This window comes from Kitasatospora sp. NPDC032150 (assembly GCF_055579945.1).
This window is the reverse complement of the sequence record NZ_JBVIMH010000024.1, coordinates 57,672-114,510: the sequence shown is the minus strand read 5'-3', so window position 1 is coordinate 114,510 and position 56,839 is coordinate 57,672. Positions and strand designations below refer to the sequence as shown.

Genomic DNA, 56,839 nt, shown 5'->3' with positions numbered 1-56,839 from the left:
CCGAGGTCGGTTCGCTGGAGGCGGCGGGCCGGCCGGTGCCTCCGGGGTACCGGCCGAGCGGTGGCGAGGTGATCCGGGTGGCGGCGGTCGGCAGACCGCAACCGGTGCCGGGTGGGCCGGCCGGCTTCCTGCTGGACGTCCATCTCGGCGCGCTCGCCCGGCGCCTGCGCCTGCTCGGGGTGGACACCGCCTACCGCAACGACCTGGACGACGACGAGCTGGTCCGCCGGGCGAACGCGGAACGGCGGATTCTGCTCACCCAGGACCGGGGACTGCTTCGCCGCCGGGCGCTCTGGTTCGGCGGCTACGTCCGGGGCGCCGGGGTGGAGGCCCAGCTGGTGGACGTCCTGGACCGGTTCGCGCCGCGGGCCGCGCCGTGGACCCGCTGCACCGCCTGCAACGGGCTGCTGGAACCGGCGGCCAAGGCCGAGGTGGCGGCGGCGCTGCGTCCGGGTACCAGGCGGACGTACGACAGCTTCGCCCGCTGCCGGGACTGCGGCCACGTCTACTGGCACGGTGCTCATCACCGGCGACTCGAGTCGATCGTGGCCGCCGCACTCGGCGGCGGGCGAAGCCGTGGGGGGTGAGGGGATCAGGCCTGGGCCGGCGCCTCCACGGCGGCGGCCTTGCGGCGGCGGCCGACCACGAACGAGGCGGCGAGCACCACGGCGGCGGCGACCAGCGAGAGGATCATCTGGGTGAGGCCGTCGGGGTCGGTGCACATGTAGACCATGACGAAGGTGATCATCCCGATGGTGGCCCAGGTCAGGTACGGGAAGAGCCACATCCGCACGGTCAGCTTCTCGGGCTCCTCGCGCTCCAGGATCCGGCGCATCCGCAGCTGGGAGACGGCGATCGCCAGCCAGACGAAGAGCGCCACCGCACCGGAGGAGTTCAGCAGGAACTGGAAGACGGTGGCCGGCCACATGTAGTTGAAGAACACCGCGAGGAAGCCGAAGACGGTCGAGACCAGGATCGCGGTGCGCGGCACGCCGCGGTCGGTGACCTTGGCGAAGGCACGCGGGGCGTCACCGCGCTGGCTGAGCGAGAAGGCCATCCGCGAGGCGGTGTACACGCCCGAGTTGAGGCAGGAGAGCACGGCGGTCAGGACGATGACGTCCATCGCCCGGCCGGCGCCCGGGATGCCGACGTGGTCGAGGACGGCGACGTAGGGGCTGCCCTTGACGGCGGCGGAGTTCCACGGGAGCAGGGTCACCACGATGGCGATCGAGCCCAGGTAGAAGACGCCGATGCGCCAGATCACGCTGTTGGTGGCCTTGCGGACGGCGGTCTTCGGGTCGGCGGTCTCGCCCGCGGCGAGGGTGACGATCTCGCTGCCCATGAAGGCGAAGACGACGGTGAGCATGCCGGTGAAGACGGCGCCGATGCCGTGGGGCAGGAAGCCTCCGTCACCGGTCAGGTTGGTCATGCCCGGGGAGTGCGTCCCCGGCAGCACGCCCAGGATCGCCAGGGCGCCGATCACGATGAAGGCCATGATCGCGACCACCTTGATGCCCGCGAACCAGAACTCGAACTCGCCGTAGGAGGAGACCGAGAAGAGGTTGGTCGCGGTGAGCACGGTCATCACTATCAGTGCGAACGCCCATTGGGGCACCCCCGGCATCCAGCCGTTGAGGATCTTGGCACCCGCGGTGGCCTCCACGGCCAGCACCACGACCCAGAAGAACCAGTACAGCCAGCCGATCGAGAACCCGGCCCACCGGCCGAGCGCCCGGTCCGCGTAGGCGGAGAACGAGCCGCTCTGCGGGTCAGCGGCGGACATCTCGCCGAGCATCCGCATGACCATCACGACCAGGGCGCCGGCCAGCGTGTACGAGAGGAGGATGCCGGGGCCGGTGGACGCGATACCGGCGCCTGAGCCGACGAAGAGCCCGGCGCCGATCACACCGCCGATCGCGATCATCGAGAGGTGCCGGTTCTTCAGGCCTGCCTGAAGGTGACCGTGGCCTCCGCCGTGGCCGCCCGGGGTCGCCGGGCCCTGGCCTGGTTCGCCTGTCTGCTGAGGCACCTTGGTGGTTTCCATGCTCATCAGGTGTGACTGCCTTCCCAACGCGCGGGCTCTCGGTCTGCGATGACGGAGGGGGGACAGGTTCCACGCGTTGGGTCGAAACGTAGCTACTAAAACGGACCAAAGGAAGCTTTACGCACAAATTGTTGCCCTGGTAACTACAGAAGCTTTACGTAATTGAGCGTGACAAGAGGTTACCGACGGGTTATGGGTGCCCCGTGCGTCTGTGGCGTACGTGAAGGCCGCTCGGGTGGCGTGCAGAAGACGCAGTCGCCGCACAGGCCGCCGTTCGGCACGCGGTAGTACAGGCAGCAGGTAGAGCGGCGGAACGAGGCCCGGTGCAGGGTGCCGGTGCCGGCCAGTGGGCCGTGGCCGAGCAGCTCACCCGCGAGTGTCCAGGCGGTACGGCCCGCGTCCGGGCGCTGTGCGGCGAGCTGACGTACCGCGCCGACCAGGGCCGATGCGGCATTGCCCCACAGCAGGCGTTCCGAGACGGGGGTCGGGGTCGCCGCGCGGACGGCGGCGGCGAGCGGGGTGAGGGCCCCGGCGACGATGCCGTCCCGGAGGGCGCCGGCGAGGTCCGCCGTGCGGACGGGGGCGGGTAGGCGGAGTTCGAGCATGCCGTGCGGCGGGTGGTGCCAGTAAGTACGGTCGGGGTCCAGGTCCGGCACCGCGCCGGTGAGCACCGCCGCACCGAGAGTGACTGACCAGAGCCGGGCGGCGAGGCCGAGCTGGGTGATCGAGGCGGCGACCCGGGGCTCCGCGGTGCCCAGCCGTGCGGCGACGGTCGCGATCCGCTCGGCCAGAAAGCCCTCCGGGCCGCCGTCGTACAATTCGCCGAGCGGCCTGAAACCGGTTGGCAGGCCGGGCCCGACTGCGGCCTCGACCGCGAAGTACGGCCCTACGGCGGTGACTTCGCGGAACACCTCGGTGGCGGAAGGCTCTTCGGGCACGTTCGACACCTTACCGTGCGCGCTCGGGTGATCCCGTGGACGGAGGCGGTTCGGAGCGCCGCGGGCTGGGGCGACCTCCGAGCGCTCGCCGGGCCTCTGCGGGGTCCGACCGCCGCGGACGGGGCTTCTTGAGCCTTCAGACCGACGGCAATGGGGCCCGCGGCGTCGCTCCACGCTCCCTGTTGCCGTCGGCCTCAGCCAGCAGTCCGATGGTTCCGGCCGGGTTTGAACCGGCCGAACGGACGCCAGGATTCGGAGATGACGGAATCTTCGCTGCCTGCGGTCCGGGTCTCCGACGAGGTGCGGGAGGCCCTTGAGCGCCGCGCGCCCGTGGTCGCGCTGGAGTCCACGATCATCGCCCACGGTCTGCCCAGGCCCCGTAACCTGCACGTCGCAATCGAGCTGGAGCAGTCCGTCCGGGCGGCCGGTGCGGTGCCCGCGACCGTCGCGGTGCTGGACGGGGTGCCGCGGATCGGGCTGGCGAAGGACGGCCTGGAACGGGTCGCCAGCGACCGGTCGCTGCGCAAACTGGGCTTCCGCGACCTCGCCCCGGCGCTCGCGTGCGGAGCGAGCGGGGCCACCACGGTCTCGGCGACGGCGTTCCTGGCCGCCCGCGCGGGGATCCGGGTCTTCGCCACCGGCGGGCTCGGCGGTGTGCACCGCCGGTGGACCGTCACCCAGGACGAGTCCGCCGACCTCGCCCTGCTGGCCCGCACCCGGATCACCGTGGTCTGCGCCGGCGTGAAGTCCGTGCTGGACGTACCCGCCACCCTGGAACGGCTGGAGACGCTCGGGATCTCGGTACTCGGCTACCGCACGGCCGAGTTCCCCGGCTTCTACCTGACCAGTTCGGGTCGGCCGGTGGACTGGACGGTGAGCGAGCCCGCCGAGGTGGCGGCCGTGATGTCGGCCCAGGACGCGCTGGGCGGGCTCGACTCGGCGGTGATCGTGGCCAATCCGGTGCCGGCCGCGGAGCAGCTCGACCCGGTCCTGCACGACCGGGTCCTGGCAGAGGGGCTGGCTGCGGCCGACCGGGCGGGGATCAGTGGCCAGGCCATCACACCGTTCCTGCTCTCCCATCTGGTCGAGCACACCGGCGGCGCCTCGCTGGCGGCCAACGTCGCGGCGGTGCGCGGCAACGTCCGGCTCGGCGCGGAGATCGCCGTCCACTGGGCCGGGCAGGGGGTCGGACGATGAGCGGGCAGGCCTTGGGCGGTGCCCTGCTGGTGATCGGGGACGTGGTCACCGACATCGTCGCGCTGCATGCGAACGCACTCGCCCCGGACACCGACACCGCCGCCCGGATCGCCTTCCGGCCGGGTGGCTCCGGCGCCAACGCGGCAGCCTGGGCGGCCAGTTCGGGTGCCGAGGTGCGGCTGCTGGCCCGGGTCGGCGCCAACTCGGCCGACTGGCACCGGGACGAGCTGCGCGCCGCCGGGGTGGGCGCGCACCTGGTGGTGGACCGCGAGGCCGCGACGGCGGTGGTGATCTCACTGGTGGACGCCGCCGCCGAACGCACCCTGGTCACCGACAGCGGTGCCGCCGTCCGGCTCGGCCGCTGCGACTGGGATGCCGCGCTGCTGGACGGTGCCGCCCGCGTCCATCTCTCCGGCTATCTCTACTTCACCGAACGCGGGCGGCAGTTGGCGGCCACCGTCCGTGCAGCCGCCCGTGAGGCGGGCATACCGGTGAGTGTCGACCCGGCGTCCACAGGGTTCATCGAACGGCTCGGCCTGTTCCTCTTCCTGGCCGCCGTCGACGGTGTCGGACTGATCCTGCCCAACCTCGCGGAGGCCCGGCTGCTCGCCGGGACGCCGGACCAGGTGGCCGCCGCCGAGCGGCTCAGCGCCCACCACGGCGAGGCGGTGGTGACGCTCGGCGCCGCCGGCGCGCTGGTCGCACGCAAGGGCACCGTGTTGGCCCGGGTGCCCGGCGTCGCCGCCCGAGCGGTGGACAGCACCGGCGCGGGCGACGCCTTCACCGGTGGCTTCCTCGCCGCCCGCCTCGCGGGCGCCGACCTGGTCGAGGCCACGGAGGCGGGCTGCCGCACCGGCGCCGCCGCCGTCGAGCTCCTCGGCGGCCGCCCGCCGCTGCCCTGCTGACCGGGTGTCCAGCGCAGCGTTCGGCCCGCCACTGCCCGGCTGGCCGGCCGGTCGAGGCGGTGCGCAGGCGCGTGGGCGTACCCGGGGGAGCGAGGCGGTGACCGTACGGGCGTCGGGCCAAGTGCCGGACCCCATCGGCGGGTTGCCTGTCGGGCGGCGGGAGGGTCGTGGGTGCGGCTGTGCCGGGCGGCCGGTCAGTCGACCGGGTGGGCGTCGGCGAGGCTGTTCCAGAACATCTGCTCGTACGCCTGGAGTTGGCGTCCGTAGCGACGGCCGCCGTCGATCCGCTCGGTGTCCAGGCCGGCCGCGGCGAGGACCTCGACGGTGAGTTCCTCCAGCTCGGGCGCGGGCTCGGCGAAGAAGTCGAAGAACGCGCAGGCCTCGTCCGGGAAGTCGTAGTGGCCGCGCAGTGCCTGCGCGACGGTGGCGCAGTAGCCGCTCCAGGCGGCGAAGTTGGCGGCGAGCGCGAGTACGGTGCCGGCCGGCTCGCCGTTGAGGGCGAGCCAGGCGAGGAAGGCGGGATAGGCCTGGCAGCCGGGGAGCGGCTCGCGGGCGGCCGTGCCGTTGGGCGTCAGGCCGCAGCGCCTGGAGAACGGGCCGAGCGCCCGCAGCGCCTGGCTCTCACCTGCGGCGACCTCGGCGAACCAGCTACCCAGCGGGCCGTCGGCGCAGCGTGCGGCCAGCACCAGCAGGCTGCGGCGGTCACTCGTGATGATCCGGTGCTGCTGCGCGGCGAGTTCGGCCAGGACGGCGACCGGGGCCCGTCCTTCGGCGATCAGCGGGAGCAGCCGGTTCTGCCGCTCGTCCGGCGCGAGCTCCCGGCGGACGGATTGCAAGACTTCGCGTGCCTTCGCGCTGGTGCCCATCGGTTGCTCTCCTCGGCGGTGACGCGGCGGTGACGGTAGGTCAGGTCGCCACGGACCAGGGTAGGCAGAGACGGACGCGTAGTCCGGCAGGCGGCGCCCGGTGAGAGCGCGCCCGTACCGCCCGCGCGCCGTCCACCGCGTACTCCTGCGCGGCGACCGGGGTCAGCGCGGCGACCGGTGCGGCGCCGCTGATCGTCCGGTCGGTGAACCGGGTGTACTCGACAAGCCGGGCCACCCGCGCGCGCTCGGCCGCCGGGAGGCCGGCCGGCCGCGCCGGTCCGCTCGCCCGGCCGCCCGGCCGTGCGGCTCACCACGGGAAACGGCTCGGCGCCGGGTGGGCGACCAGGTCGGGCATCGGCAGGTCCCGGCCATCGAGCTCCAGGACGCAGGCCGTCTCGCGCGCGCCCCGTTTCGGGCGTTCCAGCCGGACGGTGAACGGCCGGGCGGGGAAACCGGGCAGTTCACCGGAGAGCAACCGGGGAAGCCGGCCGGTGCCGCGCTCGCGCAGGAATCCGACCTCCTTGCCGTCCACGAGCAGTTCGGTCTCGGTGAGCCGCCCGGAGCGGACGTTCACGGTCACCGAGTGCCCGTACTCGTCCCGGTGGTAACTGTGACGGCGACGCATGGCGTACTCCTAGCAGGCCTCGGCACCCCCTCGTCCAGTCTAGGAGCGGTGTCGCCGACGGGCCGTGCCACGGCCGGGTGGTCCGGCTCATCCCGGGGGCCGCCGGCCGAGGGCGCCGGGCGGGGCTCGCGCAGGGCGGCGGCTTCGGCCAGTGCCTCCCGGGACAGCGGGCGGGCGCCGGTCTCCCGCTGGCAGGGCGGGATGTCGGGGTGGGAGGTACGGCCCGTGCGGGCGGGGCGCTCCAGCACGATGGCCCTTCCGCTGCCGGTCAGGGTCAGCCCCGCTCCCTGGGGCGCGAGCGGGTGGCGGGCGATGACCGCTCCGCCCCCGGTGGTGATCGACAGGAACGGTTCGTCAAGGCGGCGGCAGACCTGCACCACGGCGCCCGACAGGTCGGCGGGGACGGGATACCAGTTGCCCCGGAAGGAGACCCGTCCCTGAGAAGTGACGGTTCTGCGGGTGCGGAGCCGAGCGGGGAAGGGGGTGTCCGGCAGATCCAGCAGTTCCCGGGCATCGGGTGGCGCGCCCGCCTCGTCGACCGGTCTGCGGCGGGGATCCATCCGGCGGGCCAGCCGGTCGAGACCGTCCTGCGCGTCCCAGAGGCCGGTCGCGTCCGGTACTCCGCGCCACCAGCGCCGGACGGCCTGGTGATGGGGGCTCCCCGTCCCGTCCGCCCGGTCCGCCCGGTCCGCCCGGTCGGCCCGGCCGGGCGGTGGGAACTCGACCGTGACGCCGTAGTATCTGGCCACCTCCGCGAACGCCTGCGTCGGGCGGCCGGTGGTCGGGCAGCACACGGTCGGCGTCCGGTCGAACCGCCAGCGTCCCGCGGTGCCGCCCAGACGTCTCATCACCTGGTCCATGGCCTCGACCAGTTCGGGGAGGTCCGTGCTCTCCGCCAGCACCCCGCGCCAGCGGCCCTGGCGGGTCAGCGAGCCCGTCAGCAGCAACGCGTGGCCTCCGCAGTCCCAGCCCGCGGGCGGGTCGGGCAGCCTGAGCCACTCGAAGCGGATTTCCTCGTCCGCAGGCGGGGAGGAGCCGTCGCCCTGCTGCCGGTCGCGGCGGCAGAGCCCGCACGGCGGCCGGACCTCGCGCTTTCGCAGCGCGCGGGTGAAGGTGGAGTAGCCGCCCGGGTAGCCGAGCGCGACCACCTCGCCGAACAGGACGGCCGCCGGCAGGTGCGGATCGTCCGTCAGGCGCTGCCGGGAGTACGGCAGGAACCGGGAGAACTCGTCCTGGACAGGGCTGCGGACCCCCGCGATCCGGTCCCCGTCGAGGTAGGCCCTCACCGTCTTGCGGTCGCGCCCCAAGTGTCTGGCGATCGCCGAGATGGACCACCCCTGACGACGCAGGTCCTGTGCATCCGAGTATTCCTCCCTGGTGAGCATCGGCTCCCCTCACGCCCCAGACACAGTTCACGTGCGGGTGCGCAAATGGTCACGAACCCCACGCGGCGGCAAATGCTACACGATGCCGGAAAGATCAAATAAGGGAAAGCGGTAGTCCGTCCATGGTGCACCTCTGGGGAATTTCAGCGAGCAGCGCCACTGTGGCGCGGCTTGCGCCACCCCCCGCGCCACTGGGGAAAATTGCAGAGCATAGCGAGAAAATAGTATGGATCGGACGGGGGTCGAGCGGGGGCCGGATGGGTGGTTTCCTTGATCCGGCAGGGCGGCCGATCGGCTCGGAGGGGTGGTTCCCGCACTCCGGTCAGGTGCCGGGCCTGCCGACCCCGTGTCCTGGGAGCTCTAGTGGAGTGCCGAATTCCGCCGGCCTCGCCGCTTCGGGTAATTTCGCCGAGCATCGGGAATGCTGAATATGGAAGGACGCCCGTCTGTCGCACATGCGCGGCGGGTCGACGTTCGTTGACGGGGGCATGAGTTCAATGCGCCGGCCAATGGCCGTACCACTCCCGCAACACGATCCGGTGACCAGTCTCGGAAAGTGGCTCTTCGTCCCCGACCGGAGGAATTTCGCGGGCGACGTACGGACCGGCTACCTGTCGTGCAACGGCGAGCGGGTCGTCCTGCAGCACTGCTCCCGCCTGCTGGCCGACTTCGTCCGGACGATCCGCCGGATCGAGGAGGACTTCGCCGCACGCTGCGGCGCCGACACCGGCATGGCCCGCCGTCATGTATGACCCGATGGGCGAGTTCTTCCCGTCCTACGGGGCCACCGTGTACTGCGGCCCGGAGGGCCACCCGGTGGCTGACGCGTACGAGCAGGGCGGCTGGTACGGCGGGGTCGCCGCCGGTGGTGCGGGGGCTCCGTACCCGACCGTCGAGGCGATGGGCAGCTGGGACCCCGAGGGCCTGTTCGTCCCCCATCCCCGGGTCCCCGCCGACGAGTTCGGGACGGTCGTCGCCGAGTCCGCCGTCGCACCGGTGCCGCGGCACCGCCGTCGGGACCACCCGCCCGCGGCGACCTGGTCGCAGATCCTGAGCTCGCTGTTCGGGGTGCTCACCGCCGTGACGGTCACCGCCATGTGCCTGCTGGGTTGGGCGCTCTCCTACCACCCGTTGCAGGACCTGGCGGAGTCCCGGGTGCCGCACGGGCTGTCCCAGCTGTGGCCGCTCATCGTCTACGGCCCGTGGATCGTGGGCTGCCTGTCGGTCCTGCGCGCCGCCCTGGACGGGCGCCGGCCGGTGCACTCCTGGGTCGTGGTGGTGGTGTTCTCCACCGTGGCGACCGGGCTGTGCGTCGCCGACGTCTCGCCGACGCTGCCCGACGTGATCGTCGCGGGACTGCCCCCGATCACCGCGTTGGTCTCCCTGCACCAGCTGGTTCGCCAGCTCACCTCGGGCAAGGGCGCGCACCGGCCCACCTACCGCCGGCTCGCGCACAAGCCGACCCGCTGAGGGCTGCCGGGGCAGCAGCCCGGCGGCGTCGTTGCCCGGGCCGCCGTACCCGCCGCACCCGCCGTACCCGCCGTACCCGCCGGACCTGCCGTGTCGCCCATCGGCCGCGCCGCCGCCGGTCCGGGAGTGCGGAGCCCGGACCGGCGGTGGGCGCGTGTCCTCGCTGATCGGGTCAGGCGTTCGGCTTGGTGAGCAGCAGTTCGGTGTTGTGGTCGACCGGGTCGCCGAGCTTCGCGGTGGGGTGCCCGTAGGGGTCGTTGAACGAGAGCTCGCGGTAGAGGGCGGCGAGGCCCGCGTCCGAGGTGTCGTTGAAGTCGGTCGCGTACGGGGCGGCGGACTCGATCAGCGTGGTGAAGAGCGAGATGGTGCCGTCGCGGTTGTCGGCGATCTCTATGATGCGGGCGTGCTGGGGGAAGTCGACGTGCGAGGCGGTGTTGATCTCCCAGAAGGCGCGCTCGGGGACCGCGTGGCCGTGCGGCGTGATCCGGTTCTCGTGGGTGTGGCCGTTCACCCAGGCGACCACGTTCGGGTAGCGCTGGAGCAGCGCGACCAGCTCGTTGCCGTCGTGGCGCTTCTCGAAGATGTTGCGCGGGTCCAGGACCAGGTTGCCCATGCTGGTGCTGGTGTGGTGGCTGAAGATGACGATCAGGTCGTTGCCATGGCCGCCGCGCACGGTGTGCCCGTCGGCGTCGTACCAGTGGCCGCTGTGCGCCTGCAGGGTCTGCTCCAGCCAGCGCAGTTGGGCGGTGCCGATCGAACCGTCCGCGAAACCGGCCTGGTTGGTGGTGTCCAGGCTGATGCCCAGCACGCCGTCGGCGATGCGGAAGGTGTAGTAGAGCTTGCCGCTGGCGACCGCGTCCGCCGTGAAGCCGTGGCCGTGCGGGCCGGGGCCGGTGACGGCGGGGTCCAGGTGGGCCTTGGCGAACTCCTTGAGGTTGAACGGCCGGCGGCGCTCGTCCGGGGTGATCTCACGGACGAAGTTGCCGTCGGCGAACAGGCGGCCGAGCAGCACGGCCGCACCGGCCGGGTCGCGCCGCAGCGCCTCCATGATCTTCGCCGCGTCCGCGTCGTCGCAGCCCTCGAGCTTGTGCTTGCCGGTGTACAGCGCGTCGAGCAGGCCGAGGTCGGGCAGGGTGCCTTCGAGGCTGTCGTCGTGGTTGCCGACCGTGCTGTACCACGGGACGTTGAGCCCCGGCGCGTCGAACGGACGCCCGGCGGCGCCGAGGAAGCCCGGGACCTGCGGGAAGCCCTTGGCCTTGTAGTCGTCGAGGAAGGAGATCTCGGGGTTCCAGTACGCGGAGCTGCCCGAGTTCTGCACGCCCTCGTAGCGCGTCGGGTCGCCGGAGTTGGGGGTGATCCGGCCGCCGCTCAGGACCTTCAGGTACCAGTCGAGCTCGATCTGCTCGTGGTTGTCGGTGTTGTCACCGGTGGTCATCACCAGGTCGAGCGGCTTGCCCGTGTACGGGCCGGCGGACAGCGAGTTGACCCGCTCGACCAGCGAGGAGGCACCGCGGACGGTCAGCGTCTCCTGCGGGCGGTAGGCGCTGCCGTTCCACCGGGCCAGGTACTCGAACCGGAACGGCGACTCGGTGTCCATCAGGTGCAGGTCGGTGAACTGGGCGAACCCGGCGAGTGCGGTGCGCCGGTCGTCGCGCCCGGCCTGGGGGCCGGCGAGCTCGCCGCGGACCACCAGCGGCCAGCCCGGGCCCGCGGCCAGGCGCTGGTAGCCGGAGCCCCCGGTGGGGGCGGCGGCCTGTTCGAGCGTCGTGCCCTCGACCCGGACGGCGCGGGCCGCCGTCGCCGCCAGCGCGCGGTCGCGCGCGGCCGCCGAGGCGAACGTCCCACCGGCCAGGGACAGTGCGGCCCCGGCGGCGGTGGCGGAGACCCCACCGACGAAGGCCCGTCTGGTCATTGCAGGCATCGAAACCCCTCCTGACGGCCCGGCAGTACCAGGAGGCACACCCGGGTCAACTCGAACGAATGGCCGATCAGGGTCGGCCCGGGCGGATATTACCGACAGGTAGCAGGCTGATGAAGTCCCGCGGCGAAACGTGGCAGAAACGTTCTGCGAAGACAGTGGGCAGGAGTTGTGATCGTCGGACGGCAAGTCAGGAGGCCGCTACAGCCGGGAGTCGGAGCGGATGACGGGAAGTCACTCAAGCCGATGGATGGCGGCCGCTGTGCCCGGCTATGGGGAGTCGGCGGGATGCTGCATCAGGATGAGCTCCTTCCGCTGTGCCCGGGTGCCCGCGCCGAAGCGGTGCCAGGGGCGCGTCCGCTCGGACTTCGAAGCGGCGGCGCTCCGGGTGCGCGGCGCGGTGGAGCGGCGCCTTTGGCTGCCTCGCGTCCGCCTCGACGGACTGCCCGGCGGGGCGAACGGCCTTATGCGCCGGGAGAGTTCAGCCCCTGTACCACGGCGGCGGCGCGGTCGGGGGTGACGCCTGCCGCGATCAGGGTGGCGGTGGCGGCCCTGGTCCCGTCGTCCTGCCACTCGCCGAGGTTGACGCTCTCCAGTAGCGAGAAGGTCAGGCCCTGAAGGGCGTTGGAGAGGACCGGTGCGGGCAGCTGGCGGTGGAAGGCCCCGCTCTCCTGACCCTGCGCCAGGACGGCGGTGCAGTACGCGGAGGCGGGGGCGAGTAGTTCGGCGACGCGCTCCTCGCCCAGGTCGCGGCGGGCGAGCGAGAGCAGCATCCGGTAGCGGTCGCCGATCGGCCAGAGCGCCAGCAGGAACCGGGCGAACGCCTCCTCGGGGCCCGGTGCGGGACCTCCGGCGGCGGCCAGCACCTCCCGCAGGGCTGTCGCCGCCTCCTCGGCGAGCGCGTCGAGCAGTGCGGCGCGGCCGGGGAAGTGGCCGTAGACGGTGCGGCGGACCACCCCTGCCGCGCGGGCGATCTCGTCCAGCGTGGCATCGGGCCGGGCGCCGAGTTCGCGCCGCGCGACTTCGAGGATGCGGGCCCGGTTGGAGCGGGCGTGGCTCCGCTGGGGAGTGCCGTCGACGGGATCCGGCATGCCAGGGACCTCTCAGGAAGCGCGGTGGGATGGGGCGGGGTCAGCCTATGCGATCGCGGGCCGGAGGTCGGAGCAGTATTTGCACACCAATGTGCAAGTAGCTAATCTGCACATGAGTGAGCAAGTAACTCGGATCGGGGCCTGCCACGGCAGGTGCCCGCCCCGACCCGTCCTCGGCCCCACCCGTGCTCGGCCCGTCCGGCGCCGCCCCTCTGCCAGTGCCCTTTCCGTCCGTGCCCTCGCCACCAGTGCTCGCGCTCTCCCGAAGGAGCGACCCATGCCCGTCCTCGCCACCACACCCGTCGACCGGATGAACGGCCTCTATCCACGCCGCTGGTGGGCCCTGCTGGTGCTCTGCCTCAGCCTGCTGATCGTGGTGATGGCCAACACCTCACTGATCGTCGCCGCCCCCGACATGACCCGTGACCTGGGCCTGGACAGCAGTCAGCTGCAGTGGGTGATCGACGGCTACACGGTCCCGTACGCCGCGCTGATGCTGCTGCTCGGCGCGGTCGGCGACCGGTACGGCCGACGGGGCGGGCTGCTGGCCGGTCTGGCCGTGTTTGCCGGGGGCGCGGTGCTGGGTGCCGCGGCGCACAGCGCGGGCGCGGTGATCGCCGCCCGCGCGGTCATGGGCGTCGGCGCTGCCACCATCATGCCCGCCACCCTTTCGCTGCTGGTCGCGACCTTCCCGCGGGCCGAGCGGGCCCGTGCGATCACGGCCTGGACCGCCACCTCGGGACTCGCGGTCGCGGTCGGCCCGCTGGTGGCCGGCTGGTTGCTGGAGGACCACGCCTGGGGCGCCACCTTCCTGATCAACATCCCGATCGCGGCCGTCGCCCTGGTCGCCGCGCTCTTCCTGGTGCCGCCGTCCCGTGCCGAGCGGCAGGGCCGGCTCGACCTGGTCGGCGGACTGCTGTCGATCGCCACCGTCGGCTCGCTGGTCTACGCGATCATCGAAGGGCCGCACTTCGGCTGGGGCACCGGACCGGTCACCGCGGCCGTGGTGGCCGGGACCGGTCTGGTGGCATTCGTCCTCTGGGAGCTGCGGCACCCGCAGCCGCTGGTGAACGTGCGGATGTTCCGCCTCCGCTCGTTCAGCGGCTCGATGCTCGCCGTGCTGATGTTCTTCCTCGGCACTTTCGGCGCCCTCTACTACGCCACCCAGCACCTGCAGTTCGTGCTCGGCTACGCCCCGCTCGCCACCGGGGTGCGGCTGCTGCCGCTGGCCGGCGCGGTCTTCGCCGGCGCCGCGCTGACCGGTGTGGCCACGCCCCGGCTCGGGATGAAGCCGATGGTGGTGGCGGGCATGGCGATCGGCACGGCCGGCGTGCTGCTGCTCACCCGGGTCGACGCCGGTTCGACCTACACCGACTTCCTGGCCCCGTTCCTGCTGCTCGGCTTCGCCATCGGCCTCAGCGTCGCTCCCTGCACCGACACCATCATGGGCCTGTTCCCGGAGAGTGAACTCGGTGTCGGCGGCGGCCTCAACGACACCGCCCTCGAACTCGGCGGCTCGCTCGGCATCGCCGTGCTCGGCTCGGTCCTCGCCACGTCCTACCGCCACAACCTCACTGCCGCGGCCGGCGACCACCTGCCGCCCGCCGCCCTGCACCTCGCCCAGGACTCGGTCGGCGGCGCCCTCGCAGTCGCCCAGCGGGTCGCCGCCGACCCGGCCGGCGGACCGCAGGCGGCCGCGCAACTGGTCGCCGCCGCCCACCGCTCCTTCGCGGATGCCGTCGCCCACACCAGCCTGATCGGCGGGATCGTGATGGCGGCCGGTGCGGTGCTGGTGCTGCTGATCCTGCCCGGGCGGGGCGCGGGCCGGCAGCCGGAGCCGGCGGTGGGAACCCTGACGGAGGGGCGGGCCGCGGCGAAGGCGCCGGCCGGGTCCGCCTGACCGTCCACGTCGTGCGGCGGGCGGCGTGTGCACGGGGACGCGCCGCCCGCCCGCCGGTCAGCCCGTGCCGGTGAAGTCGGCCCGGTCGAGGAAGAGCAACCTGGCGCGCTTGTACGGTAGTTGGATCTCCGGCCCGAGGGTGAAGCCGGTCCGGATCAGCCGTGCGATCGCCCGGTCGTTCCGGGCGTCGGGTTCGGCGACCAGGCGCAGCCTGGCCGGGTCCGCCAGCACGTGGCCGAGGAAGACGGAGAGCAGGGTGCCGGTCCAGCCCGGCACCGGGTCGCCGAGCACAGGGCCGATCATCAGGTGGATGCCGAAGTCGCCGGGCCGGACCTGGTAGCACTCGCCGACCGGGTCGTGCTCCGGCTGGTAGGTCTGGAACAGCGCGGCGGGCCGGTCCTCGTGGTGGATCAGGTACGCGTGGTGGGTGCTCAGCGAGTCCACGTACTCGTAGATCTCCCGGACGCGTGCCCGGTCGGCGTCGAGCATGCCCCAGAACCGGGCCCGCTCCTGGGTGACCCAGCCGTGGACCACCCCGGCGTCGGTCGCGGGGTCGAGCGGGAGGACGCGGACGGTGCCGAAGCCTTCGACGGTCCGCTCGTGGACCGCCGTGCGGCGGTGGGCCAGGGGGTCAGTCAAGTTCGTTCCTCGGTCAGCAGGGTGAAGTCGGTGATCACGGGGGCGAGGTCGCCGCGCAGCCAGAGCGGCAACTGGTCGTGGTGGTGGGCGCTTCGGGGTCTGCCGCTGGCGCCGAGCGGTACCACCCAGAGGCTGTCCTCGCGGCGGGCCAGGTCCCACACGTAGCGGGCGGCGGGCCCTCGGGCACTGAGGTCGGTGACACCGGGGACGCTCGACGTGGAGAGCACGCAGTCGTGGTCGCCGGCCAGGGCGGGCCAGGCGCCCCCGGGTGGACCGCCGGGCAGCGCCTGCCAGGGCGCGAGCCGGTGGAGCATGCCCCAGGGGGTGTCCGGCTCCCCGGCGGCGGCCACCTCTTCGACGGCCGCGCGGACGAGCTCGGCCCGTTCGGACTCGGGCAGCAGGTCGCTGCCCAGCAGCGTCTCCAGGCCGTACGCCACGCGCGGGACGAGGGCCAGCCAGGGTAGGAAGACCTCCGGGTACGGCACCGGGCCGGCCAGTGCGGACAGCGCGGGATGGGCGGCCAGCCTGCGGACCACCGCGCCGCGCAGGCGTGCGTACGACGTGGCGTCGGTGCTGTCCGCCGCCATCCGCCGGTCCCAGGCGAGGAGACGGTCCCGCAGGCGGGAGGCGTCCGGACTCGGGCCGGTGAGTGCGGCCAGCAGGTCGAGCAGCGGGCGGGCCGAGCCGAGGTGGGTGTCGGTGTGGACGGCCGCCATGTCCGGACCCGTCCAGGCGGTGTGCCGGCCGAGCAACTCGCTGATCCGATCGGCCCGGTGCGACGGGGCGAACTCGACGCCCAGCGGCTCGGCGATGCCACGCTGGTTCGCCATCACCGCGACGCCCGTCACCACCTCGCGCGGCATCGGCCCGTACCAGCCACGCCATTCGTGGCCGGGCCGCCAGGCGTCCACCACGCGAAGGCGGTTGTCCGGGTGCCGCAGCGGTACCGCGCCCGCGACCCGGTGCAGCATGCCGCCCTCGGTGTCGGCCGCCTGGACCACGTTGACGGGCTCCGCCCAGTGGTCGAAGGCCCGGTCGACGTCGGCCACGGTGGTGGCCCGCAGCAGTGCGGGCAGTGCGGCGAAGCCCAGGTCCGCGCGGACCCTGGGCGGGTACCGCAGGCTGATCGCCTCGCCGTCCTCGGTGTCCGCGCCGGCGACGACGGGGCCGCGTTCGGTCTCGACGATCCGCACCGTGACCGGGTCGGCGCCGGCCACTTCGATGGTCTCGGTGCGGGTCGCCGCGGGCCGCCAGCCGTCCGGTCCGAGGGCCTCGATCCGGTCGCCGGTGCGCCGGAGCCGTTCGCGGTAGAGGTCCTGGTAGTCGGCCATCGCGTTGGTGATCGCCCAGGCGACCTTGCCGGTGTGGCCGAAGTGCGCGATGCCGGGCACGCCCGGCACGGCCAGTCCGACCACGTCGAACTCGGGGCAGGCCAGGTGGATCTGCTGGTAGATGCCCGGTGCCTCGATGAAGCGGTGCGGGTCGCCCGCGATCAGGGCCGCGCCGGTCGCGGTCCGGTCACCGGGCACCAGCCAGCCGTTGCTGCCGGAGGTCGCCGGTCCGTCGGTGGCGAACAGGCCGATCGCGTGGTCGCCGAGCCGGCGGGCGACCAGGTCGCGCCAGAGTTTGGCCGGGAAACCGGCGAAGAGGATGTGGTGGGAGAGCCAGACCGCCAGCGGGGTCCAGGGCTGCCAGGTGCCCGGTTCGACCGCGGCTTCGGCGAACTCCGGTGCTTGATCGGCCTGTTGGGGGAGGGCGTCGTTCACGCCGTCGACATAGGCCCGTACCCAGGCGGCGGTGTCGACGTCGAGGGCGTCGAAGCAGCGGCGGGCGGTGTCCGCCAGGCGGGCCTGGCGGGCGAAGCGGTCCCACGGGACGGCCTCCGGGCCGAGGAACGCGGCGCTGGTGCCCTGTGCGCGGTGGCGCTCCACCTCGAGCTGCCAGGCGCGGTCGGTGGCGGCGTTCCGCCCCTGGGCGCGGGCGAGTTCGAGTGGGCTGCCGGCGCGCAGGTGGGGAATGCCCCAGGGGTCGCGGTAGACCTCGATGCTCAAAGGTTCTCCTGACGATGCGTCAAATTGGCTTCCTGGACGGGAATTAGGCGCCACTAGGCCGAAGCGGGCGCGCCCGTCCGCGCTGTCCGCGCTGTCCGCGCTGTCCGCGCCGTCCGGGCCGCCGGGACGACCAGCGGTGTGCCCGTCTCGGGGTCGGCGATGATGAGGCAGGGGAGGCGGAAGACCTCCTCGACCAGCTCGGCGGTGACGATGTCCTCCGGGGCCCCGGACGCGATGATGCGCCCGGCGCGCATGGCGATCAGATGGGTGGCGTACCGCGCCGCGTGGTTGAGGTCGTGCAGCACGGCGACGAGCGTGCGGCCCTGTTCCTCGTGCAGGCGGGCGCACAGGTCGAGGATCTCGATCTGGTGGGCGATGTCCAGGTAGGTGGTCGGTTCGTCCAGGAGCAGCAGCGGGGTCTGCTGGGCGAGCGCCATCGCGATCCAGACGCGCTGGCGCTGCCCGCCGGAGAGCTCGTCCACCGTGCGGTCGGCGAGTTCGGCGACGCCGGTCGCGGCCATCGACTCCACGACGACGCGCTCGTCCTCCCTGGACCACTGGCGCAGCAGGCCCTGGTGCGGGTAGCGGCCGCGGGCGACCAGTTCGGACACCGCGATGCCCTCGGGCGCCACGGAGGACTGGGGGAGCAGGCCGAGGGTGCGGGCGACCTGCTTGGCCGGCCGGGTGTGGATGTCCTGCCCGTCCAGCAGGACGGTGCCGGCGGCGGGCTTGAGAGTGCGGGAGAGCGCGCGCAGCAGGGTGGACTTGCCGCAGGCGTTGGGGCCGACGATGACGGTGAAGGACCGGTCGGGGATGGTGACGGTGAGGTTCTCGGCGATGACCCGCTGCTCGTAGGAGAGGGTCAGCTCCCGGCCGGTCAGCCGGGCCGGGTCCGGCGCCTGGTCGTGCTCCAAGACAGGTGCTCCGTTTCGGTGCGTAGGTGTGTCGCTCATGGCCGGTGGGTGCGGCGGCGCCTGTCCCGGTTCCGCCCCGTGTCGCTCATATCCGGCCCGCCCTGCGCTGGGTGGCGAGCAGCCAGATCAGGTAGCCGCCGCCGAGTACGCCGGTCACCACGCCGACCGGCAGCTGGCGTCCGGTGAACAGCTGCTGGGCGGCCAGGTCGGCGCTGATCAGCAGGGCCGCGCCGACGCACATCGAGGCGAGCGGGCCTGGCCCGGGGTGGCGGGTGAGCCGGCGGGCGACCTGGGGTGCGGTGAGCGCGACGAAGGAGACCGGGCCGGCGGCGGCCGCGGCGAGGGAGGCGAGGACGACGGCGGCTGCCAGCAGGACCAGGCGCAGCCGTTCGACCGGGACGCCGACTCCGGCGGCCGCGTCGTCGCCCATCTCGATCATCCGCAGAGCGCGTCCGCAGCCGAGCAGCACCACGGGGGCCAGCACCGCGAGTGCGGCCAGCACGGGCAGTGCGTCGTCCCAGCCGCGGCCGTCGAGGCTGCCGGTGAGCCAGAGGACTCCCCGTGCGGCGTCCATGAGTTGGGCGCGGGTGAGCAGGTAGCCGTTGACGCCGGTGAGGATGGCTGCGCTGCCGATGCCGACCAGGACGAGCCGGCTGCCGTGCACGCCGCCGCGCCAGGCGAGGGCGTAGATCACGGCGCCGGTGACGAGGCCGCCGGCCACCGCTCCGGTGGCCAGTGCCAGGCTGCTGCCGCCGGTGACCACCACGACGAGGGCGCCGGTGGAGGCGCCCTGGGTGAAGCCGAGGATGTCGGGGCTGCCCAGCGGGTTGCGGACCAGGGACTGGAACAGCGCTCCGGCCAGTGCCAGCGCCGCGCCGACGGCGAGGGCGGTGACCTGGCGGGGCAGCCGCAGTTCGTTGACGATGAAGTCCTGGGCGGGCGAGCCGCCACCGGTGAGGGTGGCGAGCACCTCGGCCGGGCTCATCGGGTAGTCGCCGCTGCCGAGGGCGACCACGCCCACCGCGAGTGCCAGCAGCGCGCACAGCGTCCCGGCCACCAGTGCCCGGGGCCGGTAGCGCAGGGAGAGGGTGTCGCCGATCCGAAGCACGCTCATCCGGCCCTCCCGGCCGGATCCGTCGAGTGCGAGGTCAACGCGCTTTTTCTGATGGAGAGTTCGCGTCCGCTCATGCTCGCGCCACCTTTCCGCGTCGGGCGAAGTAGAGGAAGAACGGGCCGCCGAGGACGGCGGTGACGATGCCGACCTGGAGTTCGCCCGGCCGGCCGAGCAGGCGGCCGAGCACGTCGGCGCCGAGCAGCAGGACGGGGGCGAGCAGCGCGCAGTAGGGGAGCAGCCAACGCAGGTCCGGGCCGGTGAGAGCGCGTACCAGGTGCGGGACCATCAGGCCGACGAAGACGATCGGGCCGCAGGCGGCGGTGGCCGCTCCGCACAGCAGGGTGACGGCCAGGATCGCGGCGGCCCGGACCAGCGCGGGCCGGGCGCCGAGGGCGCGGGCCGAGTCGTCGCCGAGGGCCATGGCGTTGAGCGGCCGGGCCAGGGCGAGGGCGAGCAGCACTCCGGCGGCGACGAAGGGCAGCAGCCTTGCGATGGTGGCCGGCTGGGCGCTGGCGAGCGAGCCGACCGTCCAGAACCGCATCTGCTCCAGTGAGGCGGTGTCGAGCAGCATCGCGGCGCTGACGAACGAGTAGAGCACCGCGTTGAGCGCGGAGCCGGCGAGGGCCAGCCGGGCGGGGGTGGCGCCGCGTCCGCCGCCGACCGCGTAGACCAGGACCGAGACCAGGGCGGCCCCGGCCAGTGCGAACCACACGTAGCCGGTGAAGCCGGTGACGCCGAGGATGGTGGTCGCGGCGGCGACGGCGGCCGAGGCGCCGGCGTTGATGCCCAGCAGCCCGGGGTCGGCGAGCGGGTTGCGGGTCAGCGCCTGCATGATGCCGCCGGCCAGCCCGAGGGCGGTGCCGGCCAGCAGTCCGAGCAGGGTGCGCGGCAGGCGCATCCGGTGGACGGCGGTGTACCCGGGCGAGTCGCTGTCGAAGAGCCCGTGCCAGACCTCGCCGGGTGAGAGCTGCCTGGCGCCGAAGGCGACGCTGAGCAGCAGGACCAGGAGCAGGGCGAGCAGGCAGCCGAGCAGTCCGGCGGCCCGCACCGTGTTGCGCCGACCCGGCGGGCGCCCGCGAGGTGACTGCGGGGTCTCCGGGTCCCGGCGGACCTGATGTGACGTGGTGGCAGACACAGGAGGGCTCCGGAGCGGACGGGGAGGTGACGGGCACTCCCGCTGGACAGGGACTTAGGTTAGGTTAACCTAATCCTGCCGTCTGGTTCTGACCGTATTTCAATCACACGAGCGAGAGTCCGTCATGCCGCGTTCCACCACCTCCGCCCGCCTCTCCCGTCGCGGCCTGCTGGCCGCCGGCGGTGCTGCCACTGTCGGCGCCCTGCTCACCGCCTGCGGCGGGAAGGGGAGTTCGAGCTCGGAAGGGAAGGACTCGCCCGATGCGAAGGGCGGATCCCTCGGCCCGTGGTCCTTCACCGACGACCGGAAGAAGGAGGTCACCGCCAAGAGCACCCCCAGCCGTATCGTGGCCTTCACCGGTACGGCGGCCGCCCTGGTCGACTTCGGTCTGGACCGGCAGATCGTCGGCGTCTTCGGCGAGACCAAGCTGGCGGACGGCAAGCCCGATCCGCAGGCCGGCGACCTCGACGTCGACGAGGTGGCGGTCCTCGGCAACGTCTGGGGCGAGTTCAGCATCGAGAAGTACGCGAGCCTGCGGCCCGAGTTGCTGGTGACCCACATGTACAACCCGGGCGCGCTCTGGTACGTCCCGGACGAGAGCAAGGACAAGATCCTCCAGCTCGCCCCCAGCGTGGCCATCGCCACCGCCCGGGTGCCGATGACCGAGCCGATCAAGCGCTACGCCGAGCTCGCCGCCTCGCTCGGCGCGGACCTGGGCGCAAGGAAGGTCACCGACGCCAAGGTGAGGTTCGAGGCGGCGGCGGAGCGCGTGCGCAAGGCGGCCAAGGCGAACGGCGGCCTCAGGGTGCTCGCCGCGTCCGGCAGTTCGGACGTCTTCTACGCCTCCAACCCGAAGATCAGCACCGATCTGATGTACTTCGCCGAACTCGGCGTGGACCTGCTCGTCCCGGACAAGCTGGACGAGGGCGGCTACTTCGAGAGCCTCAGCTGGGAGAACGCCGGCAAGTACCCGGCGGACCTGATCCTGCTGGACGACCGCAACACCGCGCTGCAGCCGTCCGACCTCGTGTCCAAGCCCGCCTGGTCCCAGCTGCCCGCCGTCCGGGCGGGGCAGATCACCCCGTGGAACTCGGTGCCACGGTTCTCCTACGCGGGTGCCGCGCCGCTGCTGGAGAGCCTGGCCAAGGCCATCGAGAGTGCCAAGAAGGTGAGTTGACCGATGACGACCGAACTCGCCCCGGTGACCTCGCAGTTCCGGCTCTTCGCCGCCGAGGTGGTGCGCACCCGCCGCCTCGGACCGACGATGACACGGATCACCTTCGGCGGTGAGCAGTTGAAGGACTTCGCCTCGGGCGGCCGGGACCAGAGCTTCTCGCTCTTCCTGCCGCGCCCCGGGCAGCGCGAGCCGGTGGTGCCGGCGCGGTTCGGCGAGAGCTGGTACGCCGACTGGCGGGCCATCGACCCGGAGCGGCGGGCGGTGATGCGCTCGTACACGATCCGCGCGCAGCGGCCCGAACTCGCCGAGTTGGACGTGGACTTCGCGCTGCACGGCGCCGAGGGGCCGGCGGCCGGTGCGGCGGAGGGGCCGGCGGCCCGCTGGGCCGCGCGGGCGTCGGCGGGCGACCGGGTCTGCCTGCTGGGCCCGGCGGTGGCGGAGAACCGCAGTGTCGGGTTCCGTCCGCCGTCCGGTACGGACTGGGTGCTGCTCGTCGCCGACGAGACCGGCCTGCCCGCTGTCGGCGGGATCCTGGAATGGCTGCCGGCCGGGGCCAGGGCCAGGGTGTGGATCGAGGTCCCCAGTCCCGAGGACATCCAGGACCTGCCGAGCGCGGGCGAGGTGGAGGTCACCTGGCTGATCCGCAACGGCCGGAGCGCACTGCCGGACGCGGTCCGGGCGGCCGAACTCCCTGACGGTTCGCCGTACGCGTGGATCGCCGGAGAGTCCGGCCTGGTGAAGGCGGTGCGGCGGTACCTGGTGGGCGAGCTGGGGATCGACCGGCGGCTGGTCAACTTCTCCGGCTACTGGCGCAAGGGCGCGTCCGAGGAGGATCTCCGGACCGAGGCACGAGCCTAGCTTGGCCTTGAAGCCCACCGAGATCGTTTCTCTGAGGGGTTCAAGGCCAAGCTTGGTTCTCTTCCGAGGGGCGCCGTGTGGGCAACCCTGCTGCGGTGGCGGCGGGTTGCCCGCGCGGCGCCCCTCGCGCATGTCTGACGCCGAGTCGGTCAATCGTGACGATCCATCACGGACGTGGTCGAACTCTTGGTAAAAATTAGGATAGGCTTACCTAAGTAATGGCAGCAGCGACTGTTGAGGACCACTCATGAGTTTCCAGGGACACCCCGTCGAGGCCCGGCCGGCAGGCGCCAGGGAGCACCTGTTCAACGGCCGTACGGTGGAGGGATACCGGCACTCGCTCACTGCCGGGATCGACCGGGTGGCCGCCCGGATCGCCCGCACCGAACGCCCCTTCAGTGGAACCACCCCCGACCGGCTCGCACCCGAGATATCGGCCGTCGACCTGGAACAGCCGCTGCACGACCCCGCCGCCGCCCTCGCCGAGCTGGAGGACGTCTACCTGCGGGATGCCGTGTACTTCCACCACCCGCGCTACCTGGCACACCTCAACTGCCCGGTGGTCATCCCGGCCCTGCTCGGCGAGGCCGTCCTCAGCGCCGTCAACTCCTCGCTCGACACCTGGGACCAGAGCGCCGGCGGCACCCTGATCGAGCGCCGGCTGATCGACTGGACCGCGGAGCGGATCGGCCTCGGCCAGGACGCCGACGGCGTGTTCACCAGCGGCGGCAGCCAGTCCAACCTGCACGCCCTGCTGCTCGCCCGCGAGGAGGCCTGCGCCCGGGCCGCCGCCGGCTCGGACACATCGCCGACCAGGGCCGAGCTCCTCCCGGAGCTGCGCATCCTCGCCTCCGCGGCCGGCCACTTCAGCGTCCAGAAGTCCGCGAAGCTCCTCGGCCTCGGTCCGGACGCGGTCATCCCGGTCGCCACCGACCAGGACCGCCGGATGCGCCCCGCCGTCCTCGCCCGCGAACTCGACCGCTGCCGCCGCGAGGGCCTGACGGTGATGGCCGTGGTCGCCACCGCCGGCACCACCGACTTCGGCTCCATCGACCCGCTGCCGCAGATCGCCGACCTGTGCGCCGCCGCGGGCGCCTGGCTGCACGTGGACGCCGCGTACGGCTGCGGACTGCTCGCCTCCCGCACCAGGCGGCACCTGCTGGACGGGATCGAGCGGGCCGACTCGGTGACCGTCGACTACCACAAGTCCTTCTTCCAGCCGGTCAGTTCGAGTGCCCTGCTGGTCCGCGACGCCGCCGTGCTGCGTCACGCCACTTACCACGCCGACTACCTCAACCCGGCCCGGATGGCCGAGCAGAAGATCCCCAACCAGGTCGACAAGAGCCTGCAGACCACCCGCCGGTTCGACGCCCTCAAACTCTGGCTCACCCTGCGCATCATGGGCGCCGACGCGATCGGCGAACTCTTCGACGAGGTCGTCGACCGCGCCGCGCAGGCCTGGGAACTGCTCACCGAGGACCCGCGCTTCGAGGTGGTCACCAGGTCCCAGCTGAGCACCGTGGTCTTCCGCTACCTGCCCGAAGCCGGGCCGGCACGCGAACTCGCCGACGACGCCAACCTGTTCGCCCGCGAGGCGCTGGCCACCTCAGGCGCGGCGGTGGTCGCCGGAACCAAGGTGGACGGCCGGCACTACCTGAAGTTCACCCTGCTCAACCCCGAGACCACGCTCGCGGACATCGCCCAGGTCCTCGACCTGCTGGCCGGCCACGCCGAGGACTACCTGAGTCGGAAGGCCGTCCCCGAGCTCTGCCGCCAGGCCGGCTGACCCCCGCCCACCCTCGACACCCACCCCGGAGTTCGCGCATGACCACCTACGACTTCATCGGGATCGGGCTCGGCCCGTACAACCTGGGCCTGGCCTGCCTGGCCGAGCCGCTCGACGAGCTGAACGGCCTGTTCCTGGAGAGCAAGCCGGACTTCGACTGGCACCCCGGCATGCTGCTGGAGTCCGCCACCCTGCAGACCCCCTTCATGGCCGACCTGGTCACCCTGGCCGACCCGACCTCGCCGTACTCCTTCCTCAACTACCTCAAGGAGACCGGCCGGCTGTACCCCTTCTACATCCGCGAGATGTTCTACCCGGTGCGCAGCGAGTACAACGAGTACTGCCGCTGGGCCGCCGCCAAGCTGCGCGGAATCCGCTTCGGCCAGGAGGTGACCTCGGTCGAGTACGACCCGCGCGGGAGCGTGTACCTCGTCCACGCGGTGCGGCCCGGCACCGCCGAGACCACCACGTACCGCGCCAGGCACCTCGTCCTGGGCACCGGCACCCCGCCGTACGTTCCCGAAGCCTGCCAGGGCCTCGGCGGCGACGCCGTGCACAACTCCGGTTACCTGGAGGCCAAGGCGGCGCTGCAGGCGAAGGAGAGCATCACCGTCGTCGGCAGCGGCCAGAGCGCCGCCGAGATCTACTACGACCTGCTGTCCGAGATGGACGCCCACGGCTACCGGCTCAACTGGGTGACCAGGTCACCGCGGTTCTTCCCGCTGGAGTACACCAAGCTCACCCTGGAGATGACCTCGCCCGAGTACGTGGACTACTTCCACGCCCTCCCCGAGGACACCCGCCACCGGCTGGAGTCCGAACAGAAGGGCCTGTTCAAGGGCATCGACGCAGACCTGATCAACGGCATCTTCGACCTGCTCTACCAGAAGAGCGTCAAGGGCCCGGTGCCCACCCGGCTGATGACCAACACCGCGCTGCACAGCGCCGTCCACGACCCCGGGGCCGGCCTCTACACCCTCGGACTGCGCCACGAGGAGCAGGACCGGGACTTCCGCCTCGCCACCCACGGACTCGTCCTGGCCACCGGCTACCGCTACCGGACCCCTGCCTTCCTCGCGCCGCTGCACGAGCGGATCCGCTGGGACGGGCACGGCCGCTTCGACGTCGCCCGCAACTACAGCATCGACACCACGGGCCGCGAGATCTTCCTGCAGAACGCCGGCACCCACACCCACAGCATCACCTCACCCGACCTGGGCATGGGCCCGTACCGCAACTCCTGGATCATCCGCGAGCTGCTGGGCCGCGAGGTCTACCCGATCGAGAAGTCGATCGCCTTCCAGGAGTTCGGCGCGCCGGAGGGGCTGGTCGCATGAGTGGCATCCTCTTCTCCCGCACCGACGCGCGACTCGGCACCATGGCGGTGCGCCCGCTCGACCCCGACGCCGACGCCGAGCTGCTGCACGGCTGGGTGACCCACCCCAAGGCGGCGTTCTGGATGATGCAGGACGCCGAGGTGTCCGAGGTCCGCAGCGAGTACCGCAAGATAGCCGAACACCCGTACCACGACGCCTACATCGGCCTGGTCGACGGCGAGGCGGCCTTCCTCGTCGAACGCTACGACCCGGCCCGGCTGGAACTCGTCGGCCTGTACGACGCCCAGCCGGGAGACGTCGGCATGCACTTCCTCTGCGCGCCCACCGACCACCCGGTGCACGGCTTCACCCGGGCCGTGATCACCACCGTGATGGCGTTCGTCCTCACCGATCCGGCCGCCCGCCGCGTGGTGGTCGAACCGGACGTCCGCAACACGGCGGTCCACGCGCTGAACGCCGCCGTCGGCTTCGAGGTGGTCGGCCCGGTCACCAAGCCCGAGAAGGAGGCGCTGCTCAGCGTCTGCACCCGCGAGCAGTTCCTCGCCGCCGCCCAGGGAGAGACCCCGTGCTGAACCTTCCGGGGACAGACCCCCGCACCCCGGGCCCGATCGACGCCGTCGCCCATCTGACGCCGGAGCTCTGGGCCCTGGCCAACCGGATGCTGGTCCGCAAGGCGCTCGCCGAGTTCGCCCACGAGCGGCTGCTCACCCCGCGGCAGCAGGCCGACGGCCGGTACGGCGTCCGCAGCGACGACGGCACCGTCGAGTACCGCTTCACCGCCCGGCTGCTCTCCCTCGACCACTGGCAGATCGATGCCGGCAGCATCACCCGGCACCGCGAAGGTGCCGAACTCCCGCTCGACGCAACCGACTTCATCATCGAGCTGCAAGAGACCCTCGGCCTCGCCCCGCAGATCCTGCCGGTCTACCTGGAGGAGATCGCCTCCACCCTCGCCGGCAGCGCCTACAAGCTCGGCAAGCCGGAGACCAGCGCCGCCGAACTCGCCAAGGCCGGCTTCCAGGCGATCGAAACCGGGATGACCGAGGGCCACCCGGGCTTCGTCGCCAACAACGGCCGGATCGGCTTCGGCATCCACGAGTACCACGCCTACGCGCCCGAGGCCGCCCGCCCGGTCCGGCTGATCTGGCTCGCCACCCACCGCGACCACTCCACCTTCACCTCCTGCGCCGACCTCGACTACGACACCCTCATCGGGCAGGAGCTGGGTGAGGAAACACTCGGCCGCTTCGCCGGCACCATGGCCTCCCTCGGCCTCGACCCCGCCGACTACCACCTGCTGCCCGTCCACCCCTGGCAGTGGTGGAACAAGCTCTCGGTGACCTTCGCCGCCGAGGTCGCCCAGCGGCGGATCGTCTGCCTCGGCCCCGGCGACGACGAGTACCTGGCCCAGCAGTCCATCCGCACCTTCTTCAACACCACCGACCCTTCGAAGCACTATGTGAAGACCGCCCTCTCGGTCCTCAACATGGGCTTCATGCGCGGACTCTCGGCCGCCTACATGGAGGCCACCCCCGCCATCAACGACTGGCTCGCCGAACTGATCGCCGGCGACGGGATCCTGCGCGCCACCGGGCTGACGGTGATCCGCGAACGGGCCGCCATCGGCTACCGCCACCCCCAGTACGAGGCCGCCACCGACCGGTACTCCCCGTACCGCAAGATGCTCGCCGCGCTCTGGCGGGAGAGTCCCGTCCCCAGCCTGCGGCCCGGGCAGCGGCTGGCCACCATGGCCAGCCTGCTGCACACCGACCGCGAGGGCCGCTCGTTGGCCGCCGCGCTCATCGAGCAGTCCGGACTCGCCCCCGAGGTGTGGCTGCGCCGCTACCTGGACGCCTACCTCACGCCGCTGCTGCACAGCTTCTACGCCCACGACCTGGCCTTCATGCCACACGGCGAGAATGTCATCCTGGTCCTCGAAGCCGACGGCACGGTAGAGCGCGCGATCTTCAAGGACATCGCCGAGGAGATCGTGGTGATGAACCCGGACGCCGACCTGCCCCCGCAGGTCGCGCGGATCAGGGCCGACGTCCCGGAGCACATGAAGCTGCTCTCCGTCTTCACCGACGTCTTCGACTGCTTCTTCCGCTACCTCAACGCCATCCTGGCGGGCGAGGGCACCCTGGACGAGGACACCTTCTGGCGCACCGTCGCCGAGTGCGCCGCCGACTACCGGGCCTCGGTCCCGAAGCTCGCCGACCGCCTCGCCAGGTACGACCTGTTCGCCGAGGAGTTCCCGCTCTCCTGCCTCAACCGGCTGCAACTGCGCAACAACCAGCAGATGGTGGACCTCGCGGACCCGTCCGGCGCCCTCCAGCTGGTCGGCACCCTGCGCAATCCCATCGCCCGGTTCGCCCCGACGCCGTGACGCTCACCACTGGCACCACCGACACCACCGGCGGGCCGGGGACCGGACAGACCCGGTCCCCGGCCCGGTGGGCGATCCTCGCCGTCATCTGCCTCGCCCAGTTCGCTGCGGTACTCGACAACACCGTCCTGAACGTGGCGATCCCCTCGCAAGTACCGTCTCGAACAACGCCCGCGCGTGCTGGCCGACTTCGAGCCCACCTGCTGGTGGCAGCGCACCTCCCCGAAGTCGCACTTCAGCCGCTCCCTGGTCTGCTCCCGCCTCACCGAGCGCGGCCGGATCACGCTCTCCGGTCGCACCCTGGTCACCACCGTCGCGGAGGAGCGCCACGAGGAGGAGCTTTCCGAGGCCGCGCTGCTCGCCGCCCACCGGGACCACTTCGGCCTGGAACTGGACCGGATCCCGACGCTCCCCGGACAGTGACCGCCGCCCCGCCCCGGACGGTTCCGCCCCGGACGGCGTGCGGCGCCGCACGCTACTTCTCCGGCTGCGAGATGAGGCAGAAGGCGGCACCGACGTCGTCCCGGACGACGGCCACCCGGCCGTAGGGGGTGTCGAACGGCTCGACCTCGACCCGGCCGCCGAGCTCGACCACCCGTGAGCAGCTCCCGTCGGTGTCGGCTACCGAGAAGTAGGTGTTCCAGAACGACGGCGCGCCCGCCGGGACACCCGACGGCTGATCACCGATGCCGCCGACCGGGTTCCCGGCCACCTTGGCGACGGTGTAGTCCATGTCCGGTATGGCCTCGTACTCGTAGCCGAAGACCCGCTGGTAGAAGGTCCGGGCGGTGGCCGGGTCGGTGGACAGGTTCTCGTTCCAGGTGAAGGTGCCCGGCTCGTTGGCGAGTCCGGAGCCGCCGTGCGACTTGCCCTGCCAGAGGCCGAAAGCCGCGCCCGCCGGGTCGGCGGCCATCGCCATCCGGCCCTGGTCCATCACGTCCGTCGGCTCCATCAGCACGGTGCCGCCCGCCTCCCGGATCCTGGTGGCGACCTGGTCGACGTCGTCGGCCGCGAGGTAGGCCGTCCACCTGGGCGGGGCCTGGTCCCCGGGCTGCCGGGGACCGATGCCGGCGACGCGCAGGCCGTGCAGAGTGGCCAGTTGATAACCGCCGCCCGCCTCGCCGGTGTCCTCGTACTTCCAGCCGAACAGCTCGCCGTAGTACTGCTTGCCGGCGGTGACGTCCGGCGTCGTGAGGTCGGTCCAGCACGGGACGCCCTCGCGGTAAGTGGTGATCCTGGACATGGTCTGCGTCCTTAACGCCGAGGTTCCCGGGACGCGTCTTCGCGCCCCTCAGCCAGCGTCGGCCCGGCCGCGGGCCCACTGCAACCGCTGGGCGGCACCGCTGCGCCGGGCCGAGGGGTCAGTCGCCGACCTCCGGCCACTCCAGGGTGCCCTGCTCGATCTCCTCTGGTGCCGGGTCGGGGCAGGGGCGGGGAGCGGCCGCCGGCCCGGGCTCAGGTGGAGGCGGCGGCGACGTTGGTGGCGGTGAGCGCGGGACGGACCGCCTTGGCCAGTGCGACGGCGTCGCCCACTGCCCAGACATGGGTGAAGAAGAGGCGCGGTTCGTCCGTCAGGCCGTGGTTGTGGAGTTCGATGATCTCGATCCCGCCGTGCCGCAGCGCCGAGAGCACCCGCTGGACCTCGCCGGCGACCATGACGAGGTCTCCGTTGAGGGCGGCCCGACCCCCGCCCAGCGGCTGGAAGTTGAAGGCCGAGGTCGCACCGAGACCGGGCGGAAGCACGCGGCCGTCGTTGACGATGGTCTCGCGGCGGACGAACACGGTGGTGTACACCTCGCCGCTGTTGGTGCCCTTGGCGCCCATCGCAGCGTCGATTCCGGCGGTGTCCAGGTCGAGCGGCTTGGGCGGAGCGGCGGCCGCGACGTGCGCCGGCGTGGCGGTGTGGTTGAGCGCGGCGCGCAGGCCGCGCGCCAGGTCCCCGGCGTCGTGGCCGTGGGCGCAGACGTGGGTCCACCAGACCTCGGGGGTGTGCGACAGCAGGTGCTTGTGGATGGCGGTCTGCGCGATGCCCTGGGCCTGCAGGGCATCGGTCATCCCCTGCAGCTCGCCCTCGGTCACCACCAGGTCGCCCATCAGCATCACCACGCCGTCGTCGTACCGGACGAAGGACGCGTGCGAGCCCAGTGCCAGCCCCGTGCTGACGGGGACGCCACGGGAGACGAGATGCAGGTCGCCGCGCGGGAACGGCGTGTGATGGTACGTCCCGCGGATGAGGTTCCCCGGCCGGCCGAGTGCCTTGACGACGTCCTTCCAGTGCTCCTCGCTGGTGGGTACCGGCCTGAGCTGCCGCCCCTTGCCCATGTCGTGGTGGTCGGTCGATGCGGAGCAGGCGGCCAGTCCCAGGCCACCCATGGTCAGCCCGGCCGTGGCGAGCAGCCGGCGTCGCGGTACACCGGTCCGGGTGGGCTTCTCGCGGTAGTCGTCTCCGGTTGTCACAGGCACACCTCCAGGGGCCGATGCAAACACAGGAACGACCTCCCGCGTCGTAGCCACGGCGGTGGGGGTGCAGGTGACCCTCCGGAGCGACCAGCGCAATGTGATGGATCGTCAGATGCGCGCGGTGGCAAGGCCCGGGGGAGCGGGATGCCCGGTCGAGGGGCATCCCGCTCCCCCAGGAGCGGCGTTCCGCTGCCTGCGGTGCGCCAGGGCTCAGTCCTCCGGGGCGGTCCAACTGCCCAGGGACATCTCGGCGGTGATGCCCGGGCCGAAGCCGGCCAGCAGCCCGTGGTGGCCGTCGAGGGCCGACTGCTCGTCGAACATCCGGGCCAGGGCGTCGAGCACGACCGCACTGGCGATGTTGCCGTACTCGGTCAGGGTGGCCCGGCTGAAGCGGAACGCCTCGGACGGCACCTCCAGGAAGTGGCTCAGGTCGTCCAGGATGCGGGGACCGCCCGCGTGGATGATGTAGAAGTCGAGCTTGCCGACGTTCCACTGGTGCTGCTCGGCCAGTGCGCGCAGCGCAGGGCTGAGGGGCTCCATCGTCCCCGGCACCCGCTTGTCCAGCTGGAAGTGGAAGCCGGTCGAGCGGACCGCGTAGGAGATCCAGTCCTCGGTGTTGGGGATGAGGTACGAGGCGTTGCGTTCCAGGCGCATCCCGGTGCCGCCCTCGCCCCGGACCACCGCGGCGGCGATTCCGTCGCCGAACAGGCCGTTGGACAGCAGCGATCCCACGCCCAGGTCGGTGGGCTGGTAGCAGAGCGAGCAGAACTCGCAGGCCACGATCAGTACATTGGCGTCGGGGTACGCCGCGCAGAAGTCATGCGCCCGGTTCACGGCCGCACCGCCGGCAGCACAGCCGAGCTGGGCGATCGGCAGCTGCCGGGTGTCCGACCGGAAACCCATCTTGTTGATCAGCCAGGCCGTGAGCGACGGCATCATGAAGCCGGTGCAGGACACGTACACGATCAAGTCGATCTGTTGCGGTTCCAGTTCGGCCTGGTCGAGGGCTCTGGACACCACGGCCGGGACGCGGGCCTTGGACTCCGCCTCGAAAACGAGGCTCCGCTCGTCCAGGCCCGGGTGTTCCAGCACCACCTCGATCGGCTGGATCAGATGGCGTTTCCGCACTCCGGTGTTCTTGATCAGACGTAGCGCCAGCTCCAGTTGCGGATGGTCGCCATGGAGCCTCCGGGCCAGGTCGAGGGTCTCCTCATTGGTGATGACATGGTCGGGGACAGCAATCGCCGGTTTGCACAGAACTGCCATGGGGATTTCCTCCTGACGGGCGGTGCTCCCGTGCGACCCAGGGGGATCGGGGGGATTCACCAGTCGGCGGCAGCCGCTGCGGACCGGACGCGCGGAGGTGGCGCGGCGGTGGGACTCACCAGAGGAAGGCAGGCGGGCCGACAGTTGAGGATCGGATGCTCGCTGTGCGGGCGGTCTCGCCGGCCACGAGTCGGCTCGGGCCAGGTCAACCCAGCCTAAGCGGACCGCGGCGAACGCGCATGTCGGCCCGCACACCCACCGGGTGTGCGGGCCGACACGTGCTGCCGCCGGAGCCTCGCCGACCGTGTTCCCCAGCCGTGGCGGCCTCCGTCACCAGGTCACCGGCAGCTCCAGGGGATAGCGCCAGATCGACGTGGTGTTCCACTGGATCTCCTCGGCGGGCTTCGCCAGGGCGATCCGGGGGAAGCGCTCCAGCAGCGTGCCGAAGGCGACCTCGAGCTCGGTGATGGCGAGCGGAGCGCCGAGGCAGTGGTGCGCGCCCCAGCCGAACGTCATGTGCGGCGGACTGGTCCGGTCCAGGTCCAGCTCGTCGGGCCGGTCGAACTTGCTGCCGTCCCGGTTGGCGGTCAGGTAGGAGACGTGCACGATGTCGCCCGCCCGGATCGTCACCCCGCTCAGCTCGACGTCCTCCAGGGCAACCCGCGGGATGCCGACGCCCTTGCGGAACGGGATGAAGCGAAGCATCTCCTGGAGCGCCTGCGGGAGCATCCCGGGCCGCTCGCGCAGCACGGACAGCACGTCGGGCCGGGTGAGCAGGGTGTAGGAGAGGTTGCCGAGCTCGTACGTCGTGGTGTCCTGGCCGGTGATCAGCAGGACCATGGCCATCACGGTGAGTTCCTGGTCGTCGAGGAGCTCGTCCCCGTCACGGGCCGTGGCCAGCGCGCTGATCAGGTCCTCGCCGGGGTTCCTGCGCCGCTGCGCCGTCAGGTCGGCGAAGTACGCCCGCAGGTCGGCCTTGGCCCGGACCGCGTCGGGCTTGTTCTCCAGGCTGACGTTCATCATGGTCCGGGCGTGGGCACGCAGCTGTGCGCTGTCGGGCTCGGGGATCTCCAGGACCTCACAGATGGTGATCAGCGGCAGCGGGTGGGCCATGTGCTCCATGAGGTCGGCCGGGGTGCCGTGCTCCGTCATGGCGTCCAGCAGGCCGTTCACCACGTGCTGGGTGCGGACCCGCATGCGTTCGATGTTGGCGGGCGTGAAACCCTTGGACACCAGGCTGCGCAGGCGGCTGCTGGCCGGCGGGTCCATGACGTTGATCGCCTCGGCCTGGACGATCGGCTCGGGGGTCATCCGCGGGAAGTCCCGGCCGATGACGGCGTGGCGGCTGAACCGACGGTCGGTGGTCACCGTACGCACGTCCTCGTAGCCGGTGACCAGCCACGCCTCGCCGTCGCCGTAGGGCAGGCGGATGCGGGAGACTGGTGCGTCGTTCATGAGCTCCCTGAGCGTCGGGTCGAACTCGAGGGCCTCGGCGAAGTCGAATGGGCAGTTCCGTGCGCTGGCTCCGGTGGACATGAGGATCTCCGGTCTGGGCTGTGCGGGCTGGATCGGGAGACGGACGGGATGGACCTGGCACCGGTACCCGATCGGTCGGCCGGGCACACCGGAGGGGGCCCGGTACCCCCGGTAATTCATCCGTGCTGATCAGTGCCCGACCGCGGCTGCGTCCCTATCGGTGCCGGCGGAGCGGACGGACGTGCACCCGGGAGGCCCCGCCACCCGAACGGCGGGGCCTCCCGGGACGGACCCGCCGATGATCTCTCCGCGGAGCGGTCGCATGACCCCCAGCTGACTCTCCACGATCCACAACTGCCGTGCGCAGTACGGTTGTTCACGAATGCCGGACGGGATCCGGCCGGTGTGTCGGCGCCCCGCTCCCGGCGACGGACGGAACGTCCGTACCGCCACGGCTGGTTGAGGGGAATCACCCGTTCGAGCGTGGGGTGGTGCGGGGGAATCCGGGGTGCGGCCGGTAGTTTCGGGCTTCGCATACGGATCCTCATGAGGGGTGTGACTGTGCGGGGTTCTGTACGCGGGTGCGGGCGCGCCCCGGGCCGTCAGCGCGTCCTCGGTCCGGGAGATCGGCAGCACGCCGGCCCCGACGGTGGCCCCGTCCTCGCACACCCTCGCCCCCGTCCCGGCCCAGCGCCGTCCGTTCCCGTCGCAGCGCCGCCGGGCCGCCCCGGCTCGTGGCAGGCACGAACCGGTCACGGGGCCCCGCGGATATGCCGGCCAGGCCGCCGAAGGCACCCGGGCCACGATCCACACCACCACCAGAACAGGGCACCCGATGACCAGTAAAGAGGCCAGGAAGCCGGCCAAGAAGACCAGCAGGAAGAAGAGCGGCCCGTCCGCGTCGGCGGCCGCGCCCCAGGGCGGCGCGGCGAAGGCCCTGTACCAGGCCATGATCGGCGGCACGGGCCCGGCGGCGACCGGGTGGACAGGTCCGCTGGAGATCGCCCCGCCGCCGAGACCGGGGGAGAAGGTCCTGATCCTCGGCGCCGGCGTCGCGGGTCTGACCGCCGCCTACGAGCTGAGCCTGCTCGGCTTCGACTGCACCGTCCTGGAGGCCCAGAACCGGGTCGGCGGGCGGAACCGCACCGCCCGCAAGGGCGACAAGCTCTACGAGATCGACGACGAGACCGGCGAGATCGTCCACACCCACACCTGCCGCTTCGACGACGGGCTGTACCTCAACCTCGGCCCCGGCCGCATCCCGTACCACCACCGCCGGGTGCTGAAGTACTGCCGGGACTTCAAGGTGGCGCTCGAACCGTACGTGATGGAGACCACGGCCAACCTCGTCCGGCCCGCGGGGCTCGGCGTGACCTGGCCCAACCGCCGGGTGGCCAACGACACCCGCGGGTACGTCGCGGCGAAGCTGGCCGAGACGCTGGTGAGCAAGGACCGGTTCACCGGTGAACTGCGCGACCTGCTGCGGGCGTTCGGCAAGCTCGACACCAACGGCAAGTACGAGGGCTCCACCCGCTCCGGGTACCTGTACGACCCGGAGATCGAGGAGCCGTTCCCGGAGCCGGCCCCGCCGCTGGACTTCGAGGACCTGGTGGAGTCGGGCTTCTGGCGGGCCCGGTTCTACCAGCCGGTGGACTACCTGTGGCAGGCCACGATGTTCCAGCCCGTGGGCGGCATGGACAAGATCGTCGACGCGCTGGCCCGCGAGGCCAGGCTGGCCGGTGCGGAGATCCTGCTGGAGGCCGAGGTCACCGACATCGAGATCGACCCGGACGGGCCCGGGGTCACCGTGACCTACTGGAAGGACGGCGAGGCGTACGAGACCGAGGCCCGCTACTGCGTGAGCAACATCCCGATCCCGGTGCTCAAGCAGATCGGCCGGGACGGCTTCTCGGACGAGTTCGAGGCCGCGATCGACGTCGTCGAGTTCGACAAGACCTGCAAGGTGGGCTGGCAGGCCAACAAGCGCTTCTGGGAAGGCGGTTTCGAGGGCGACAACGACCTCGAGGGCATCTACGGCGGCATCAGCTGGACGTCCCACAACATCACCCAGCTGTGGTACCCCTCCAACGACTACTTCACCGAGAAGGGCACCCTGACCGGCGCCTACAACTTCGGCGACGAGGCGAAGGAGCTCGGCGACCTGCCGGTCAACGAGCGGCTGGCGCGGGCCCGCGACGGCGCCATCGAGCTGCACCCCGAGTTCGAGAACGACGACCTGGTGCCGGTGAGCAAGGGCGTCACCATCGCCTGGCACAAGGTCCCCTACCAGCTGGGCGGTTGGGCCCACTGGGAGCCGGGCAACTCGGACCACGAAGAGGCCTACCGGCAGCTTCTCCAGCCCGAGGGCGGTGACGTCTTCTACGTCACCGGCGACCAGGTCTCCCCGCTGCCGGGCTGGCAGGAGGGCGCCATGATGTCGGCCCACTTCGTCACCCAGCAGATGCTCGGCTTCATTCCGCTCACCGTCCCCGAGGTGGTCGCCGTGCCGGACAGCGTGGCGCTCACCCAGGGCACGTTCTGACCCGCTCCGGCGGGCACGTTCCGGAAAAGCCGTGGCCCCGGCCGCCGCTCGCGGTCCTCGGACCGGAGGGCGGCCGGGGCCACCGGCCGTCAGGAGCTGCCGAAGGGAGCTGCTGCGGAGGGGGCGGAGGAGGCGCCGCCGCCGTCCGCGGGCTTGGTGGGCTTCATGCAGAGCACGTAGTTGCTGCCGGTCTCCATGTGGACGAAGGTGTTCTCGGCGTCCGGGTACGCCTCGCAGGCGGTGTGGTCGTCGGTGGTGCCGTTGACCCGAGACTCCACCTTGAACTCGGCGGTCGGGTCGGAGCAGTCGACCACCTTCATCTTGGGGGTGAAGCTGGTCCCGTCGTTGTGCAGGCAGTCGCCGTTCTGCGGGTTGAACCCGGACGCGGAACCGGAGCTGGAGCCGCTGCCGCCGTAGGGGTAGTCCGTGGTGGTGTGCTTGTCCGCGAGCGCGCCGATCAGCAGCAGGGCGAAGACCAGGACGAACGACAGGACCGGGAACAGCAGCATCAGCATCGCCGGACGCTTGGTCAGCGGAACGCCCGGGTTGAGCTGCGGCCCGAGCGGACCGGGCGCGGCCGGCGGCAGTGCCTTGATCTTGTTGTAGGCGCCCAGGTTGCGCAGCAGCGTGATGATGTTGATGATGCCCGAGCAGTAGCTCCACCAGCCCTGCACCAGCGAGCGGGCCGACATGTCACGCACCATCGCGATACCGCAGGTGTGGCAGTACGGACCGGGCTGCCGGAGGAACCGCATGATCACGATGATGCCCTGGTGGCCCCGGACGGTGACGTCCACGGCAGGGAAGCCGCCGCAGAAGCGGCAGGTGAGGCCGCCGGGCGGCGGCGGGGCGAAGCCGGGCGCACCGTACGGTGCCGGCTGCTGGGGCGGGGCGCCGTACGGGCCGGGCTGCGGCGGGGCGGCCGGGTAGCCGTAGCCACCGGCCGGCGGGGGCGCGGCGGGGTAGCCGTAGCCGCCGGGGGGCGGCGGGGGCGGCGCGTAGCCCGGAGCCGGCTGCGGGGGCGCGGAGTTGTAGGGGTTGGACGGCGGGTAGGGCGAGCTCACGTTTGTGATCCTGTTGGCTGGTGACGGTGCGGAAGCTGGTGCTGCGGGCCGGGCGCGCTCAGTGGAAGTACTGCGGCTTGGTCACCGACGGGGTCGGGTCGCCGGGCCGGTGGGGACCGAGGCACAGGACGTAGTGCCTGCTGATGCCGAACACGCGGCTGGTGCCCTTGTAGGACTTGCTGGCGGCGCTGCTGAGCACACAGGAGAGGGTCGAGGTGCCGCTGTAGTGCTTGGTCACGACGAACTCCGCATTGGCGGAGGAACAGTTGACCTTGGCGAACACACCCCTGCCGGGATTGGTCACGCACTCGCCGACGCGCGCCTTCTCGGGTTTGTTGTCGAAGATCGCAACGATGGCCACGAGGACCACCAGGCCGACGGCACCCCACAGCACCCAGAGCCCGCACCCCGTACGCGGCTTCTCCTGGGCGGCCGGCGCGGGCGGCGGGTACGTGCCGGGCGGCGGCGGGAAGCCCGGTGCCCCGGGGCCCGGCTGCGGCGGCTGTCCGAACGGCGCGGCCGGCGGGGTGGCGGCGTACGGGTTGGGAGGGCCGCCGGGTGGCGGGCCTCCGAACGGATTGGGTGGTGGCGGAGTAGCCACGGTGTTTCCCCCGATGTGGTGACTGGTAGACACGAGTGCTGACGTACCTTAGCGACTCGACGGCGGGTCAGTCAGAACGGGCACCCTCGCGGCCCGGACCACGGGCCTTACTCCGAACGGGGGAATTCCGGCCGCAGGCGTGTCACCAGCCGCGACGGCGGCCTCCCGGCGCCAAGGTGGTGGTCGCCCACCCGCCTTGTGGAGGTCCTGTGCGTAGCCATCCGGTACGGCGGCTGTGCGTGCCGCTCGCCGCCGTTCTCGCCGCCCTGCTGCTCACCGGCTCGGGGCCGCTGGCCGAGGGCAGGTCCCGCACCGCGGCACCGGAAGCGCTCTCCGCCGACCTGGACCGGCTGTTCGAGGACGAGCGGCTGACCGGTGCTCAGGCCTCCGCTCTGGTCACCGACACCGCTACCGGCCAGGTGCTCTACCGGCGCTCGCCCGGCGCGCTGCTGCTGCCCGCCTCCACCCTCAAGACCGTCACGGCGGCCGCCGCCCTCGAACTGCTGGGCCCCGGCCACCGCTTCGGCACCGACGTGCTCGCGGCGGGCCGCCACGCCGGCAGCAGGCTGGAGGGCGACCTGGTCCTGCGCGGCGGGGGAGACCCCAGCCTGCTGCCCGCCGACCTGGACACGCTCGCCCGCGGGGTGGCCGACTCCGGTATCACCACCGTCTCCGGTGCCCTGCTGGCCGACGCCTCCCGCTACGACGGCGTGCCGCTCGGCCCCAACTGGGCCTGGGACGACCAGGCCGCCTACTACAGCCCGCAGATCTCCGCACTCACGCTGGCGACCGACACCGACTACGACCCGGGCACCGTCCGGCTCACCCTGACGCCCGGCGGGCAGGCCGGCCTGCCCGCCGCGGTGCGGCTCACCCCCCAGGAGGCCCCGGTGCGGCTGAGCGGCCGGATCGACACCGGCTCGGCGGGCAGCGAGCGCAGCGTGGACGTCGGCAGGCAGCCCGGGACCAACGACCTCGTCCTCACCGGCAGCGTTCCCTCCGACGGCGGCACCAGTGAGGAGTGGGTCGCCGTGGAGAACCCGGCACAGGTTTCCGCCACCGTCTTCGCCGCCGCCCTCACCCGCCACGGAGTGACCGTACGGGGCCAGGTACGGGCGGGCCGCGCCCCGGCGGACGCCGCGGTCCTCGCACACCATGACTCGGCGCCGCTGTCCGCGCTGCTGGTGCCCTTCCTCAAGCTCAGCAACAACGGCATCGCCGAGCACCTGGTCAAGGAGATCGGCCGGGTGCGGGCGGGATCGGGCAGCTGGTCCGCCGGGCTCGACCAGATCACCTCCTTCGTCCACCGCAACGGACTGGACGTCACCCCCGCCCGCCAGGCCGACGGCTCGGGTCTGTCCCGGCACAACCTGATGACCGCCCAACGGCTGTGCCGGCTACTGGAGTTCGCCCGCAGCCGACCCTGGTTCAACACCTGGTACGACGCACTGCCGGTGGCCGGCGACCCTCGCCGGATGGTCGGCGGCACCCTCGCCGGCCGGCTGCGCGGCACCGCGGCCCAGGGTCGGCTCCACGCCAAGACCGGCTCGATGACCGGGGTCGACGCGCTGGCCGGCTACCTGGACCGCCCGGACGGGCACCGGCTGGTCTTCACCGTCCTGCTGAACAACTTCGCCGGCGCCGGCCCCCGCCCGGTCATCGACGCCTTCGTCCTGCGCCTGCTCGGCGACCGCACCCGGGCGGCCGCCGGCGAGCACCGCGGCCGCGCTCCCCACGACTGGGACTGACCCGGTCGCCCTGTCGGGGAGTCGCACGGTCGGCGGGTGGGAAGTGTCTACCGAAGTGCCCGGTCGTTCGCACACCCGTCCACCCCGCGGCTGTTCTCACCCGGAACGGATTCCCATGACGACGATGCCGCACCACCGATCCGTCCGCACCGCAGCTCTGCTGGCGGCACTGGTCCTGCTCGCGGTGCCGGCGTGCACCCGCGCCGGGGAGGGTGACGACAGCCCGGTCCCGCAGGTGCCCGGCGGCGCGTTCTCGGTCGGCCTCACCGAACCAGACCACCTCACTCCCGGCCGGACCACCAGCAGCTACGCACTCCAGGTCCTCCAGGGCCTGTTCGACACCCCGGTCGCCCTCGACCCGGGCGACGGGCACGCCATCCCGCAGGCCGCGACCTCGGTGCAGTCTCCCGACCAGCGGGTCTGGACCCTCAGGTTCCGCGCCGGGGCCACCTTCCACAACGGCGAACCGGTCACCGCACAGAGCTTCGCCGACGCCTGGGACGCCGCTGCCTACGGGCCCAACGGTTGGACGACCAACTCCTATTTCGCCCAGATCGACGGCTACGCCGCCCTCAACCGCGCCGACGGACGGCGGCCCGCCACCGACCACCTCTCCGGCCTGCGCGTACTGGATCCGACCACCCTCCAGGTCACCCTCGCCGCCCCGTTCAGCCAGTTCCCGATGCTGCTGGCCTTCCCCGCCTTCGCACCGCTGCCCAGGGCCGCGTTCACCGACCCGGACGGCTACGACCGGCACCCGGTCGGCAACGGCCCCTTCGCGATGGACGGCGACTGGCAGCACAACCAGCGGATCGACCTGGTGCGCGCCGCCTCCTACACCGGCACCCGCCCGGCGACGGCCGACGCCGTGCACTTCAGGATCTTCACCAGCAAGGACACCGCCTTCACCGAACTGCGCGCCGGACACCTCGACTTCATGAGCACCGTCCCGGCCGCCCGGGCCTACGAGGCCAAGCGCACCTTCGGCAAGCGCTACTCGGTCCGGCCCAGTGGCACCATGGACTACCTCGGCCTGCCACTGTGGGACCACCGCTACGCCAACCCCGATGTACGCCGCGCCATTTCGATGGCCATCGACCGCAGGGGCATCACCCGGGCCATCTACAACGAGGTGCACACCCCGGCCGACTCGGTGGTCGCCGCGATGATCCCGGGCCACCGGGCGGGCGCCTGCGGCGAGACCTGCGGCTACCAGCCGGCGAAGGCCAGGGAACTCCTCGACCGCGCCGGGGGATTCAGCGGACCGATGGAGCTCTACTTCGCCAACTCCGACCCCACGTACGAACAGTGGATGACCGCGGTCGCCAACGAACTCCGCCAGAACCTCGGCATCCGGGACATCACCTTCCGCAAGATGGCCGCCGCCGACCTCGGCCCGATCCTCAACAGCCGGAAGACCACCGGCCCCTACCGGCAGAACTGGGTCATCGACTACCCCAGCATGCAGAACTACCTGGCCGGCCTCTACGACCACGACAACCGCATGGGCTGGCGGAACCCGCGCTTCGACGAGCTGCTCGCGAAGGGGGACGCCGCCCCGACCCGGCAGCAGAGCATCGCCTACTACCAGCAGGCCGAGGACATCGCCCTCGCCGAACTGCCGCTGATCCCGCTGTGGAACTGGCAGGACCAGTCCGTCTGGAGCAGCCGGGTCGGCAACATCGTGACCGATCCGTACGTCGCCGGGTTGCACCTGGACAGGGTGACCGTACGCCACTGACGCCGCGGCCCCCCGAGGGAGCCGGAACGAGAAGCGAGACACCAGAAACGGAGGTCCGATGGGACGGTTCGTCGCCCGCCGGCTGCTGTACGCCGTACCCGTACTGCTGGCCACCACCTTCCTGATCCACGCGCTCGTCTTCGTCCTGCCCGGCGACCCGATCCAGGGCCTGGCCGGCGACCGCCAGGTCCCGCCCGCCGTCCTCGCCGAACTGCACCGCCGCTACCACCTGGACGACCCGCTGGCCGTCCAGTACGCCAAGTACCTCGGCGGGCTGCTCACCGGGGACCTCGGCCGGACCTTCACCGGCGAACCGGTCGCCGACGTCCTCGCCGGACGCTGGCAGGTGACCGTACGGCTAGGGCTCACCGCCTGGTTCCTGGAGACCGTGCTCGGCATCGCGCTCGGCGTGCTGGCCGGACTGCGCCGCGGCGGATGGGCGGACCGGATCGTCCTCGCCGGAACCACACTGGCCATCGCCGTACCCGTCTACATCGTCGGCTACCTGGCCCAGCTGATCCTCGGCGTCCGGCTCGGCTGGTTCCCGGTCTCCGGAGACCAGGACGGCTGGCCCGCCGCGTACGTCCTGCCCGGGCTGGTGCTGGCCTCGTTCGGGGTCGGCTACGTCGCCCGGCTCACCCGCTCCTCGCTGCTGGAGAACCTCCGCGCCGACTACGTCCGCACCGCCGAGGCCAAGGGCCTCAGCCGGCGCCGGGTGGTGGTCCTGCACACCCTTCGCAACTCGCTCGTTCCGGTGGTGACGTTCCTCGGCGTCGAACTGGGCTCGCTGATGGCCGGGGCCGTCGTCACCGAGTACATCTTCAACCTGCCCGGCATCGGCCAGCAGGTGTTCCAGTCCATCCAGCTTCGGGAAGGGCCCACGGTGGTGGGCATCACCACCGTGCTGGTCCTGGTCTTCTGCCTGGCCAACCTGGTGGTGGACGTCCTGTACGGCGTACTCGACCCAAGGATCCGCCATGACTGACCTGGACGACGGCCCGGGCACCCCCCGCGTCGACGGCCTGCTGCCACCGCCCGCCGGCCCACCCGAGCCGCGCGAGCGGAAGGCCTCCGGCTCGCTGTCCTCGGACGCCTGGCGCGAACTGCGCTCCCGTCCGCTGGTCGCGCTCTGCGCGGGCGTGGTGCTCCTGATCGTCCTGATGGCTGCCCTACCCCGGCCGTTCATCGCCCTGCTGACCCACGACAGCGGACGCTGCGAACTCACCGACTCCCGGGTCGGCCCCAGCCTCGACCACCCCTTCGGGTTCGACCTGCAGGGCTGCGACTACCTCGCCCAGGTGGTGCGGGGCAGCCGCCCGTCGCTACTCATCGGACTGGCGGTGACCTGCGGCGCGCTGCTGCTGTCCGTGCTGCTCGGGCTGCTCGCGGGCTTCTACGGCGGCTGGGTCGACTCCCTGCTGTCCCGGGTCACCGACGTGTTCTTCGGCCTGCCGTTCGTCCTCGGCGCCACCGTCATCCTGGTCGCCTTCCCCTCACACGGACTGGGCGCCATGACACTCGTCCTGGTCGGCCTCGGCTGGACCACCATGACCCGGGTGATGCGCGCCCAGGTGATCGCGCTGAAGGACGCCGAGTACGTGCACGCCGCCCGCTCCACCGGGGCGGGACCGCTGCGGCTGATGGTCCGCCACATCCTGCCCAACGCCGTGACGCCGGTCGTGGTGGTGGCCATGCTCAACATCGGGAACGTCATCTCCGGGGAGGCGACCCTGGACTTCCTCGGCGTCGGACTGCAGTACCCCGCGCTCTCCTGGGGGCTGCAACTCAACGCCGCGCAGAGCTACTTCCTCGACTTCCCGCACCTGCTGCTCTTCCCGGCGCTGTTCCTGTCCGCGACCGTGCTGAGCTTCATCCTGCTCGGCGACGCGGTCCGCGACGCCTACGACCCGAAGCTGCGCTGACCCCTGCCGCGCCCGGCTCTCCACCGCACCCGAAAGAAGCACGTCGATGACCATCACCCCGCCCTCCTCGGTCCTCGGAGACATCTCGTTCCCGGACGACGCACACGCCGGCGCCGACGTGGTCCGGATCTGCCAGGACCTGCTGCGGATCGACACCACCAACCCCGGCGACGACAGCGGGCCGGGTGAGCGGGCCGCCGCCGAGTACGTGGCGGCCCGGCTCGCCGAGGCCGGGATCGAAGCGCTGATCACCGAGTCGGCGCCGCGCCGGGCCAGTGTGCTGGCACGCGTCACGGGCACCGACTCGGGCCGCCCGGCGCTGCTCGTCCACGGGCACCTGGACACCGTGCCGTTCGACGCCGCCGAGTGGTCCCGGCACCCGCTCTCCGGCGAGCTGCACGACGGCTGCCTGTGGGGCCGGGGAGCGGTGGACATGAAGGGCGCCGTCGCCACCACTCTCGCCCTGGTGCGCTCCTGGGCCAGAACCGGCCGCCGCCCGCGCCGGGACCTGGTGCTCGCCTTCCTCGCCGACGAGGAGACCACCGGCGAGCTCGGCTCGCGCTTCGTCGCCGCGCAGCACCGGGACCACTTCGCGGACTGCGCCGAGGCCATCGGGGAGTCCGGGGGCTTCTCGGTGCCGGTCCGGCCGCAGCCCGGCGCGGACGGCGCCGAACTGAGGCTCTACCCCATCGCGCTGGGCGAGCGCGGCACCGCCTGGATGCAGCTCACCGCCGCCGGCCCCGCCGGGCACGGCTCCAGGGCCGCCGCCGACAACGCCGTCGCCACCCTGGTCCACGCCCTGTCCCGGCTGGCTGCCCACCCCTGGCCCACCCGGCTGATCCCGCCGGTCGAGGCCCTGCTCGGCGAGCTCGAACGGATCCTGGGCACCACCATCGACCGCGACCGGCTGGAAGCCGAGGCCGCCCGCCTCGGCCGGGCCGGCGACCTCTTCGCCCCCACCGTCCGCAACTCCGCCAACCCCACCGTCCTGCAGGCCGGCCACAAGATCAACGTGATGCCGGGTACCGCCCGGGCGCTGGTGGACGGCCGCTTCCTGCCAGACACCCGGGAGGAGTACCTGGCCACCGTGACGGAACTCCTCGGACCCCGGGTGACGACGGAGTTCATCAACCTGGAGGACGCCGCCACCGGCGACCACACCGGCCCGGCCTTCGCCGCGATGGCCGCCGCACTGCGGGCCGAGGACCCCGCCGGGCACCCCGTCCCGTACCTGATGTCCGGCGGGACCGACGCCAAGACCTTCTCCCAACTGGGCATCGACTGCTACGGCTTCGCGCCGCTGCGTCTCGACGCCGCCCTGCACTACCAGCGGATGTTCCACGGCGTCGACGAACGGGTCCCGGTGGCGGGCCTCGGCTTCGGGCTCCGCGTCCTGGACCGCTTCCTCGGGACGTACTGACCCCCCGGGCGGGCGGCCGATCGCGGGGGCGAGGCCGATCGCGCGGTCGGCGACCGCCCCCGCAGCGTTGCGTCCGGAGGTCAGGCCCCGTCCGTACGCTGCGTGATCAGGACGCCGAGGCCGTCGAGGATCCGGTCCAGGCCGAAGTCCAGGGCCTGGTCCTGCCCGCCGACCTCGGCGACGGAGGCGAGCGCGGCCGTCAGCGCGGGATAGTTCGCGCCGTGGGTCCGCATCAACTCGGCGAGCGGGGCGAGGAACTGCACCTCCGGGCCGCTCGCCGCGCCTGCCGCGCGGCTCTGCAGGACGATGCCGCGCACATGGCCGACGAGCAGTGCCACGGAGTCCAGCCGCTCGGCGCCGGTGAGGCCGGTGCCGTCCAGTGCCGCGAGTGCCCGTTCCATCCAGGCGAGTTCCCTCGGCCCCGGGACGCGCGGGCCGACGGTGGCGTCCAGCAGCCAGGGGTGTCGGAAGAAGACCTCGGCCAACCGGCTGGACCAGTCGGCCAGTTGCTCCCGCCACCCGCCGTCCGCCGTACCGGCCGCCGGAGGCTCGCCGATCGCGGTCTCCACCATCAGCGCGACCAGTTCGGCCTTGCCCGGCACGTACCGGTACAGCGACATCTTGGTGAAGGCGAGCAGCCCGGCGACCCGTTGCATGGAGACTGCGCCCAGCCCCTCCGCGTCGGCGATCTCGACGCCGGCCTCCGCGATGCGTTCCAGGCTGAGGGCGGGCTTGGGGCCGCGCGAAGGCTTCGGGTGCGGACCCCAGAGCAGTCGGACCCCCGCGCTCGGTTGGTCACTCATCAGCAGTCCCCCGCCCTCGCTCGTTGCCGGCCTTGCGCAGCCGCCGTAACTGCGTCTACCGTACACACAAATCAATAGTGTCCAACGGACACAGTTTTTGGGGAGGGGTATCAGATGGTCTTCACCAACCGGAACGTGCTGATCTCGGGCGCCAGCATCGCCGGCCCGGCGCTGGCCTGCTGGCTGGGGCGCTACGGCTTCCGGCCGACCGTGGTCGAGGTGGCCCCGGCGCTGCGGGAGGGTGGGCAGGCGGTCGACTTCCGCGGCGAGACCCACCGCACGGTGCTGGATCGGATGGGGATCACGGACGAGCTGCGCACCCTGCAGACCGGCGGCAGCCCGGTCCGCTTCGTGGACGAGCGCGGGCGGAAGCTGCTGCAGTTGCCCGGCGAGTTCAACGGTGGCGACATCGAGGTGCTGCGCGGGGACCTGTCCCGGGTGCTGTACGAGCGGAGCCTGCCGTACACCGAGTACGTCTTCGGCGACTCCGTCACCGGCCTCACCGAGATCGCCACCGGGGTGCGGGTCGAGTTCCGGCACGGCGCGGCGCGCGAGTTCGACCTGGTGATCGGCGCGGACGGGCTGCACTCCAACGTCCGGCGGCTGGCCTTCGGCCCGGAGGAGAAGCACGTCCGCCACCTCGGCTACTACGCCGCGACCTGGCAGCTGCCCAACTATCTCGGCATCCGGCAGGGTTCGATCGGCTGCAACGTGCCGGGGCGGCTCGCCTCCGTCGGCGCCGGCCGCCGGGACCCGCGGCGGGCTGGTGCTTTCTTCGTCTGGGCCTCGCCCCGGCTCGACTACGACCGGCACGATGCCGGGCAGCAGAAGGCGCTGCTGGCCCGGGCCTTCGCCGGAGTGGGCTGGGAGGTGCCCAGGCTGCTCGAATCCCTGGAGGAGGCAACGGAGTTGTACTTCGACTCGATCAGCCGGGCGGACGTGGAGAGCTGGTCGAAGGGTCGGATCGCGCTGCTCGGGGACGCCGCGTGCGGCGCGACGATAGGCGGTATGGGCACCGGGACCGCGATCGTGGCGGCCTATGTGCTGGCCGGTGAACTCGCCCGCTCCGGCGGTGACCACCGCGCCGCGTTCACCAGGTACGAGCGGCTGCTGCGCGACTACGCCCAGGGCTGCCAGAAGGGCGGCGACCGGACCGGGAAGTTCCTCGCCCCCGGTGCGGCCGGCCTGCGGATCCGCAACGGGCTGCTGAACCGGAGGTTCTTGCTGGAGTTGATGCTCAAGGCGGGCAGGCAGGTCAGCACCGTGGCGCTGCCCGACTACCAGGTGGAGTCCGAGGGGGCTCGCCGGTGAAGCCTGATTGTCAGAAGGGTCTGCCCCTGCCATGCTCGTTGTACATGATCCTCAATCGCCGCACACTGATCACGGCGCTGGCAACGGCACCGGTTCTGAGCACGGCATCCGGTGTCGTGGGAAGCTCTCCGGCCAGGGCTGCAGGGGATATCTACGCCTCCAACACCGCCCTCTACGCGGACATAGCACTGAAGGAGGGCGTGGACTACGGCCGGCGCTACCGTCGACATCCGATCGACGACACCGGCTCGTCCGGGCGTTCGGCCCTCGTACGGACCACCGTGATCGCCCCGCACGGCGGCGGTATCGAGGGCGGCACCTCCGAACTCTGCCTGGCGATAGCGGGATACCACCCGGCGGAGCCGTCCTCCACCACCACGGCCGCCGGCCCGGTGCATGACTACTGGATGTTCGAGGGTCTGCGCGCCACCGGGAACAGCACACTGCACGTCACCTCGACACACTGCGACGACACCGTCGCCCGATCGCTCTGCGCGGGGAGCCTCAACGTGGTCTCGCTGCACGGCTGTACGCCCGCCCGGGCGGGCCTGCCGGCCGGGGCCGCGGTGGTGCTGGTGGGCGGGCTCAACGCCACCCTGCGGCAGCACCTGATGGACGGGTTCACCGCGGCCGGCATCCGGGCGGTGACGGCCTCGGGGGACGAGGAGATCGCCGGCCTCTCCCCGGAGAACATCTGCAACCGCACCCTGCTCGGCATGGGTGCCCAACTGGAGATCACCACCGAGTTGCGCGCCGCGATGTTCGCGGAAGGGAAGAACAGCCTGGCCGGACGGGCCGCCAACACCCTGCCGCTGTTCTGGTCCTTCGTGCAGGCGGTGCGTACTGCCGTCGAGCGGGTCGAGGCCGGGCAGCGAGTGCTCTGACCGGGGGCACACCGTGTTGCCGCCCACCCTCACACGGTCCGCGGTCGTCCGCGGTACCACACCGTCCACGCCAGCAGCACCGCGACGCTCAGTTCCACCCCGGTGGACAGCCCGCCCACCACCGTCACCGGCAGGATCCAGAGCAGCGCCGGCCGGATCGCGGCCTCGGCGGTCAGCGCGGCGCCCCACACCGCGGTCTGCAGCCGCACCGCGCGGCGCACCCGTGGCGTCTGCGGCCCGCGGCCCGGGTGCATGCGCCGCGCGAGGTAGCCGAGCGCGGGCGTACGGGTAGCGCAACCGGCGAGGAACACCAGCCCGGCCACTCCCCCGGGCACGGCGCGCGGGCGGCCGCAGGGATCCGGGTCCCGTGCGGCCGCCGCGGCGTGCTGGGCGGGTTACTGGGGTTGGAAGGAGCGGATCTGGTAGTTGCCCATGAGGTTGCCGCCGCTTCCGGCGGGCGTGGAGCCCACGCGCGCGTGGTAGTTGGTCTGGGTGTAGTACTGCACCCGGTGTCCGGTGCCGTTCCACACCGAGCGGACCGGCCAGCCGCTCCGGATGAACGAGCAGTCGTTCGCGGTGTTCGGGTTCCTGCTCTCCGTCCACTGGCACCGGACACCACCGCCCGACCAGTCGCTGTAGATGCAGAAGTGCCCGGGATCGCAGCTGAACGAGGTGAGACTCAGCGGCGTGGCGGCGGCCGGTTCGGGGACGGCGGCGGCCGCGGTGGGCCCGGCGCTCAGGGCGGCGACCACGGCGGTCAGGGTGACGGCGATCTTGGCGGTACGGCGCACGGTGGAAATCCCTTCCGATGGACGGCCGAGGGAGGGCCCCGGCGGCGCAGTCGAGTCTGCCCGGCGGCCGCGGCCACCGGAAGGGCGTGCACAAACGGCGCACGGAGCAGGATGCCGGAGGCTTATGCCTCAATCCGACCGCTGGGTGTGCGCAACGCCCGCGCGGGTGCACGGGCGCCCGCTTGACCAGCCCCGCGCGACCGCACGTCCGCGCGAACGGGTGCCCACAGGTGACACGGTGTTCGTTCTAACGTCCGTCTATCGCGATTGACGGCGTGCCGGCTCATTCCTCGATCGCCCCGCCCACGGACCGAAGGTGGTCGCGGAAGGTCAGTGACGGGTTGTCCCGGCGTGCGGAGAGGTACTCGTCGAACCCGACCTGGCTGCGCAGCGATGTGCCCGCGTGGATCCGTTCGGCCTGGCGGCGCTCGGTGTCGCGGATCGACTCCGCGAGGGCGAGGAGTTCCTCGGCACGGGCGGCCGGTACGAAGAGCACACCGTCGTCATCGCCGAGGACCAGGTCGTCACAACTCACCGTCCACTCACCGACGGTGGCGGATTCCAGCGCGTCATCTGGCCGCTCGTCGAGGCGCTGCGGCCCGGTCGGGATCGCGCCGAGGCTGAAGACCGGCAGCCCGAGGGTGCGGATGTCGGCGGTGTCGCGGTGCAGCCCCCAGATCACGATCCCGTCCAGCCCGGCGGTCCGGGCCTCCAGGACCACGAGATCGCCGACGCACGCCTCGTCGAGCCGGCCGCCGTTGTCGACGACCAGCACGTCACCGGGCGCTGCCCCCTCGAAGGCCTCCAGGAACACGTCGACGCTGCCGACATGCCGCGCCGGACACGCCCGCCCGAAGACCCGGCCGCCGGGCACCGCGGCGTGCAACCCCGCGGGTGCGCAGCGGACGGGAATCCGGGCGCGGATGCAGGCGTCCGCCACATGGGCGGTCGTCAGTGCCCCGAACCGCTGCCGGAGTTCCTGGTGGTCCATGCCGAGTGTCCTCTCGCCGTCCCGTCGTGCCGCTCGGGCCCCATTGTGCTGGGCGGCCCGGCCGCGCGGAATCGCCTTTCCCGGAACGGTGTTCTCCGCGGGGCACGGCGTGTCGACCCCGCCCCGTCATTGCGCCCCGCGGGCCCGCCCGAGCGGCACAATCGGAGCCTCGCACCGTCGGACGGCGGTGCCCAAGCACCGAGTACGGAGACCCGGATGACCAGTGCGACGGACCTGCTGGCCGATGCGTTCAACCGAGTGAACGAGACCGTCCACGAGGCGGTCAAGGGCCTCACCGCCGCCCAGCTGACCGTGCGCCCGGACGAGCGGTCCAACACGATCGCCTGGCTGGTCTGGCATCTGGCGAGGATCCAGGACGACCACGTCGCCGACGCCGCCGGAACCGATCAGCTGTGGACCGCCGACGGCTGGTACGACCGGTTCGGGCTGCCCTTCCCCGCATCGGCGACCGGCTACGGCCAGAGCGCCGACGAGGTGGCCGCCGTCCGCGTCAACTCCCGCAAGCTGCTGACCGACTACCACGACGCCGTGCACCAACGCACCATCGCCTTCGTCAACGGGCTGCGCGACGCGGACCTGCGCCGGGTGGTGGACGAGAGCTGGACCCCGCCGGTCACCCTGGCCGTGCGGCTGGTGAGCGTGATCTCCGACGGTCTGCAGCACGCCGGCCAGGCGGCGTACCTGCGCGGCCTGGTGCGCCGGCAGTAGCCGTCGAGTGGGGACCGGCGACAGCGGGGGCACCGGGGTGGGATGGTCCTCGCCGGAGACACGTGGGACTCGCAAGCGGTCGCGGATCGGAGTGGGCATGCTGTCTGTCGTCGTAGGGCCGTGGCGCGGGGCGCCGGTCGTACTGCGGAACGCCGAGGTGCCGCACGACGCGGCGAGCACCATGAAGATGGCCGTGCTCGCGGCGGTGTACCGGAGCGGTCTCGACCTGGACGCCGCCGTACCGGTGGTCAACGAGTTCACCTCGGCGGTGGGTGGCAGCTACGCCGACGACCAGGCGTACGACAGCGACCCCGAGCCCTGGCGGCTGCTGGAGAGCGGCACGGCGGAACCGCCCACCGCCACGCTGCGCTGGCTCGCCGAGCGGATGATCACGCACTCCTCGAACCTGGCCACCAACCTCTGCCTGGCACAGGTGGGTCGGGATGCAGTGGCCGAGGTGTGGCGGCGGGCGAACGCCACCCGGAGTGCGAGCCCGCGCGGGATCGAGGACTACGCCGCCCGCGAGGCGGGGGTGCAGAACCGGGTCACCGCGCTCGACCTGGTACGGCTGCTGGAGTCGCTGGAGCCGGAGCTGCTGGAACTGCTGGAGCGGAATGCCTGGCGGGTGGACCTGGCGGCCGGGCTGCCGCCGGGCACCCGGATCGCCTTCAAGAACGGCTGGTTCCAGGGCGTGCGACACAGCGCGGCCGTCGTCCACCCCGAGGACGCCCCGCCGTACGCGCTCGCGGTCTGCTACACCGGTCCGCTGGCCTCGGGGGACGACGAACTCGACCCGGCCGCCGGGCTGCTGGCGCGGATCTCGGCCCGGGCCTGGGAACGGCGGCACCAACTGGCCTCGTGACTGATCAGGGCCGACGAGAGGCCGGCCGTCACGGCCTGGCTAGGGCGCCGACTACCGGGCCACCCTGCTCGCGGCCAGCCCGCCCGGCGCCCGCCGCGACATCTACCGCACCGACGCCGACCCCGGCACCGTACGTCCCGACCGCGCCGCCGGTGCCGCCGGCCTACCCGGACGCCGTGAGGGCCGAGCCCGCTGCCCTCGCGGTGAGCGGCGCCGTTCGGGGGCGGGGCCTACGGTGGAGGTCCACCCGTTCGGGCGGGCGTTCGGGGCCGGCTGGGTACTCGGGCGGGTGCGGACGGCCGCCGACGCACGGGGGCGGTTGTGGTGGAGGGGCGATCACGAGATATCTTGATATCAAGACGTTGTAGCCGTGAAGCGGAGCACCGATGACTGACTCGACCATCATCTACACGCACACTGACGAGGCCCCTGCCCTGGCCACGTATTCGTTCCTGCCGGTGGTCCAGGCGTACGCCGCGACGGCGGGCGTCAAGGTGGAGACTCGCGACATCTCCCTGGCCGGGCGCATCATCGCGAGCTTCCCGGAGCGGCTGGAGGAGGGCCAGCGCATCGGCGACGCCCTCGCCGAGCTCGGTGAGCTGGCCAAGACCCCCGAGGCCAACATCATCAAGCTGCCGAACATCTCGGCCTCCATCCCGCAGCTCAAGGCCGCGATCGCCGAGCTGCAGGCGCAGGGCTACGCCCTGCCGGACTACCCGGACGACCCGAAGACCGACGAGGAGCGGGAGATCCGCGCCCGTTACGACAAGGTCAAGGGCAGCGCCGTCAACCCGGTGCTGCGCGAGGGCAACTCGGACCGCCGCGCCCCCGGCTCGGTGAAGAACTACGCCAAGAAGCACCCGCACCGGATGGGCGCCTGGAGCGCCGACTCCAAGACCAACGTCGCCACCATGGGCGCCGACGACTTCCGCTCCACCGAGAAGTCCGCCGTCGTCGCCGAGGCCGGCGCCCTGCGCATCGAGCTGGTGGCCGAGGACGGCAGCACCACCGTGCTGCGCCAGTCGGTGCCGGTGCTGGCGGGCGAGGTCGTCGACGCCTCCGTGATGCGCGTCGCCGCGCTGCGTGAGTTCCTGGCCGCGCAGGTGGCCCGGGCCAAGGCCGAGGGCGTGCTGTTCTCGGTCCACCTGAAGGCCACCATGATGAAGGTCTCCGACCCGATCGTCTTCGGCCACGTGGTCCGCGCCTTCTTCCCGAAGACCTTCGCCGCCTACGGCGAGGTCCTCGCCGCGGCCGGCCTGAGCCCGAACGACGGCCTCGGCGCCATCCTGAACGGCCTGGCGGCGCTGCCCCAGGGCGAGGAGATCAAGGCGTCCTTCGACGCCGAGCTGGCCGACGGCCCGGCCCTGGCCATGGTCGACTCCGACCGCGGCATCACCAACCTGCACGTACCGAGCGACGTCATCGTCGACGCCTCGATGCCGGCCATGATCCGCACCTCCGGCCACATGTGGGGCCCGGACGGCCAGGAGGCCGACACCCTCGCCGTCCTCCCGGACAGCAGCTACTCGGGCGTCTACCAGGCCGTCATCGAGGACTGCCGCGCGCACGGCGCCTTCGACCCGGCCGCCATGGGCTCGGTGCCGAACGTCGGCCTGATGGCGCAGAAGGCCGAGGAGTACGGCAGCCACGACAAGACCTTCGAGATCCAGGCCGCCGGTACCGTCCGGGTCGTCGACGCCGAGGGCAACGTCGTCCTGGAGCAGCCGGTCAACGTCGGCGACATCTTCCGGATGTGCCAGACCAAGGACCTGCCGATCCAGGACTGGGTCAAGCTCGCCGTCACCCGCGCCCGGGCCACCGGCGACCCGGCCGTGTTCTGGCTGGACGAGAACCGCGCGCACGACGCCGCCCTGATCGAGAAGGTCAAGGCGTACCTGCCGCAGCACGACACCGAGGGCCTGCAGATCGAGATCAAGTCGCCGGTCGAGGCCACCGAGTTCTCGCTGGAGCGCATCCGCCGCGGCGAGAACGCCATCTCGGTCACCGGCAACGTGCTGCGTGACTACCTGACCGACCTGTTCCCGATCCTGGAGCTCGGCACCAGCGCCAAGATGCTCTCGGTCGTCCCGCTGATGAACGGCGGTGGTCTGTTCGAGACCGGCGCCGGCGGCTCCGCGCCCAAGCACGTCCAGCAGCTGGTCAAGGAGAACTACCTGCGCTGGGACAGCCTGGGCGAGTTCTTCGCGCTCGCGGCCAGCTTCGAGCACCTGGCGCAGACCACGGGCAACGCGCGCGCCCAGGTCCTCGCCGACACGCTCGACCGCGCCACCGGCACCTTCCTGGACGAGAACAAGTCGCCGAGCCGCCGCCTGGGCGGTATCGACAACCGCGGCAGCCACTTCTACCTGGCCATGTACTGGGCCCAGGAGCTGGCCAAGCAGACCGACGACGTCCAGTTGGCCGAGGCCTTCGCGCCGCTCGCCAAGACCCTGACCGAGCAGGAGCAGGCCATCGTCGCCGAGCTGATCGCCGTCCAGGGCTCGCCGGCCGAGATCGGCGGCTACTACCAGCCCGAGCCGGCCAAGGCCGCTGCCGTGATGCGCCCGTCGCAGATCTTCAACGAGGCCCTCGCGACCCTCGCCTGATCCGCGCCGCAGTACCGACGGGGGAGGCCCCCGGATCCAGCTCGCCGCCCAGTGCGGCCCGCGGACCCGGGGGCCTCCCCCGTGGGCCCCGTGGTCAGGGCCGGGACGGACGGTCGCGGCGCCAGACCACCAGGCGATTGGCCGGGTCGGACCGGACGACCCTCCAGTCGCGCGGTGCCCGGGGCCAGCTCGCGGTGGACGGACCGTGGCGCGGGGTGGGCAGAACGGCAACGTCCGCTTCGGACGGTGGGGCCTGCTGGGCGAAGTCCACGTACCAGACCCGGCCCCGGTCGATCTGGAAGGCCTGCGCGCACTGCACCGCACGGGGGAGGGAGCTGCTGAGCGCCACCAGGTCGTCGGGCCGCAGACCGGCCGCGCGGGGGAACCCGGTGACCGCCCAGTGCGGTTCGAGCCCCGGCTGGGAGACCCGGACGGTGATCACGCAGGTCGCCGTCACCGCCCAGACGGCCAGCACCGCCGTCACGTACGGGACGGCACGCCGGCCCAGCGCGGCGACCGGTCCGACGGCCAGGGCCAGCACGGCGAGCGCCGCAGCGGTGCTGCGCAGCAGGTGGAAGGCGTGCCAGTCGCCCGCGAGGAAGGAGGAGTCCGGCAGGGCCCACAGCAGGAACTGCTCGGTGCGCAGCCGGTGGCCGGCCAGGACCAGCACACCCGAGCCGCACATCCCGACCAGCCCGACGGCCGCGGTGGTGTGGCGCAGCAGGGACGGCCTGGGCAGCCGGTGGAGCGCGGCACTGCCCACCAGGAACAGCGCGGGGGCGAAGAGCGAGAGATAGCGGGCGTAGACGTTGTCGTCGAGCCGGTGGTCCTCCGGCAGGGCGGTGGCCGCACCACCCGCGACGAGCACCGGTGTGATCAGTGTCACGGCAGCCATCACCCGCTCCGCCAGGGAGGTCTGACGTTGCATCAGTAGCGCGGCGCACACTGTGAACCCGATCCCGCCGATGCCCCAGGTCGAGACGGTGAGGTACCAGAGCTGGCCCAGCACCCGGCCACAAGTGCGGTCGAGCAGGGCGGTGTTCAGCATCCCGGTCAGCGCCTGCGAGCCGACCGAGGACGGCGGAGCGTCGGAGAACCGGTCCTGAAGATACCGGGCCAGCAGCACGGCGGCCGTTGCCGAGACGCCCAGTGCCGTACCGGCGAGCAGTGTCGCCGCCCGCGGAGTCCAGCCGCGCACCAGGGCGAGGAGCAGCACGCCCGCCGTCACCACGGCGAGCACCACGCCCCGGTCGTGCACCGAGATCGCGTAGCCCGCCAGCAGACCGAGGCCCGCTCCGCCGGCCGTCCTTCGCCGCAGCGGGCCGTCGCGGAGCAGGGAGTGCAGACAGAGCAGCCAGCCGAGCAGCAGGGCGGGCAGGATCGCGTCGGTCAGCGCGAACTGCGAGTAGAACACCGCCGGCGGCAGCAGGGACGCGGTGCCCGCGACTGCGAGGGCCGGTGGGCCCGCAACTCCCATCCGCCGCAGCGAGAGCAGGCCCAGCGGCAGCACCGAGGCGGCGACCAGCGCGTTCACCGCCAGCACCAGCCGGTACGCCGTCGCCGGATCGTGCGCGAGGGCCAGGGCCGGCGCCACCAGCAGCGAGTAGCCGCCGGGCACGACCACCCCGGCCGGGCTGGCCGTGGCCCGGCCGCCGGCGAGCACCCGGGCGAGTACCAGGTAGGCGTCCTCGTCCGGGTGGACCCTGGGCACCACCCGGTGTCTGATCAGGAACAGCCGGAAGACCACCTCGGTGAGATACAGCGTCAGAACGGTGGACCACCGGGCCGCCGGGCGCGCGGCCCGCCGCCGCTCGGTCCGGGACCCGGTGCTCCGCGATCGGTCGGTGGTCTCGGCGGCGGCAACCGGCACGGCGAACCTCGGCAGTCGGACGGGAGGGCTGCGGGCAGCACTGCGCGCCCGTCCCGCCCCCAGCCGGACCGCATCGGCTCACCGCCCGTTCGTCACCGGATACCAACGCCCCGGCCCGGCGAGCGGATGCGGACCGGCGGCCCCGGTCAGCCTTACGGGTGATGCCGGTCCCGGCGCAGTGCTGGGGGGACCGCCCGGAGGGACAGGGCGGTTGCCGCCCGGAGGTCGACCGGATGGCGGAGGTAGGTTGGCCCCGTGATCGAACCTCGACGTTTTCCACCGCATCCGGTCCGAGGCGTGCGGATCTACAAGGTGTCGTGGGGATGCGGTCCGTTCATCGACGTCACCCTTGACTTCGAACCGGCCGACGAGGGCTTCGAGTTCGAGGTCCAGGACGGGATCCTCGCGGACTGGGAGTGGCCCGAGGCGCTGCCGACGTTCTTCTCGGCGCTGGCCCGGGGCGTCAGGGAGGAGCTCGGCCACGAGGCGTACCGGATGGCCGTCGCCGTGCGGGTGGTGCTGCGGGCGGCGCGCGCCCACCCGATCGACTCCGGCGAGTTCTCCTTCTTCGTCGGCGGCGAGCGGGCGGCCCGGGAGGCGGTCGCCCGTGCCTTCGGTGAACCGCCGAGGACCGAGGAGTGGACGGACTGACGCGCACGCACCGGCCGTTGCCGCGAGGCGCCGGGACCGAGGGCTGCGCGGCCGGTCGTCCCCCGGCTCGAAGCGCGCAGCGGGTACGCCCCGCCCGGGGGCGCCGTGCCTCCGGGCGGGGCGGCCGGAACCGCCTACTGCGACTGACCCGGCGTCAGGGCAGGTAGTACATCGGGTTGGGGATCTTGTAGGTCTTCTCGGCGTAGCCGCCCGACAGATCGCTGTACTGGTCGCCGAAGTTGGCGACGATCCGGTAGCCGAGGCTCTCGATGTGCGCGCGGGTGCCGGACTTGTACTGGATCACCGTGCAGGTCTTGCCGCAGGGCAGGTACGACGGCGGGGTGACGGTGTTCTTCAGGAACAGGTGCGCCTCGTCGGCCTTCGGGAACCCGACCGCGGCGAGGTTGGCCGCGGTGGCGGCGCGCTGGGTCTCGGGACGCCCGGTGACGTAGAACACGGTGTAGCCGTGCTGCTCGGCCCAGGTCGCCAGGGTGTTCATGCCGAAGACGGCCGGCATGGTCTTGGTGGCGATGTACTGCGCGTTGCTGACCGGGTTGTAGACGAAGGTGGTCTCCAACTCGTAGTTGTAGGTCGACAGCGAGGTGTCGTCCACGTCGAGCACGATCGCCTTCTTGACGCCGCGCTCGTGCTTGGCCCTGCTCTCCAGGTACTTCTGGGCCTTGTTCTCTATGCCCCGGACCTGGACGGCGTAGTTGCTGTCCGGCGAGGCCCAGTGCTCGCCCTTGGCGTCGACGGTGTCGCCGTAGTACGCCTTGATCTTGCTGACCTCGTTGGTCATGTTGGTGATCTGACGGTCCGTCTTCGGAGCCGAGGAGTCGGCGACCGCGAAGCCGCCGCCGGCCACCGCGCCGCCGACGACCACGCCGACCGCGAGGGTGGCGAGGGTCCGGGAACGGCCGTTGAGGGTCTTTCCTGCCATAGTGGTTGATGCTCCTTCTGCCGCCGGGTCGCGACGGCGTGGTCCGCCTGTCGCTGGTCGTCCGGATACGGCGCCCCAGAACCTACTGTTGGGTAACTCGGCAGGTCAAGGCGCTCTATGCGCGTTGTCCATGCGCGTTGTCCATGCGCGTTGTCCATGTGTGCCGTCTATGCGTGCCGTGCGCGCGGTTCCGTGCCGGCGGCCGCGCTCGGCGAGCATGACGTGCGGCCACGACCGATGGCCGTGTCCGGCGGCACCGACGGCGGGAGCCATCTTGTCCGACTGTCTGCGGCATGCCGCGTTCGGCGTAATGGCCGGGGCGCAATGTCCGGCCGCGTCAGGCTGTGAGCCTTGATCACGGTCGGTTCGGGAGCCCGTGTGTACAGGTTGCGTGAGTGGATCTTCTGCCTGGATCTGCGGGAGCC

The 56,839-nt window shown here is 72.0% G+C and carries 49 protein-coding genes and 1 pseudogene (1 of these 50 running past the window's edge); 25 read left to right on the top strand and 25 right to left on the bottom strand.

The window, feature by feature from the left end:
* On the top strand, window positions 1-587 hold the 3' portion of the coding sequence (locus ACZ5ON_RS25615; RefSeq protein ID WP_465597129.1) for a Mut7-C RNAse domain-containing protein. The gene continues 154 nt to the left of window position 1, outside the view; only the last 587 of its 741 coding nucleotides appear in the window; the start codon falls outside the window, past its left edge; it ends in the stop codon at window positions 585-587.
* Window positions 588-592: 5 nt separating this feature from the next.
* Here ACZ5ON_RS25615 and ACZ5ON_RS25610 read toward each other — a convergent pair whose 3' ends face one another.
* A complete protein-coding gene (locus tag ACZ5ON_RS25610) occupies window positions 593-2,044 on the bottom strand; it encodes an amino acid permease (RefSeq protein ID WP_465597164.1) in 1,452 nt (483 codons plus the stop codon).
* 179 nt (window positions 2,045-2,223) lie between these two features.
* Complete coding sequence (locus tag ACZ5ON_RS25605) at window positions 2,224-2,982, bottom strand: (2Fe-2S)-binding protein (protein ID WP_465597126.1); 759 nt, start codon at window positions 2,980-2,982, stop codon at window positions 2,224-2,226.
* 258 nt (window positions 2,983-3,240) lie between these two features.
* Here ACZ5ON_RS25605 and ACZ5ON_RS25600 point away from each other — a divergent pair, with 258 nt between their 5' ends.
* Both ACZ5ON_RS25600 and ACZ5ON_RS25595 read left to right on the top strand, forming a co-directional pair.
* Window positions 3,241-4,179 (top strand): pseudouridine-5'-phosphate glycosidase, encoded by a 939-nt coding sequence (locus tag ACZ5ON_RS25600; RefSeq protein WP_465597123.1) that lies wholly within the window; start codon window positions 3,241-3,243, stop codon window positions 4,177-4,179.
* Window positions 4,176-5,084, top strand: coding sequence for a carbohydrate kinase family protein (locus ACZ5ON_RS25595; protein ID WP_465597120.1), 909 nt, complete (start codon window positions 4,176-4,178; stop codon window positions 5,082-5,084). Before ACZ5ON_RS25600 ends, ACZ5ON_RS25595 begins: the two co-directional genes overlap by 4 nt.
* 194 nt (window positions 5,085-5,278) lie before the next feature.
* On the opposite strand, the gene ACZ5ON_RS25590 is transcribed toward ACZ5ON_RS25595, so the two are convergent.
* The 4 genes from ACZ5ON_RS25590 to ACZ5ON_RS25575 form a co-directional block, all read right to left on the bottom strand.
* Window positions 5,279-5,950, bottom strand: a complete 672-nt coding sequence (locus ACZ5ON_RS25590; protein ID WP_465597117.1) for a thiaminase II/PqqC family protein — start codon at window positions 5,948-5,950, stop codon at window positions 5,279-5,281.
* Window positions 5,951-5,990: 40 nt separating this feature from the next.
* Window positions 5,991-6,185, bottom strand: coding sequence for a hypothetical protein (locus ACZ5ON_RS25585; protein ID WP_465597114.1), 195 nt, complete (start codon window positions 6,183-6,185; stop codon window positions 5,991-5,993).
* Window positions 6,186-6,257: 72 nt separating this feature from the next.
* Window positions 6,258-6,575 (bottom strand): hypothetical protein, encoded by a 318-nt coding sequence (locus ACZ5ON_RS25580; RefSeq protein ID WP_465597111.1) that lies wholly within the window; start codon window positions 6,573-6,575, stop codon window positions 6,258-6,260.
* Complete coding sequence (locus ACZ5ON_RS25575; RefSeq protein ID WP_465597108.1) at window positions 6,527-7,960, bottom strand: Mu transposase domain-containing protein; 1,434 nt, start codon at window positions 7,958-7,960, stop codon at window positions 6,527-6,529. Before ACZ5ON_RS25575 ends, ACZ5ON_RS25580 begins: the two co-directional genes overlap by 49 nt.
* A 539-nt stretch (window positions 7,961-8,499) precedes the next feature.
* Here ACZ5ON_RS25575 and ACZ5ON_RS25570 point away from each other — a divergent pair.
* Window positions 8,500-8,712 (top strand): hypothetical protein, encoded by a 213-nt coding sequence (locus ACZ5ON_RS25570; protein ID WP_344634573.1) that lies wholly within the window; start codon window positions 8,500-8,502, stop codon window positions 8,710-8,712.
* The gene (locus ACZ5ON_RS25565) at window positions 8,705-9,430 is read left to right on the top strand and encodes a DUF2637 domain-containing protein (RefSeq protein WP_465597105.1); all 726 of its coding nucleotides are present in this window, start codon (window positions 8,705-8,707) and stop codon (window positions 9,428-9,430) included. Before ACZ5ON_RS25570 ends, ACZ5ON_RS25565 begins: the two co-directional genes overlap by 8 nt.
* 172 nt (window positions 9,431-9,602) lie before the next feature.
* On the opposite strand, the gene ACZ5ON_RS25560 is transcribed toward ACZ5ON_RS25565, so the two are convergent.
* Complete coding sequence (locus tag ACZ5ON_RS25560; RefSeq protein WP_465597102.1) at window positions 9,603-11,351, bottom strand: TIGR03767 family metallophosphoesterase; 1,749 nt, start codon at window positions 11,349-11,351, stop codon at window positions 9,603-9,605.
* Window positions 11,352-11,812: 461 nt separating this feature from the next.
* Window positions 11,813-12,439 (bottom strand): TetR/AcrR family transcriptional regulator, encoded by a 627-nt coding sequence (locus ACZ5ON_RS25555; RefSeq protein ID WP_465597099.1) that lies wholly within the window; start codon window positions 12,437-12,439, stop codon window positions 11,813-11,815.
* Window positions 12,440-12,716: 277 nt separating this feature from the next.
* On the opposite strand from ACZ5ON_RS25555, the gene ACZ5ON_RS25550 reads away from it, so the two are divergent.
* A complete protein-coding gene (locus ACZ5ON_RS25550) occupies window positions 12,717-14,339 on the top strand; it encodes an MFS transporter (protein ID WP_465597096.1) in 1,623 nt (540 codons plus the stop codon).
* A gap of 57 nt (window positions 14,340-14,396) precedes the next feature.
* On the opposite strand, the gene ACZ5ON_RS25545 is transcribed toward ACZ5ON_RS25550, so the two are convergent.
* The 5 genes from ACZ5ON_RS25545 to ACZ5ON_RS25525 all read right to left on the bottom strand — a co-directional run bounded on the left by ACZ5ON_RS25545 (window position 14,397) and on the right by ACZ5ON_RS25525 (window position 20,192).
* Window positions 14,397-14,978, bottom strand: coding sequence for a GNAT family N-acetyltransferase (locus ACZ5ON_RS25545; RefSeq protein ID WP_465597093.1), 582 nt, complete (start codon window positions 14,976-14,978; stop codon window positions 14,397-14,399).
* Window positions 14,975-17,029: a penicillin acylase family protein gene (locus tag ACZ5ON_RS25540; protein WP_465597090.1), complete on the bottom strand. Its 2,055-nt coding sequence runs from the start codon at window positions 17,027-17,029 to the stop codon at window positions 14,975-14,977. Before ACZ5ON_RS25540 ends, ACZ5ON_RS25545 begins: the two co-directional genes overlap by 4 nt.
* A gap of 53 nt (window positions 17,030-17,082) precedes the next feature.
* On the bottom strand, window positions 17,083-17,982 hold the full coding sequence (locus ACZ5ON_RS25535; RefSeq protein WP_465597087.1) for an ABC transporter ATP-binding protein: 900 nt from the start codon (window positions 17,980-17,982) through the stop codon (window positions 17,083-17,085).
* Between the two features lie 46 nt (window positions 17,983-18,028).
* On the bottom strand, window positions 18,029-19,057 hold the full coding sequence (locus ACZ5ON_RS25530) for a FecCD family ABC transporter permease (protein WP_465597084.1): 1,029 nt from the start codon (window positions 19,055-19,057) through the stop codon (window positions 18,029-18,031).
* A 70-nt stretch (window positions 19,058-19,127) separates the two neighbouring features.
* Complete coding sequence (locus ACZ5ON_RS25525; RefSeq protein WP_465597081.1) at window positions 19,128-20,192, bottom strand: FecCD family ABC transporter permease; 1,065 nt, start codon at window positions 20,190-20,192, stop codon at window positions 19,128-19,130.
* Window positions 20,193-20,316: 124 nt separating this feature from the next.
* On the opposite strand from ACZ5ON_RS25525, the gene ACZ5ON_RS25520 reads away from it, so the two are divergent.
* The 7 genes and pseudogenes from ACZ5ON_RS25520 to ACZ5ON_RS25490 form a co-directional block, all read left to right on the top strand.
* On the top strand, window positions 20,317-21,369 hold the full coding sequence (locus tag ACZ5ON_RS25520) for an ABC transporter substrate-binding protein (protein ID WP_465597078.1): 1,053 nt from the start codon (window positions 20,317-20,319) through the stop codon (window positions 21,367-21,369).
* A 3-nt stretch (window positions 21,370-21,372) separates the two neighbouring features.
* Entirely contained in the window at window positions 21,373-22,227 is an 855-nt protein-coding gene (locus ACZ5ON_RS25515) for a siderophore-interacting protein (RefSeq protein WP_465597075.1), read from the top strand.
* 247 nt (window positions 22,228-22,474) lie between these two features.
* Window positions 22,475-24,013, top strand: coding sequence for a pyridoxal phosphate-dependent decarboxylase family protein (locus tag ACZ5ON_RS25510; protein WP_465597072.1), 1,539 nt, complete (start codon window positions 22,475-22,477; stop codon window positions 24,011-24,013).
* Between the two features lie 38 nt (window positions 24,014-24,051).
* Window positions 24,052-25,350, top strand: a complete 1,299-nt coding sequence (locus tag ACZ5ON_RS25505; RefSeq protein WP_465597069.1) for a lysine N(6)-hydroxylase/L-ornithine N(5)-oxygenase family protein — start codon at window positions 24,052-24,054, stop codon at window positions 25,348-25,350.
* Window positions 25,347-25,922: a GNAT family N-acetyltransferase gene (locus ACZ5ON_RS25500; RefSeq protein WP_465597066.1), complete on the top strand. Its 576-nt coding sequence runs from the start codon at window positions 25,347-25,349 to the stop codon at window positions 25,920-25,922. Before ACZ5ON_RS25505 ends, ACZ5ON_RS25500 begins: the two co-directional genes overlap by 4 nt.
* An 86-nt stretch (window positions 25,923-26,008) precedes the next feature.
* A complete protein-coding gene (locus tag ACZ5ON_RS25495; protein WP_465597161.1) occupies window positions 26,009-27,736 on the top strand; it encodes an IucA/IucC family protein in 1,728 nt (575 codons plus the stop codon).
* Between the two features lie 150 nt (window positions 27,737-27,886).
* Window positions 27,887-28,159 (top strand): annotated as a pseudogene (locus ACZ5ON_RS25490) (arylamine N-acetyltransferase); the annotation flags it as partial.
* Between the two features lie 52 nt (window positions 28,160-28,211).
* Here the strand turns inward: ACZ5ON_RS25490 and ACZ5ON_RS25485 are convergent.
* From ACZ5ON_RS25485 to ACZ5ON_RS25470, 4 genes are all read right to left on the bottom strand, one after another.
* Window positions 28,212-28,979 carry a VOC family protein gene (locus ACZ5ON_RS25485; RefSeq protein WP_465597063.1) on the bottom strand — a complete coding sequence of 256 codons (768 nt, stop codon included), beginning with the start codon at window positions 28,977-28,979 and terminating at the stop codon, window positions 28,212-28,214.
* A gap of 212 nt (window positions 28,980-29,191) precedes the next feature.
* Complete coding sequence (locus ACZ5ON_RS25480; protein WP_465597060.1) at window positions 29,192-30,193, bottom strand: DUF1259 domain-containing protein; 1,002 nt, start codon at window positions 30,191-30,193, stop codon at window positions 29,192-29,194.
* Window positions 30,194-30,406: 213 nt separating this feature from the next.
* Window positions 30,407-31,462: a type III polyketide synthase gene (locus ACZ5ON_RS25475; protein ID WP_465597057.1), complete on the bottom strand. Its 1,056-nt coding sequence runs from the start codon at window positions 31,460-31,462 to the stop codon at window positions 30,407-30,409.
* A gap of 330 nt (window positions 31,463-31,792) precedes the next feature.
* Window positions 31,793-32,998 (bottom strand): cytochrome P450, encoded by a 1,206-nt coding sequence (locus tag ACZ5ON_RS25470; protein ID WP_465597054.1) that lies wholly within the window; start codon window positions 32,996-32,998, stop codon window positions 31,793-31,795.
* Window positions 32,999-33,773: 775 nt separating this feature from the next.
* Between ACZ5ON_RS25470 and ACZ5ON_RS25465 the strand changes: the two genes are divergently transcribed.
* On the top strand, window positions 33,774-35,480 hold the full coding sequence (locus ACZ5ON_RS25465) for a flavin monoamine oxidase family protein (RefSeq protein WP_465597051.1): 1,707 nt from the start codon (window positions 33,774-33,776) through the stop codon (window positions 35,478-35,480).
* A gap of 89 nt (window positions 35,481-35,569) precedes the next feature.
* Here the strand turns inward: ACZ5ON_RS25465 and ACZ5ON_RS25460 are convergent, their stop codons facing one another.
* Together ACZ5ON_RS25460 and ACZ5ON_RS25455 are read right to left on the bottom strand one after the other, a co-directional pair.
* Entirely contained in the window at window positions 35,570-36,544 is a 975-nt protein-coding gene (locus ACZ5ON_RS25460) for an LppU/SCO3897 family protein (protein WP_465597049.1), read from the bottom strand.
* Between the two features lie 58 nt (window positions 36,545-36,602).
* The gene (locus ACZ5ON_RS25455) at window positions 36,603-37,145 is read right to left on the bottom strand and encodes an LppU/SCO3897 family protein (protein WP_465597046.1); all 543 of its coding nucleotides are present in this window, start codon (window positions 37,143-37,145) and stop codon (window positions 36,603-36,605) included.
* A gap of 209 nt (window positions 37,146-37,354) precedes the next feature.
* Here ACZ5ON_RS25455 and dacB point away from each other — a divergent pair, with 209 nt between their 5' ends.
* From dacB to ACZ5ON_RS25430, 5 genes are all read left to right on the top strand, one after another.
* Window positions 37,355-38,893: a D-alanyl-D-alanine carboxypeptidase/D-alanyl-D-alanine endopeptidase gene (gene dacB, locus ACZ5ON_RS25450; RefSeq protein ID WP_465597043.1), complete on the top strand. Its 1,539-nt coding sequence runs from the start codon at window positions 37,355-37,357 to the stop codon at window positions 38,891-38,893.
* A gap of 115 nt (window positions 38,894-39,008) precedes the next feature.
* Window positions 39,009-40,634, top strand: a complete 1,626-nt coding sequence (locus ACZ5ON_RS25445) for a peptide ABC transporter substrate-binding protein (protein ID WP_465597040.1) — start codon at window positions 39,009-39,011, stop codon at window positions 40,632-40,634.
* A 58-nt stretch (window positions 40,635-40,692) separates the two neighbouring features.
* Window positions 40,693-41,619, top strand: a complete 927-nt coding sequence (locus ACZ5ON_RS25440; RefSeq protein WP_465597037.1) for an ABC transporter permease — start codon at window positions 40,693-40,695, stop codon at window positions 41,617-41,619.
* Window positions 41,612-42,556, top strand: a complete 945-nt coding sequence (locus ACZ5ON_RS25435; RefSeq protein ID WP_465597034.1) for an ABC transporter permease — start codon at window positions 41,612-41,614, stop codon at window positions 42,554-42,556. The genes ACZ5ON_RS25440 and ACZ5ON_RS25435 overlap by 8 nt, the downstream gene beginning before the upstream one ends.
* Before the next feature lie 46 nt (window positions 42,557-42,602).
* Window positions 42,603-43,976 (top strand): M20/M25/M40 family metallo-hydrolase, encoded by a 1,374-nt coding sequence (locus ACZ5ON_RS25430; protein WP_465597031.1) that lies wholly within the window; start codon window positions 42,603-42,605, stop codon window positions 43,974-43,976.
* 80 nt (window positions 43,977-44,056) lie between these two features.
* Here the strand turns inward: ACZ5ON_RS25430 and ACZ5ON_RS25425 are convergent, their stop codons facing one another.
* The gene (locus ACZ5ON_RS25425; RefSeq protein ID WP_465597029.1) at window positions 44,057-44,779 is read right to left on the bottom strand and encodes a TetR/AcrR family transcriptional regulator; all 723 of its coding nucleotides are present in this window, start codon (window positions 44,777-44,779) and stop codon (window positions 44,057-44,059) included.
* A gap of 114 nt (window positions 44,780-44,893) precedes the next feature.
* On the opposite strand from ACZ5ON_RS25425, the gene ACZ5ON_RS25420 reads away from it, so the two are divergent.
* Window positions 44,894-46,090 carry an FAD-dependent monooxygenase gene (locus ACZ5ON_RS25420; protein ID WP_465597026.1) on the top strand — a complete coding sequence of 399 codons (1,197 nt, stop codon included), beginning with the start codon at window positions 44,894-44,896 and terminating at the stop codon, window positions 46,088-46,090.
* A 44-nt stretch (window positions 46,091-46,134) separates the two neighbouring features.
* Entirely contained in the window at window positions 46,135-46,974 is an 840-nt protein-coding gene (locus tag ACZ5ON_RS25415) for a poly-gamma-glutamate hydrolase family protein (RefSeq protein ID WP_465597023.1), read from the top strand.
* A gap of 29 nt (window positions 46,975-47,003) precedes the next feature.
* On the opposite strand, the gene ACZ5ON_RS25410 is transcribed toward ACZ5ON_RS25415, so the two are convergent.
* The 3 genes from ACZ5ON_RS25410 to ACZ5ON_RS25400 form a co-directional block, all read right to left on the bottom strand.
* Window positions 47,004-47,285 (bottom strand): DUF3159 domain-containing protein, encoded by a 282-nt coding sequence (locus ACZ5ON_RS25410; RefSeq protein ID WP_465597020.1) that lies wholly within the window; start codon window positions 47,283-47,285, stop codon window positions 47,004-47,006.
* A gap of 84 nt (window positions 47,286-47,369) precedes the next feature.
* On the bottom strand, window positions 47,370-47,765 hold the full coding sequence (locus ACZ5ON_RS25405) for a peptidase inhibitor family I36 protein (RefSeq protein WP_465597017.1): 396 nt from the start codon (window positions 47,763-47,765) through the stop codon (window positions 47,370-47,372).
* Window positions 47,766-48,048: 283 nt separating this feature from the next.
* Window positions 48,049-48,756 carry an RraA family protein gene (locus ACZ5ON_RS25400; RefSeq protein WP_465597014.1) on the bottom strand — a complete coding sequence of 236 codons (708 nt, stop codon included), beginning with the start codon at window positions 48,754-48,756 and terminating at the stop codon, window positions 48,049-48,051.
* Window positions 48,757-48,972: 216 nt separating this feature from the next.
* Here ACZ5ON_RS25400 and ACZ5ON_RS25395 point away from each other — a divergent pair, with 216 nt between their 5' ends.
* From ACZ5ON_RS25395 to ACZ5ON_RS25385, 3 genes are all read left to right on the top strand, one after another.
* On the top strand, window positions 48,973-49,485 hold the full coding sequence (locus ACZ5ON_RS25395; RefSeq protein ID WP_465597011.1) for a mycothiol transferase: 513 nt from the start codon (window positions 48,973-48,975) through the stop codon (window positions 49,483-49,485).
* Window positions 49,486-49,582: 97 nt separating this feature from the next.
* The gene (locus ACZ5ON_RS25390; RefSeq protein ID WP_465597009.1) at window positions 49,583-50,347 is read left to right on the top strand and encodes a serine hydrolase; all 765 of its coding nucleotides are present in this window, start codon (window positions 49,583-49,585) and stop codon (window positions 50,345-50,347) included.
* 386 nt (window positions 50,348-50,733) lie between these two features.
* A complete protein-coding gene (locus ACZ5ON_RS25385) occupies window positions 50,734-52,953 on the top strand; it encodes an NADP-dependent isocitrate dehydrogenase (protein ID WP_465597006.1) in 2,220 nt (739 codons plus the stop codon).
* 94 nt (window positions 52,954-53,047) lie between these two features.
* Here the strand turns inward: ACZ5ON_RS25385 and ACZ5ON_RS25380 are convergent, their stop codons facing one another.
* Entirely contained in the window at window positions 53,048-54,823 is a 1,776-nt protein-coding gene (locus ACZ5ON_RS25380) for a hypothetical protein (protein WP_465597003.1), read from the bottom strand.
* A gap of 297 nt (window positions 54,824-55,120) precedes the next feature.
* Here ACZ5ON_RS25380 and ACZ5ON_RS25375 point away from each other — a divergent pair, with 297 nt between their 5' ends.
* The gene (locus tag ACZ5ON_RS25375) at window positions 55,121-55,474 is read left to right on the top strand and encodes a hypothetical protein (protein WP_465597000.1); all 354 of its coding nucleotides are present in this window, start codon (window positions 55,121-55,123) and stop codon (window positions 55,472-55,474) included.
* A gap of 154 nt (window positions 55,475-55,628) precedes the next feature.
* On the opposite strand, the gene ACZ5ON_RS25370 is transcribed toward ACZ5ON_RS25375, so the two are convergent.
* Complete coding sequence (locus ACZ5ON_RS25370) at window positions 55,629-56,414, bottom strand: HAD family acid phosphatase (RefSeq protein ID WP_465596997.1); 786 nt, start codon at window positions 56,412-56,414, stop codon at window positions 55,629-55,631.
* Window positions 56,415-56,839 lie beyond the last annotated feature (425 nt).

Coding starts and splice junctions, on each gene's coding strand:
- ACZ5ON_RS25610 (WP_465597164.1), bottom strand. CDS start 2,044: ATGGAAACCACCAAGGTGCCTCAGCAGACAGGCGAACCAGGCCAGGGC.
- ACZ5ON_RS25600 (WP_465597123.1), top strand. CDS start 3,241: ATGACGGAATCTTCGCTGCCTGCGGTCCGGGTCTCCGACGAGGTGCGG.
- ACZ5ON_RS25595 (WP_465597120.1), top strand. CDS start 4,176: ATGAGCGGGCAGGCCTTGGGCGGTGCCCTGCTGGTGATCGGGGACGTG.
- ACZ5ON_RS25590 (WP_465597117.1), bottom strand. CDS start 5,950: ATGGGCACCAGCGCGAAGGCACGCGAAGTCTTGCAATCCGTCCGCCGG.
- ACZ5ON_RS25580 (WP_465597111.1), bottom strand. CDS start 6,575: ATGCGTCGCCGTCACAGTTACCACCGGGACGAGTACGGGCACTCGGTG.
- ACZ5ON_RS25575 (WP_465597108.1), bottom strand. CDS start 7,960: ATGCTCACCAGGGAGGAATACTCGGATGCACAGGACCTGCGTCGTCAG.
- ACZ5ON_RS25565 (WP_465597105.1), top strand. CDS start 8,705: ATGTATGACCCGATGGGCGAGTTCTTCCCGTCCTACGGGGCCACCGTG.
- ACZ5ON_RS25560 (WP_465597102.1), bottom strand. CDS start 11,351: ATGCCTGCAATGACCAGACGGGCCTTCGTCGGTGGGGTCTCCGCCACC.
- ACZ5ON_RS25555 (WP_465597099.1), bottom strand. CDS start 12,439: ATGCCGGATCCCGTCGACGGCACTCCCCAGCGGAGCCACGCCCGCTCC.
- ACZ5ON_RS25550 (WP_465597096.1), top strand. CDS start 12,717: ATGCCCGTCCTCGCCACCACACCCGTCGACCGGATGAACGGCCTCTAT.
- ACZ5ON_RS25535 (WP_465597087.1), bottom strand. CDS start 17,982: ATGAGCGACACACCTACGCACCGAAACGGAGCACCTGTCTTGGAGCAC.
- ACZ5ON_RS25530 (WP_465597084.1), bottom strand. CDS start 19,057: ATGAGCGTGCTTCGGATCGGCGACACCCTCTCCCTGCGCTACCGGCCC.
- ACZ5ON_RS25520 (WP_465597078.1), top strand. CDS start 20,317: ATGCCGCGTTCCACCACCTCCGCCCGCCTCTCCCGTCGCGGCCTGCTG.
- ACZ5ON_RS25515 (WP_465597075.1), top strand. CDS start 21,373: ATGACGACCGAACTCGCCCCGGTGACCTCGCAGTTCCGGCTCTTCGCC.
- ACZ5ON_RS25510 (WP_465597072.1), top strand. CDS start 22,475: ATGAGTTTCCAGGGACACCCCGTCGAGGCCCGGCCGGCAGGCGCCAGG.
- ACZ5ON_RS25505 (WP_465597069.1), top strand. CDS start 24,052: ATGACCACCTACGACTTCATCGGGATCGGGCTCGGCCCGTACAACCTG.
- ACZ5ON_RS25500 (WP_465597066.1), top strand. CDS start 25,347: ATGAGTGGCATCCTCTTCTCCCGCACCGACGCGCGACTCGGCACCATG.
- ACZ5ON_RS25495 (WP_465597161.1), top strand. CDS start 26,009: ATGCTGGTCCGCAAGGCGCTCGCCGAGTTCGCCCACGAGCGGCTGCTC.
- ACZ5ON_RS25485 (WP_465597063.1), bottom strand. CDS start 28,979: ATGTCCAGGATCACCACTTACCGCGAGGGCGTCCCGTGCTGGACCGAC.
- ACZ5ON_RS25475 (WP_465597057.1), bottom strand. CDS start 31,462: ATGGCAGTTCTGTGCAAACCGGCGATTGCTGTCCCCGACCATGTCATC.
- ACZ5ON_RS25470 (WP_465597054.1), bottom strand. CDS start 32,998: ATGTCCACCGGAGCCAGCGCACGGAACTGCCCATTCGACTTCGCCGAG.
- ACZ5ON_RS25465 (WP_465597051.1), top strand. CDS start 33,774: ATGACCAGTAAAGAGGCCAGGAAGCCGGCCAAGAAGACCAGCAGGAAG.
- ACZ5ON_RS25445 (WP_465597040.1), top strand. CDS start 39,009: ATGACGACGATGCCGCACCACCGATCCGTCCGCACCGCAGCTCTGCTG.
- ACZ5ON_RS25440 (WP_465597037.1), top strand. CDS start 40,693: ATGGGACGGTTCGTCGCCCGCCGGCTGCTGTACGCCGTACCCGTACTG.
- ACZ5ON_RS25435 (WP_465597034.1), top strand. CDS start 41,612: ATGACTGACCTGGACGACGGCCCGGGCACCCCCCGCGTCGACGGCCTG.
- ACZ5ON_RS25430 (WP_465597031.1), top strand. CDS start 42,603: ATGACCATCACCCCGCCCTCCTCGGTCCTCGGAGACATCTCGTTCCCG.
- ACZ5ON_RS25425 (WP_465597029.1), bottom strand. CDS start 44,779: ATGAGTGACCAACCGAGCGCGGGGGTCCGACTGCTCTGGGGTCCGCAC.
- ACZ5ON_RS25420 (WP_465597026.1), top strand. CDS start 44,894: ATGGTCTTCACCAACCGGAACGTGCTGATCTCGGGCGCCAGCATCGCC.
- ACZ5ON_RS25415 (WP_465597023.1), top strand. CDS start 46,135: ATGATCCTCAATCGCCGCACACTGATCACGGCGCTGGCAACGGCACCG.
- ACZ5ON_RS25400 (WP_465597014.1), bottom strand. CDS start 48,756: ATGGACCACCAGGAACTCCGGCAGCGGTTCGGGGCACTGACGACCGCC.
- ACZ5ON_RS25395 (WP_465597011.1), top strand. CDS start 48,973: ATGACCAGTGCGACGGACCTGCTGGCCGATGCGTTCAACCGAGTGAAC.
- ACZ5ON_RS25390 (WP_465597009.1), top strand. CDS start 49,583: ATGCTGTCTGTCGTCGTAGGGCCGTGGCGCGGGGCGCCGGTCGTACTG.
- ACZ5ON_RS25385 (WP_465597006.1), top strand. CDS start 50,734: ATGACTGACTCGACCATCATCTACACGCACACTGACGAGGCCCCTGCC.
- ACZ5ON_RS25370 (WP_465596997.1), bottom strand. CDS start 56,414: ATGGCAGGAAAGACCCTCAACGGCCGTTCCCGGACCCTCGCCACCCTC.